Genomic DNA, 53106 nt, shown 5'->3' on the forward strand with positions numbered 1-53106 from the left:
GGCCTCGGCCGCCCCCGCGCCCGCCCGCGTCGCCGTCGTCACCCCGAACCCGGCCGACCGCCCCGCGTCCCAGGGCGCCCGCTACTATTCCGTTCACCGGCAGCACGGCCGCCAGCCCGACGCCGTGGAGCTGCCGCAGCCGACCTATGTCGACGCCCTGGCGGTGACGATGACCGAATCCCCCGCGACCCCGGATCTCGCCGCGCCGGAGCCCGGCCCGACCCTGATCCGCGACGCGCAGGGGCGGGTCCGCACCCAGCCGGCCGCGCCGGAGGGCGACTACCAGTGACCGTCGAGACCGCCTCCCGCCTGCCCGACCTCATCGCGCTCGCCGAAGAGGGATCGAGCGAAAAGCGCCGCGCCCTCCTGCGCGAGCTGACCGACCACTTCTTCGGCTCGACCACCCGCACGGAGACCGAGGACGGCCTCTACGGCGCCGTGCTCGCCCGCCTGGCCGACGAGATGGAGACGGCGGTCCGGGCCGAGCTGTCCGCCCGCTTCGCCAGCGCCCCCGACGCGCCCCGCACCCTCATCCGCCGCCTCGCCAACGACGAGGCGTCCGTCGCCGCCCCCGTCCTGTCCAACTCGCCCGTGCTGACCGACGAGGATCTGCTCGGCGTCGTGCGGCGCCACGGTCAGGACCACCTCCGCGCCGTCTCGAACCGCGCCTCGGTGTCGGAAGCCGTCTCGGACGTGATCGTCGAGCGCGGCGACGACGAAACCCTCGGAACCCTGCTCCGCAACGACGGCGCCCGCCTGTCGCGCCAGGCGTCCGAGGCCGCGGTCGAGCGCGCCCGCGCCAACCCCGCCCTGCACGAGCCGGCCGTGTCGCGCGCCGACCTTCCGCCGGATCTGCTCAACGACATGTATTTCGTGGTCGAGGCCCGGCTGCGCAGCCGCATTCTCGAACAGAACGCCCGCCTCGACCCCGCCCTGCTCGAGAGCGCGCTCGCGGCCGGCCGCGCCCGCGTGGCCACCGACGACGGCTCCCTTCCGGCCGACTACTCGGAATGCCTGGCCTACGTCGAGGAGCTCCGCGCCGCCGGACAGCTGACGCCGCAGATGCTGGCGCGCTTCCTGCGCTCGGGCGGGCGGACGTCCTTCCTGATCGCGCTGGCCCAGCTGTCGGACATCGACTTCCACACCGCCCGCCAGATCGTCGAGCGCCGCGAACTCGACGCCCTCGCCGTGGTCTGCAAGGCGGCCGATCTCGACCGCGCCCTGTTCCTCACCTACGCGGTCGTGCTGCTCAATGACGACGGGGACGCCATGGCCAAGGCGCACGCCTACGCCCGCATGTATGCGGAACTGTCCCGCGAGGCCGCCCTGCGCACGCTCCGCTTCTGGCGCATGCGCCGCGGGGCCCAGGCCGCCTGATCCCGACAACGAAAACGCCCGCCGGAGCGATCCGGCGGGCGTCTTCGCCAACGTTGCGAGGTCGGCCTACTTCTTGGCGCGGGGCGCGCGGGCCGGCTTCCGGCCGCCCTGGCCGAGACCCATCTGCTTGGCCAGTTCCGACCGGGCCTTCGCATAGTTCGGCGCGACCATCGGATAGTCCTTGGGCAGGCCCCACTTGGTCCGGTACTCCTCCGGGCTCATGTTGTACTTGGTCCGCAGGTGGCGCTTCAGCGACTTGAACTTGCGGCCGTCTTCCAGGCAGATCAGGTAGTCGGGGGTGATCGACTTGCGGACGGGAACGGCCGGCTCGCGGGGCTCCGGCTCCGGTTCCGCGCCGCCCGTGGAGACCTGCGACAGCGCCGCATGGATGCTGGAGATCAGCCCCGGCACTTCGGAAGCCTGGACGTTGTTGTTGCCGACGTAGGCCGAGACGATGTCAGCCGTCATCTCGAGCAGTTGCGAATTCTCTTCCATTGCATTTCCCGCCTGGAGGTCTCTCGAATCGACTGATCAGCTCGATCTGTCGGTCTTGGTTCGAATAAAGACGTTCCGGCGCGAAAGCAATGCGCCTGAGGATTAACCTCAATGATGAGCAGCTTGACCGCCGCCTTGCGCTGAACCTCAGCGGCCGAAGTTTTCGGCGAGCGCCAACATCGCCGCCCGCTCCGGGGCTGAATAGTCGTCCAGCGCCTCTTCCTCGCCGTCCCGGATCGCCCTCAGCAACGCCGGGCTGAGGGCGGAGGACAGGGACCAGTTCCAGTACCGCAGGACCGTTTGCGCCCGGTCGACGGCCAGCATCTCATAGGTGACCTGCACCCGCTCCCAGACCGCATCAGGCGTCCCGTCCGGAGTTGTCTCCGGCCGGCGCATGGACCGCCAGAGGGCCTGAAGGTCAGCGCGCCCCAGTCCGGTGGCCTTGCACAGGATGGCCAGGGGCTCTCCGCCCGGGTCGCCGAGGATCTTGGCGCCGGTGATGGGCTTCACGCCGGAGAGGTAGGCGATCTCCGTGGCGATCTCCCGGGTGAGCCCGGTGTTCCCGGCCGCCGCCACGGCCTGCTCCAGTCCGCCGAACGGACTCTTCTCGATCGCTGCGCGGTTGCGCTGGCGGCGCTCGATGAACTGCAGCGCCTTGCGCGACACCGGATCCTGCCAGTTCTCCTGCGCGGCCATGGCGAAGACGTCCTCCGCCACCTCCTGCATCACCTCGCGGGACACCGCGAAGCGCTGCAGGATGGTGCGGCGCTCCTCCGGCCCGCACCACCAGAACATCACATAGGCTCCGGACGGCCGCAGCTCCGGCCGCTTCAGCAGATGCGGGCACAACCCGCGCTCGGTGCGGCTCAGGCTGACGATGCCTTCGATCGCCACCTGCCCCAGCCGCGCCGAGCCGTTGCGCAGCACGGCCTCGATCACCGGCGTCTCGCCGAAGCTCATCAGCGTCTCGTTCACGACCTCGGACAGGCCGCGCCGACTGGCCATCAGGAAGCGGTGCTCCATGGTCGCGTCGCGGGCGCAGGCGACCAGATCGGCGTCCGACAGGGCCGCGCACTGCTCGATCAGCAGCCCGGCGATCGACGGCTCGTCGCGCAGCAGCATGCGCGTGAGGGCGTTCGGCAGCTCGGCCAGCGGCGCCAGCCGCGCCGCCACCCGCTTGCGGTCCTCCGGCGCGGCCAGACGGAGCATCTCGACCAGCAGATCGCCGGTGACCGAGCGCTCGAACGCGTTGATCCGGCTCGCCGGCAGCGACACCACGTCGGCCAGCCGCTTGAGCAGCGCGTGGCGTGCGCGAAAGCGCGCGGCGGGCGCGTCCTCCTCGGGCGTGACGGCGGGCTCGGACATGACGGGCCAGCCTAGGGGGATGCGGTTAACCGGCTGTGACGCCCCCGGCGCTGAGGGTCAGAGCCCTTCGAAAAGGGCCGTCGACAGGTATCGTTCGGCGAAGCTCGGCACGATCACCACGATGGTCTTGCCGGCGTTCTCGTCCAGCGCCGCCTGGCGGAAGGCCGCCGCCAGGGCCGCGCCGGAGGAGATGCCGACCGGGATGCCCTCCGTCCGGGCCGCCCGGCGGGCCATCTCGAACGCCTCCTCATTGGTGACCTGCTCGACGCCGTCCACCACCGAGCGGTCGACATTGGCCGGGACGAACCCCGCGCCGATGCCCTGGATCTTGTGCGGGCCGGGCTCTCCTCCCGACAGCACCGGGCTGGCGGTCGGCTCGACGGCGATCATGCGCACCGACGGCTTGCGCTGCTTCAGCACCTGGCCGACGCCGGTGATGGTGCCGCCGGTGCCGACCCCGGCCACGACCAGGTCCACCTCCCCGTCCGTGTCGGCCCAGATCTCCTCCGCCGTCGTCACCCGGTGAATGGCGGGGTTGGCCGGGTTCTCGAACTGCGACGGCATCACCGCGCCGGGCGTCGAGTCGAGCAGCTCCTGCGCCCGGGCGATCGCCCCCTTCATCCCCTTCTCCGCCGGCGTCAGCACCAGCTCCGCCCCGAGCAGGGCCAGCATCTTGCGGCGCTCGATCGACATGCTCTCCGGCATGACCAGCATCAGGCGGTAGCCCTTGGCCGCCGCCACGAAGGCCAAGGCGATGCCGGTGTTGCCGCTGGTCGGCTCGATCAGGACCCCGCCCGGCTGCAGCGCGCCGGTCTGCTCCAGCGCCTCGATCATCGCCACCCCGATGCGGTCCTTCACCGAGGCCAGCGGGTTGAAGAACTCCAGCTTGGCCAGCACCCGCGCCTTCGGCTCCAGCTCCGCCGACAGCCGCGGCAGCTCGACCAGGGGCGTGTCGCCGATGGTTTCGACGATGGAGCCGTAGACCTTTCCGCGGCCGGCCTTGCGATGGCGGGCGGGATCATAGGCGGCGTCGGTCATGGCAGGGCTCCGTTCGGCTTCGGGGGGCGTCGGACCAAGATAGGTTCGCCGGGGCCCATGCAAAGGCCGACGTCCAACTTCACCCCCCGTTAACCACGATCCCGCATCCCTGATCCCCTGTTTCCGGGGTCCAGCTTGCGCAATCTTGTCGCCGCCGTCGAAGCCGTCGACCCGCTGGTCGTGACCGGCAAGGTCGCGGGCGTGAACGGCCTGCTGATCGAATCCCGCGGCGGCCTCAGCCGCCTCGCCGTCGGCGCGCGCGCCGAGATCGAGCGGGGCCGGAGCCAGCACCCCCTCCCCGCCGAGGTCGTCGGCTTCCGGGACGCCAAGGCCCTGTTGATGCCGTTCGGCCCGGTCGAGGGCGTCGCCCCCGGCGCCGACATCCGCATCATCGACACCGCCGCCACCGTGCGTCCGACGACCGCCTGGCTGGGCCGGATCATCGACGCCTTCGGCAACCCCATCGACGGCAAGGGGCCGCTCCCGAGCGGCCCGGCCGCCTATCCCCTGCGCGCGCCCCCGCCCCCGGCCCACTCCCGCGGCCGGGTCGGCGAGCGCCTCGACCTCGGCGTCCGCGCCATGGACGTCTTCACCACCACCTGCCGCGGCCAGCGCCTCGGCATCTTCGCCGGCTCCGGCGTCGGCAAGTCGGTGCTGCTGTCCATGCTGGCCCGCCAGGCGACCTGCGACGCGGTCGTCGTGGGCCTGATCGGCGAACGCGGCCGCGAGGTGCGCGAGTTCATCGAGGAAACCCTCGGTGAGGAGGGTCTGCGCCGGGCCATCGTCGTCGTCGCCACCTCGGACGAGCCGGCCCTGAAGCGCCGGCAGGCGGCCTACATGACCATGGCCTGCGCCGAATTCCTGCGCGACCAGGACCTCGAGGTCCTGTGCCTGATGGACTCGGTGACCCGTTTCGCCATGGCCCAGCGCGAGATCGGCCTGGCCGCCGGCGAGCCGCCGACGACCAAGGGCTACCCCCCCACCGTCTTCACGGAACTGCCCAAGCTGCTCGAGCGCGCCGGCCCCGGTCCTGTCCGCCCCGACGGCACCACCGCGGCGCCGATCACGGCCCTCTTCACCGTGCTGGTGGACGGCGGCGACCATGACGAACCCATCGCCGACGCCGTGCGAGGCATCCTCGATGGCCACATCGTCATGGACCGCAAGATCGCCGAGCGCGGCCGCTTCCCCGCCATCGACGTGCTGAAGTCGGTCAGCCGCACCCTGCCCGGCTGCCAGACCCCGCCCGAGCGCGAGCTGAACCGCCGCGCCCGCCAGTGCCTCAGCGCCTACGCCAACATGGAAGAGCTGATCAAGATCGGCGCCTACCGCGCCGGGGCCGACCCGATCGTCGACCGCGCCATCGCCCTCAACCCCGCCCTCGAGGCCTTCCTGGGTCAGGACAAGGACGACGCCACACGTCTTACCGATTCCTTTACCCGGCTCGAGGCAATCCTGAACCAGGGCATGATCCAAGAGTGACCGGAGAGAACGCATGACCGCCTGGGCCCAGTCGCTGATCCGGATTTCGAACTACGAGGTCGAGACGCTGCAGAAGCGCCTGGCCGAGATCACCGCCCGCCGCGCCTCGGCCGAGATGCGGATCGCCACGCTCGAGGCGGAGGCCGAGGTCGAGCAGGAACGCGCGCGGCAGGACGCGGAGGCGGCCCTGCTGCTGCAGGCGTATCTCAACGGCTGGAAGATGCGGAAATCGGCCGCCGAGGCCGACGTGGCCGAAATCGAGGCGGAGGAGGCGGGCGCCCGCGACGCCCTGACCGGCGCCTTCGAGGAACTCAAGAAGTTCGAGCAGGTCGCCGAAACCACCCGCCTCAACGCGATCATCGCCGCCAGCCGGCGCGAGACGGCGGCCTTCGACGAACTCGGCCTCCGCCGCCGTGCGGTCTAGGGCCCGCCCCAGCCGCCGTCTCGTTCTCGGCTCGGCGCTGGCGCTCGCCGCCTGCGGCCGCTCCACCGCGCAGACTCCCGCGGCGGTCGCCCCGCCGCTGAAGGACCTCGTTCCCGCCCCCTTCGGCGCCACCGCCATGAGCGGACAGCTGGACGATCCCGACTGGGTCGCGGCCATGCTCCGCCACTGCGCGCAGCTCACGCCCGAGTGGGAGCAGAAGATGGAGCGCACCCTCGGCCCCGGCTTCGCCCACGACTTCTCCGCCTCCGATCGGGTCGTCGCCTTCGCCGGCGATCACGGCCTGCGCGTCCACGGCCATACGGTGATCTGGTACTCCCAGGGCGGCGAGGTGTTCAGCGACGACGTCCCCCGCGATCGCTTCGCCGCGGAATACGATCGCTACATCGAGGCCCTGGTCGGCCGCTATCGCGGCCGGATGGCCGGCTGGGACGTGGTCAACGAACCGGTGGCCGAGGACGGGAACGGCCTGCGCGACTGCCACTGGAGCCGGGCCCTGGGCCAGGAAGGCTACATGGTCCGCGCCTTCGAGCAGGCGAAGGCCGCCGATCCGGACGCGATCCTCTTTCTCAACGAATACAATCTGGAGAACATACCGGCCAAGGGCGCGACCTTCCTCCGCCTGGTCGAGCGCCTGCTGTCGCTCGGCGCTCCGATCGGCGGCATCGGGACCCAGTCGCACCTGAGCATCGAGATACCGGCCGGCCAGATCACGACCTTCTTCCGCGACGCCGCCTCGCTGGGCCTGCCGATCCACGTCTCGGAGCTGGACTTCCCGCTCCAGCGCGACGGCGGCCATATGCCCGACCTGCGCTCCATGGCCGAGCGCCGCGCCCAGCAGGTCGCCCGCGTCGGCGAGCTGGCCGAGGCCTTCGCCGCCCTGCCGGAGCGCCAGCGCTACGCCTTCACCACCTGGGGCCTGCGCGACTCCGACAGCTGGCTGGTCCGCGCCGAGGGCAAGGGCCGGGCCGACGAAAGCGCGCTTCTGCTCGACGCCGACGGCCGCCCCAACCCGGCGTATCAGGCCCTCGTCGACGCCTTCACCGGACGCGCCGGGGCCTGAGTCGCGGCCCGGAGGCGGTCAGACCCGCTCCGTCGCGATCCCCGCCGCCGCCAGCTCCGCCAGCAGTCCGTCCACGGCGGCGTCCACCGCGACCTCGTCCCGCCCCCGCACCACCAGGTTCGTCCCGATCTCGCCGACGGTCCCGGCTCCGAACGGATAGCTGCCGAAGCTGATCTCCCGGTGCGCCCGCGCCGCGGCCGACAGGATGTCGGCGACGCTGCCCTCGCCGACCCCGGTCACCCGGACCGTGCGCGCGTGCACCACGGCGCCGGTCCGCAGCCGCGGCGCCACGTCCTCGAGCATGGCGGTCATGATCTTCGGCACGCCCGCCATCACGAAGACATTGCCGATCTGGAAGCCCGGGGCGTCGGTCACCGGGTTGGCGATCAGCGTCCCGCCCGCGGGAATCCGCGCCATCCGCCGCCGTGCGGCGTTGAACTCCGCCCCGTAGCGCCGCTCCAGGATCGCCAGCGCCGCCGGGTGCTCGACCAGCTCCACCCCGAACGCCGCCGCCACGGCATCGGCGGTGATGTCGTCGTGCGTCGGCCCGATCCCGCCGGTGGTGAAGACGTAGTCGTGGCTGCTCCGCAGCGCGTTCAGCGCCCCGACGATCTGCGCCTGCCGGTCACCCACCGTCCGCGCCTCCAGCAGATCGATTCCCAGCGCCCCCACGAAGCGCGCGATGGTGTTGAGGTTGGTGTCCCGGGTCCGCCCGGACAGGATCTCATCGCCGATGATCAGCACGGCCGCGGTGGGGGATGCGTCGCTCATCCGCGCAGGCTAGAGCCTCCTGCATGCGCTTCAAGTCGTCCCTCGAACGCGGAACCCTGGTCCGCCGCTACAAGCGCTTCCTGGCGGACGTGATCCTCGCCGACGGATCGGAGACCACCGTCCACGTCCCCAACCCCGGGGCGATGCTCGGCCTGACCGCGCCCGGCCTGCCGGTCTGGCTGTCCCGCTCGCCCGACCCGAAGCGCAAGCTGCCGCTGACGCTGGAGGCGGTCGAACTGCCCGGGGCCGGACCGGTGGGCGTCAACACCCTGAATCCCAACCGTATCGCCGAGGCCGCGATCCCGCGGGGCGAGATTCCCGAGCTGGCGGGTTATCCGATCCTGCGCCGCGAGGTCCGCTACGACGTCGACAGCCGCATCGACATCCTGCTCCAGTCCGATCCCGACGCCCTGCAGCGTCCGTCCTGCTGGGTCGAGATCAAGAACTGCCACTTCAGCCGATCCGCCCGTCTCGCCGAGTTCCCGGACTGCAACACCGTCCGCGGCGTCAAGCATCTGAAAGCGCTGGAGCGGGTGGTCGACGCCGGCGGCCGGGCCGTCATGCTGTTCGTCGTCCAGCGCATGGACTGCGACGTATTCACCACGGCCGACGACATCGACCGCGCCTACGGGCCCGCTCTCCGGGAAGCCGCCTCCCGCGGGGTTGAGGTTCTGTGCTACAGTTGCCACCTGTCCCCCGAAGCGATCCGCCTTGATCGCCCCCTGCCGTGGCGCGCCTGACGCGCCGGAAGACGCCCGATGTACGAGACTCCCGAACTGGACACCGACCACTTCGTCCGCACCCATGAGATCCGCGTCCACCAGGACGAGGAGGCCTGGGAGGGGATGCGCGCGGCCGGGAATCTGGTCGCCCGGGCGCTCGACATGATCACCGAATACGTCCGGCCCGGCGTCACCACGGGCGAGATCGACGACCGCATCCGTGAGTTCACCCTCGACCACGGCGGCCTTCCCGCCTGCCTCGGCTACAAGGGCTACGAGAAGACCGTCTGCACCTCGATCAACCACGTCGTCTGCCACGGCATCCCCGGCGACAAGGTTCTCAAGGACGGCGACATCGTCAACATCGACCACACCGTCATCGTCGACGGCTGGCACGGCGACTCCAGCCGCATGTACGCGGTCGGCGAGGTCAACGCGCGCGCCCGCAAGCTGATCGACGTGACCTACGACTCCCTGGCCGCCGGCCTGGCCGTGATCCGCCCGGGCGCGACCTTCGGCGACATCGGCTACGCCATCCAGCAGGTGGTCGAGGCCAACCGCATGTCGGTCGTCCGCGACTTCTGCGGCCACGGCATCGGCCGGATCTTCCACGACAGCCCCAACGTGCTGCACTACGGCCGCCGCGGCGAGGGCGCGACCCTGAAGAAGGGCATGTTCTTCACCGTCGAGCCGATGGTGAACCTCGGCAAGCCGCACGTGAAGGTGCTGTCCGACGGCTGGACCGCCGTCACCCGCGACAAGTCCCTGTCGTCCCAGTGCGAACACACCATCGGCGTCACCGACGATGGTTGCGAACTGTTCACCGCCAGCCCCGCCGGGCTCTTCCGCCCGAAGTTCTGACGCCACTGGACGTTCACCGTCTGTTCTGACATCGTGCCGCTCCGGTTGAACCGGAGGCCGCCATGTCCTCAGTGCTGCCGTTTCCTGTGCCGGACCGTCCGGCCCCGTCGCCCGCAGCGAAGCCGCGGCGCTCCGGGGCGACCGGCGCCGGAGGGCATCGGGAGCGCCTCCGCCAGCGCGCCCGTTCCGCCGGCCTCCACCACCTGCCCGACTACGAGCTCCTCGAGCTGTTCCTGTTCCGCAGCCAGCCGCAGGGCGACGTCAAGCCGGTCGCCAAGGCCCTGCTGGCCCGCTTCGGCTCGCTGGCCGCCGTGCTCGCCGCACCGGTCGAGGACCTGATGACCGTCCGGACCGAGGACGCCCGCGGCCGCGTGCGGGGCGTCGGCGTCGAGACCGCCCTGGATCTCGCCGCCCTGCACGAGGTCGCCCGCCGGGTGCTGCGCGAGGAGGCGGCCAACCGGCCGGTCATCGCCTCGTGGACCGCGCTGGTCGCCTACGTCCGCGTCGCCCTCCAGCACGAGCCGCGCGAACAGTTCCGGGTCCTGTTCCTCGACAACCACAACAAGCTGATCCTCGACGAGGTGCAAAATCGCGGCACCGTCGACCATGCGCCGGTCTATCCGCGTGAGGTGGTCCGCCGCGCCCTCGAGCTCTCGGCCAAGAACCTGATCATCGTCCACAATCATCCGTCGGGCGATCCCACGCCCTCCCGCGCCGACATCCAGATGACCCGTCAGGTCATCGACGCCGCCCGGGCCCTGGAGATCGCCGTCCACGACCACTTGGTCGTCGGCCGCGAGGGGGTGGCCAGCTTCCGGCAGCTGGGGCTGATGTAGACGGGGCCGCCGGCCGGTTCCGCGGGTGCGACGCTGGCCCGGCGGCGCCACGATGGCCGCGAAGCTGTGGATGCCGTAGGAGGTGTTTTCCCACGAATGCGGCGGCCCTGTCCGATGAATGCGATCCCTCCCCGCGAGACCGGCGAAAAGGGCATGTCCAGCGAGCGCCTCGGCCGCATCGTCGAGGAAGCCGCCAGCGAGGTCTACATCTTCTCCGCGACCGATTTCCGGTTCCGCCTCGTCAACAGGGGCGCGCGGGAGAACCTCGGGTACTCCATGGCCGAGCTCGCAGGGCTCACCCCCTGGGACCTGAAGCCCACTGTTCTCCGGGACGCCTTCATCGACATGGTCGGGCCCCTTCTGCGCGGCGAGGTGGGGCGGCTCGACTTCGAAACCGTGCACCGGCGCAAGGACGGAACGGACTACGACGTCGCGGTCAAGCTCCAGGTCTTTGACGAGGACGGCGACCGCGTCTTCTTCGCCGCCATCCAGGACATCACCGCCCGACGCAAGGTGGAGACCGACCTCCGGCAGGTGTCGATGCGGCTGGACGCCATCCTCGCGAACACCACCATGGCCGTCTTCCTCATGGATGAGCGGCAGCATTGCGTCTTCATGAACAAGGCGGCCGAGGACCTCACCGGCTACGCCTTCGAGGAGGTGACGGGTCGTCCCCTCCACGACGTCATCCACCACACCTACCCGGACGGGTCGCCCTTCCCGGTCTCGGAGTGCGCCATCGACCGCGCCTTCCCCGACAATGCGAACACGCGGGGAGAGGAGGTGTTTGTGCACAAGGACGGCTCCTTCTACCCGGTCGCCTTCACCGCCAGTCCCGTCCAGGACCATCAGGCCAAGGTGGTGGGAACCATCATCGAGGTGCGCGACATCAGCGAGGCGAAGCGGATCGAGGAGGCCCGCGATCTGCTGATGCGGGAGGTGGACCACCGGGCGCGGAACGTTCTGGCCGTGGTGCACTCGCTCACCCGGCTCACCCACGCGAACGACCTGGAGTCCTACAAGGAGGCCCTCGCCGGCCGGATCAACGCCCTGGCGCGGGCCCAGACCTCTCTCGCCAACCGGCGCTGGGAGGACGGCCGGCTCGAGGACGTGGTTCGCGAAGAGCTGGAAGCGCTCTGCCCGCGCGACCGGATCGACGTCGAGGGGCCGGAGGTGTCGCTCTCGCCGGAGCAGGTTCAACCCCTGAGCCTGCTGCTCCACGAACTCGCCACCAACGCCAACAAGTACGGGGCCTGCAGTCGCGACAACGGCCGGGTCTCCGTCCGCTGGGCGAGAGACGGGGGCCAGGTGAGACTGACGTGGCGCGAGACCGGCGGCCCGTCGGTATCCGCACCGCTCCGGGAGGGCTTCGGTTCCGTCCTGAAGAGCAGCGTTGTCCGTCAGATCAACGGCGTCATGTCCCGGCATTGGGAACCGTCGGGACTGGTCGTGGACGTTACCTTTCCGTTGTGAACGATGCGCGCAGACTGGGCGCACCGAAAGCCAGAGCGATCCGCCGTCGACATGACGATCACGACCACCACCCTGATCACCGAACGCCTCACGCTCACGCCCGCCCAGGTTTCCGACCTCGACGATCTGGTGGAGCTCTGGGGCGACCCCGCCTTCGCCACCGCCATCTTCCCCGCCGCCCTGACGGCGGAGGATGTCTGGTTCCGGCTGCTGCGCGACATCGGCCACTGGGAGGCGCTCGGCTACGGCAACTGGTCGATCCGGGAGACCGCGACCGGCGACTACGTCGGCAGCGTCGGCGTGCTCGACTACCGTCGCCTGCTCGACCCTCCGTTCGACGCGCCCGAGCTGGGCTGGGGCGTCGCCCCGCGCTTCCAGGGCCGGGGCCTCGCCTTCGAGGCGCTGTCGGCGGCGCTGGCGTGGTGCGACGAGACGCTGAACGCGCCGCGCACGGTCTGCATGATCTCGCCGGACAACGCCCCTTCCCTGGCGCTCGCCGCCCGCGCCGGCTATGCGCCCTACGCCGAAACGACCTACAAGGGCGGACCGGTCCGGCTGCTGGAACGTCGCGCGGCGTAGCTCGACATTAAGGTTTACGCCGCATCCTCCCGCCCATCGGAGGCCTCCTGCCCATGCCCATGCCCGTCGAAGAGCTTCGCCGGTACCTGACCGAAGCCTTTCCCGGCGCCGAGATCGCCATCGAGGATCTCGCCGGCGACGGCGACCACTACCGCGCCCGCATCGTCTCGCCGGCCTTCGCCGGCCTCTCCCGGGTTCGCCAGCACCAGCTGGTCTACGCCGCCCTCAAGGGGCGGATGGGCGGAGAGCTCCATGCCCTGGCGCTCGAGACCTCGGCGCCGTCGGGAGACTGATCGATGCGCTACCGTCCCTACGGCTCGGCCGGCCAGGCCGTCTCGGCCCTCACCCTCAGCCTCGGCCCGCGCGACATCGCGCGCGGTCCCGAAGCCGCCCGCGAGCTGATCTATTCGGCGCTCGAGGCCGGCATCAACAGCTATCGCCTTTGTTCGGCCGACCCGGTGCTCGCCGAGGTGCTCGGCGAGGCCCTGCAGCATGTCGAGCGCAAGCTCGTCCAGGTCGCCCTCACCCTCGGGGCCGGCGACGGCCGCCGCGGCTCCGACAGGGATTTTTCGGCCGAGGGCATAACGGCCGCCATCGACCGCACGCTGCACGCGTCACGCCTGGGATGGTTCGATCTGGCCCTGCTGGACGAACCCGCGGACCATGAACTGCCGCAGTCGTCGCTCAACGCGCTGAAGGCCCTCCGCGCCACCCAGCGGGTGCGCCTGCTCGGCGTCTCCGGCGACGGGGAGGTCATGGACGCCTATGTCTCGACCGGGGCTTTCGACGTTCTCGCAACGCCGTACCACGTCAACTCGCCCTGGCAGGTCCGTCACCGGCTGCGCGTCGCCCGCGAGCAGGACATGGCCATCTTCGTCTACGGCTACTTCCCCGAAAGCCTCGACACCGCCCGCAAGGCGGCCAGCCTGCACGAGGAGAAGAAGGGCTTCTTCGGCTTCGGCCGCCCGAAGGGCCGCGCCAAGGACGATCCACTCGCCGGCGCCGGCACCTTCGCCTTCCTGCACCAGACCAACGCCTGGACCGCCGAGGCCATCTGCCTCGCCTACGCCCTGACCGATCCGTCGGTCTCCAGCGTCCTGATCGAGGCGTCCACCGTCGAACGGCTGAACACCCTCGCCCTGGTGCCGGACCGGGACATGCCGCCCGGGCTTGCGGCCCAGATCGAGATGGCCCGGATCGCGGGCGCCCAGGCCGCCTGAGGGGCCTGGCCGGGGACCTGCGCCCTTGACCCTGCCCGCCGCCGCTCCTAGCTGACGGCCTTCACCGAAAGGCCGTTCCTGTGACCGATCCCGCCGTCGCCGACCCCGTCCACGCCTTCATCGCCGACGCCGTGAAGACCCACGACGTCGTCCTGTTCATGAAGGGGACGCCCGATTCCCCGCGCTGCGGCTTCTCCTCGCTGGCGGTGCAGATCCTCGACCACATCGGCGCGCCCTTCGTCGGCGTCGACGTGCTTCAGGACGAGGCCCTGCGCGAAGGCATCAAGACCTTCACCGACTGGCCGACCATTCCGCAGCTGTACGTGAAGGGCGAGTTCGTCGGCGGCTCGGACATCGTGCGCGAGATGTTCAACGCCGGCGAACTGCAGACGCTGATGGCCGACAAGGGCGTGCCCCTGGGCGGCGCCGAGGCCTGATGGCGCGGCCGCATCTGGAGCCGCGACCGGACCGCGAGATCTTCGAGCTGCCGCTCGAGGTCCGGCCCGAGCACATCGACGAGAACGGCCACGTCAACAACGTCGTCTACGTCGGCTGGCTGCAGGACGCCGGCACGGCCCACTGGAACGCCCGCTTCGGCCCCGAGGCGCGGGCGAAATGGTCCTGGGTGGGGACCCGGCACGAGATCGACTATTTCCGGCCGCTGATGCCGGACGCCCAGGGCGTGAAGGCCCGCACCTGGGTGGGCGATCCGCAGGGTCCGCGCTTCAATCGCTACGTCCGCATCGAGGACGGCGAGGGCCGGCTCTGCGCCCAGGGCGTCACGGAATGGGTGCTGGTCGACGCCGCGACCATGCGGCCGCACCGCATCCCGGCCGACATCCTCCCGGCCTTCGAGCGGCGCTGAGGCCGTTCAGGGGCGGCGATCGCCGCCCCCTGCGGATCAGTCCGCCGCCTCGGCGGGCGCCTGGTGGATGACCCGGGTGGTCGGCTTTTCGCTGGCGATGACGATGCAGCCGGAGAGAAGCGGCGCCGCGATGACGATCGCGAGTGCGAGACGGAGCATGGAGGCCTCAATCGTTCGATGGTCGCTTCAGTATCGAAGCTTGGCCGCTATGTGCCGTTTCTGCGGCTGAATGGCACGTGAACAATCGGACACGCGCCGGCGCGTCAGGTGCGCGGCAACTGATACGGATTCTCGACCGAAAGGCGGGCGCCCGGTTCCAGTCCGAGCTCCTCGAACGACCAGCTCACCTCGACCCCCTGCGGCCGCGGATCGGTGCAAAGATCCTGCTTGATCCGGCGCAGGGTGATCACCGATCCGCTCCGCGCCCGGCGCACCACCGGGGTCAGGTCGGCCTTGTTCGTGCAGCCGTTCGAACTGACCCAGAACACCGCCTGGTCGTCGGCGATCGCCGCAGCGTGGATCGGCTCGATCTGACCGGGCAGGTCAACCGCCGCCAGCGCAGGCTCCCGGCCCAGGGCGCGGTCCAGCATCGCGCAGCCGGCGAGAACAGGCGCCAGCGCCACGGCCGCGAGCATGGTCGACGATCTCATTCCGGCCTCCCTCGCCCGCCGCTTCAGAACGCCCCGATTTTGCCCTGCTTCGACCGCGAAGAAAACCGCGCCCGCCTTGCGCGGCAGCAAAAAGGCCCCGGATCGCTCCGGGGCCTCATCACATTCGGTGTCGTAGGACCCGACCTTAGGACGAGTAGTACTCGACGACCAGGTTCGGCTCCATCTTGACCGGGAACGGCACGTCGGCCAGCTCCGGCACGCGGACGTAGCGGACCGAGAAGCCGCGATCGCCGAGCTCGAGGTAGTCGGGCACGTCGCGCTCCGACGACTGCTGGGCTTCCAGCACCAGCGCCATCGAACGGCTCTTCTCCTTGACCTCGATCACCTGGCCGGGCTTCACCCGGTAGGAGGCGATGTCCACCTTCTTGCCGTCGACGGTCACGTGGCCGTGGTTGACGAACTGGCGGGCCGCCCACGGGGTCGGCACGAACTTGGCGCGGTAGACGATGGCGTCCAGACGCGACTCCAGCAGGCCGATCAGGTTCTCCGAGCTGTTGCCCTTGCGGCGGGTCGCTTCGGCGTAGATGGCCGAGAACTGCTTCTCGGTGATGTTGGCGTAGTAGCCCTTCAGCTTCTGCTTGGCCTTCAGCTGCAGGCCGAAGTCCGAGACCTTCGACTTGCGGCGCTGGCCGTGCTGGCCGGGGCCGTAGCTGCGCTTGTTGACCGGGGACTTCGAGCGGCCCCACAGGTTTTCACCCATGGCCCGGTCGAGCTTGTACTTGGCGCTGTGGCGCTTGGACATAAGTCACTCTCTATGTTGATGCGGCCCGGTCCCTCCCGGATTGGAGGGACGATCCCAACGGCGGTCCACGCATCGTCCGTCATGCGACGCGCCCCGGACCGGGGCCCGGGGCGTGAAGGCGGGGCTTATCGCGTCCGGCCCCGCCGGAGTCAAGGCGCGCTCAGCCCGCGCCGGTCGCCGGGTGGTCGGCCGGCAGCGGCGCGCCGCGTTCCGGAACCCAGCGGAAACCGCCGTCGACGCGTTCGAAGCGGCCGATGCCGGGGAAGGGGAAATGGACGCCATAGATGCGCATGCCGTCGCGGGCGCCCCGCTCCAGTAGGCCTTCGCGGGTGCGGATCGCCAGCGGGCCGTCCGAATCCCAGGCGTTGCGCAGGGTCGGGGCGTGGACCGAAATGATCGAGCTGTGCAGGGCGTCGCCGATGTACAGCAGCCGGTCGTCCCCTGAGCCGATCTCGTAGCCCGTATGGCCGGGCGAGTGCCCCGGCAGGGCCACGGCCGTGATCGCCGGGGTCACCTCGGCGCCGGCCGTGAACGTCTGCACGCGCGGGGTGATCAGCCGGACGAGGTCGGCCAGCCGCGGCTCCTCGCGGATTTCCCGCCAGGTCGCCTCGTCCATCCGGATCACGGCGTTGGGGAAGGCCAGCGCGCCGTCGGCCGCGAGGCCGCCGATGTGGTCGCCGTGGGCGTGGGAGATCAGCACGTCCGTGACCTGCCCCGGCTCCACCCCCGCCGCCCGGAGCGAGCCGGGCAGCCGGTTCTCCGTCCCCATCTCGCCGCCCGCGCCGGTGTCGATCAGCACCACCCGCTCGCCGTCGCGGACCAGCAGCGGCTGGATCGACAGGTGAATGGTTCCGTCCGCCACGCCCGCGGCGCTGAGCAGGGCGGCGGCCTCCGCCGGCGCCCACGGGCTCATCTCCGCATCGCTCGCGGGGAGGTTCAGGGCCCCGTCCCTCAGCGCCGCGGCCTCGAGCGCCCCGATCCGGAACGGGTGGACGTCTTCCGACGCCGCGACGGCGGCGCCGGCGGGCTCCGTCCCGGCCGCCTTCTTCTCTTCCGGCGAACAGGCTCCGGCGCCGAGGGCGGCGAGCAGCAGGCCGGCGGCGGCGAGGCGGGCGTGGAAGGTCATGGCGGCGCTCCGGAAGGTCAATGGTCCCGCTTATCTGGGGGCCGGGCCGCGCGACGCCAGACCGCCGGGCGCGAAACCCGGCGGCCCGGCAGGGTCCTCAGGCGGTCGCGGCCGCGTACAGCTCGTTGACCTTGTTCCAGTTCACGACCGACCAGAAGGCCTTCAGGTAATCGGCCCGGCGGTTCTGGTACTTCAGATAGTAGGCGTGCTCCCACACGTCGGCGCCCAGCACCACGGCGCCCTTCTCGTCCGCCACATCCATCAGCGGATTGTCCTGGTTCGGCGTCGAGGTGATCTTCAGCTTGCCGTCCTGCACGATCAGCCAGGCCCAGCCCGAGCCGAACTGGGCGGCGCCGGCGGCGTTGAAGTCCTCCCGGAACTTGTCCATCCCGCCCAGATCGCGGTCGATGGCCGCGGCCAGCTCCGCCGACGGCTCGCCGGTCTGGCCCTGCGGGGCCAGCAGCTCCCAGAACAGGCTGTGGTTCCAGTGACCGCCGCCGTTGTTGCGCACCGCCTTGGGCAGCTTCGACATCCCGGCGAACATCTCTTCCAGCGACTTGCCCTGCAGGCTGCCGTCGGCGTCGACCGCCTTGTTCAGGTTGTCGACATAGGCCTGGTGATGCTTGTCGTGGTGGAAGGTCATCGTCTCCTTGTCGATCGCCGGCTCCAGGGCGTCATAGGCGTACGGCAGGGGCGGAAGGGTGAAGGCCATGGGGAGGCTCCTGTGGTCGACGAAAGGGTACGCTGGCGCATGTAGGCCGTCGCCCCGTCCGGCCCAAGGCGGACGGGGCGATTTGCTGTCAGGTTTCGAACGGTTGTCGCCCCCGCCGGGTTGCCCGAACGTCGCTCCGTCGCAACGGGAGGTCGCCATGGCGGGGTTGGGAAAGACGCTCGCGGTCGTGGGTCTGGGGCTGGGACTGTCCGGCTGCAGCAGCGATCCGGAGTTCTGGGAGACCCTCTCCCACGGCCTCGACACCCTCGCCTACGAACTGGAGAACCAGCCCGTCTGCACCTGGTACACCGACCGCTTCGGCGTGGTCCGCCAGTACTGCGAACCCGCGTGGCAGGCCAATCAGCGCGCGTATGCGACGCCCGTCTACGTGGCTCCCGTCTACGTCGCCCCGGACCGTCAGGACCGCCGTCATGGCGATCGGCGCGACCACCGCCGCCGCCGCGACGAGAACCGGGGCGGACGCCGCGGTTGGTAGGGCTAGGGCGTCAGCCCGCTGAGCCAGTGCATCACATTGAGGCCGAACCGCGCGTTCTCCGGCGCTGCGTTCATGCCGAACCGTCTGTCCGGCTGACCCGAGCCCTCGGGGTAGCGCACCAGCTGCGCGGAGAGCATGCCCGCCTCCCCCAGCGCCACCACCCGGCCGCGGCCGTGCTCGAACGCCAGCGCCTGCGCCGGCAAGGCTTCCACGGACAGTTCGGCGAGCGCCGCTTCCGCATCCTCGCCGTCCTGCAGGCGCTCGACCAGCCGCTGCAGGGTCGGCAGATCGGCGGCCTCGCGCGCCCCGCGGGTCATCGGCAACAGGATCGCGGCCGACGGCGGGCCGGCGAGCGACTGGCCGGTGAAGGCCGTGACGCTCTGGACCCGCTCGTCCGGGCTCCGGCCGGTGACGATCGGGTGATCGTCCAGCGCCTCGGCGGGGTAGGTCAGATTGGTGCTCACGCCGCCCGCGGTGGTCGTCGCGAAGGCGTAGCCCTGGCCCATGCGGATTCCGAAGGCTGCGGCCAGCGGCGCCGCCGCCTGCCCGAAGGGCGCATGGTCGGCGATCAGCAGCAACCGCCCGCCCCCGCGCACCCAGGCCTCCACGGCCGCGATCTCGGCGTCGCTGAAGATGGCTGCGGCGGGCTCGTGCACGGCGCCGGCGTTGGCGATCACCAGCACGTCGACCCCGTCCAGTCCGCCGGCGTCGAACGCTCTCGAGCCGCTCCGCACCTCGTATCCGTCCGCCCGCAGAAGAGCCGCGAACGGGGCGTACTGGCCGTCGGCCGTATGGAAGTTGTGGTGCGCGGCGTCGATCGAGACGACCGGGCCGCCGTTCGCATAGGCGGGGCGCGCCACGTCCGGCCTGAAGTCGAGATCCACCATCTGCTGCTGCGCCGTCGCAGGCGCAGCGGCGAGCAGGGCGGCGAGGGCGAGGATCAGGGCGGATGGTCTCATCGGAAGCCTCCTGCGACGCCTCCTCATACCACGAACCGCCTTCAGCTCTTGCCGACGTGCGCCTTCAGGCAGTCGCGGATCGCCCGCTTCAGGTCCCCGGAAGCCGACGGCTCGTCGACGCCCTCGGCCGCGAGCACCGCGCGGACGCCGGCGTCCAGGCCCTTCGGCAGGGCCGCGATCACCCGCGCCTCGCCCTTCGGGTGCAGGCAGAACCCGACCTGTCGGCACAGATCCGCGAACATCGCCTCATAGTCCGGTCCGGCGCCCTCCCCGCTCACGACAGGTCCCCCAGTCGGGCGGCGTGGAAGGCGATGTGGTCGTCGATGAAGCTGGCCATGAAGAAGTACGAATGGTCGTACCCCGGCTGCATCCGCAGGGTGAGCTTCTGGCCCGCCGCCCCCGCCGCCGTGACCAGCAGCTCCGGCTTCAGCTGCTCCGCCAGGAAGGCGTCGGCGTCGCCCTGGTCGACGAGGATGTCGTCAAAGCGGCCGGCGGCGGCGCCCGCCTCGATCAGGCGCGCCGCGTCGTGCTTCGCCCATTCGGCGCGGTCGTCGCCCAGATAGGCGGCGAAGGCCTTCTCCCCCCACGGGCACCGGGTCGGCGAGGCGATCGGGGCGAAGGCCGAGACGCTGCGGAACAGCTCCGGATGCTTCAGCGCCAGCGTCAGCGCCCCGTGCCCGCCCATCGAGTGGCCCGAGATCGAACGGGCGCCCGTGGTCGGGAACGCGCGGTCGATCAGCCCGACAAGCTCCGCGACGACGTAGCTCTCCATGCGGAAGTGCGGGGCCCAGGGCTCCTGCGTCGCATCGACATAGAAGCCCGCCCCCTGCCCCAGGTCATAGGCGGGATCGTCGGCCACGCCCGCGCCGCGCGGCGAGGTGTCCGGCGCCACGACGATGATCCCGTGCGCCGCCGCCGCCCGGTAGGCGCCGGCCTTGGTGGTGAAGTTGTCCTCGGTGCAGGTCAGGCCGCTTAGCCAGATCAGCACCGGAAACGGCCCGTCTCCCGGCGGCGTGAACACCGACAGCGTCATCGGCGTGCCGGTCACGGCGCTGTCGTGCTTCAGGTAGCGGAGGGTTCCGCCGTGGACGGCGTGGGTCTTGGTCGTTTCCATGCCCCGACCTCTACCCCCCTCCGGCTCATCCCGGAAGGCGCGCAGCGGCTAGCCGACCCGATGCAGGGCGCAGACCTTGTTGCCGTCGGGGTCGCGCAGATAGGCCAGGTAGAGCTTGCCGTAGGCATGCTCGCGCAGACCCGGCGGGTCCTCGATCGAACGGCCGCCGGCGGCGACGCCGGCGTCGTGGAAGGCATGGACCATCTCCGGCGTCTTCGCCGCGAAGCCGATGGTGCCGCCGTTGGCGTGGCACGCCGGCTCGCCGTCGATCGGCTTGCCGATGGCGAAGGCGCCGCGCGCCGTCCGCCACCAGTAGCGGCCCTTCGGGTCCGGCCCCTGCGCCGGCTCGTGGCCCAGCGCCGTCAGCACGGCGTCGTAGAACCGCCGCGACGCCTCGACGTCGTTCGCGCCGACTGTGATGTGGGTGAACATGGCTTCCCTCCCTGTATCGATGGAGGCCTAAACGAGACCGTTTTGTTTGGCAACTAACTGACGGTCACGCCAAGCTCCGGCCGCTCGCGATAGTGGCGCAGCCGCGTCTCCAGATCGCCGACGTGGAGTTCCAGCCGGTGCCCGTCGGGATCGAGGAAATACAGCGAAGCGCCTTCGCTGCGATTGTCCTTCCAGATCACCGCCGTTTCCCGCAGCCGCGCCGCCAGGGCCTCGAAGGCGTCGGCCTCCACGCTGAACGCGGCGTGGGTGTAGTCCGCGTGCGGCGCGCGGCGAACCTCCGCGTCCAGCGACAGGCAGAGCCAGAGGCTTCCCGCTTCCAGATAGGCCCCGGTCGCCCAGATCGCCCTCAGCTCGCAGCCCAGAACGTCACGGTAGAAGGCGACGGATCGCTCGAGGTCGCCGACCGCGAACGTCAGGTGGTTGAGCCCGGTGACCCTGGCCGTCTGGCTCATTCGCGCCTCTAGAACACTACCACGCTGCGGATGCTCTCCCCCGCATGCATCAGGTCGAAGGCCTCGTTGATCCGTTCCAGCGGCAGGGTGTGGGTGATCATCGGGTCGATCTCGATCTTCCCGTCCATGTACCAGTCGACGATCTTCGGCGTGTCGGTCCGTCCGCGCGCCCCGCCGAAGGCCGAGCCGCGCCACACCCGCCCCGTCACAAGCTGGAACGGCCGGGTGCTGATCTCCTTGCCCGCCTCGGCCACGCCGATGATGACGCTCTCGCCCCAGCCGCGGTGGCAGGCCTCCAGCGCCTGGCGCATCACCGTGGTGTTGCCGGTGCAGTCGAAGGTGTAGTCGGCCCCGCCGCCGGTCAGCTCGACCAGATGCGCCACCACGTCGTCGACGGTCTTCGGGTTGACGAAGTCGGTCATGCCGAAGCGCCGGCCCCATTCGGCCTTGGCCGGATTGATGTCGACGCCGACGATCATGTCGGCCCCGACCATCTTCAGCCCCTGGATGACGTTCAGCCCGATGCCGCCGAGGCCGAACACCACGCAGTTGGCCCCCGGTTCGACCTTGGCCGTGTTGACCACCGCGCCGACGCCCGTGGTCACGCCGCAGCCGACGTAGCAGGCCTTGTCGAACGGCGCGTCCTTGCGGATCTTCGCCACCGCGATCTCGGGCAGGACCGTGTAGTTGGAGAAGGTCGAGCAGCCCATGTAGTGGGCGATCGGCTGCCCCTTGTAGCTGAACCGGGACGTGCCGTCCGGCATCAGCCCCTTGCCCTGCGTGCCCCGGATGGCGGTGCACAGGTTGGTCTTGCGGCTCAGGCACGACTTACACTGGCGGCACTCCGGCGTGTACAGCGGGATCACGTGGTCGCCGACCTCGACCGAGGTGACGCCCGGCCCGACCTCGACCACCACGCCGGCGCCCTCGTGACCGAGGATCGAGGGGAAGATGCCCTCGCTGTCCAGCCCGTCCAGCGTGTAGGCGTCCGTGTGGCAGACGCCGGTCGCCTTGATCTCGACCAGCACCTCGCCGGCGCGCGGCCCCTCCAGGTCGACCTCGACGATCTCGAGCGGGCGTTTGGCCTCGAAGGCGACGGCGGCGCGGGTTTTCATCGATAAGCTCCGTACGGCAGGCAAGGACGGGTGAAGAGTGCTAGTGAGCGAAGGCGTGAGCAAGGACGGCGCTCGCCTGCCCGCATCGGCTCACCTCTCGCTCACTAGCACTGTTCACCAACGACCATAACCGTCCGCCCGGCATGGCCCACCGCAACCTCGTCATCCTCACCGGCTCCGGCATATCCGCCGAGTCCGGCGTGCCAACCTTCCGCGCCGCCGACGGGCTGTGGGAGGGCCATCGCGTCGAGGACGTCGCCACACCGCAGGCCTTCGCCCGCGACCCGGCCCTGGTGCAGGACTTCTACAACCAGCGTCGCCGCCACCTGGCGGCCGTCCGGCCCAACGCCGCCCACCGCGCCCTGGCCGACCTCGCCGCGCGTTGGGACGGCGGCTTCCTGCTGGTCACCCAGAACGTCGACGACCTGCACGACCGCGCCCATGCGGAGACGCCGCCGGCGTCGGGCTTCCGCCTGATCCACATGCACGGCGAACTGCTCAAGGCGCAGTGCACCGCCACCGGCCAGGTCTGCGACTGGCCCGGCGACCTCGCCGCCGACCAGACCTCGCCCTTCCACCCGCAGGGCCGCCTGCGCCCGCACATCGTCTGGTTCGGCGAGATGCCGCTCGGGATGGACCGCATCGAGCGGGCGCTGGCCGCCTGCGACCTGTTCGTCTCCATCGGCACCTCCGGCGCGGTCTATCCGGCGGCCGGTTTCGTCCAGCTCGCCAACCTCGCCGGCGCCCGGACGGTGGAGCTCAACCTCGAGCCCTCGCTCGGCAGCCGCTTCTTCGACGAGACCCGCCACGGCCCCGCCACCGAGGTGGCGCCGGCCTTTGTCCGGGAGCTCCTCGCCTAGGCGTCCCCCGCCTTCCGCGCCGCCAGCTTCTCCAGCCGCCGCCCGCGGCCTTTCGACAGGGCGTGGATCACCCCGCGGAAGGTGGCCACCTCCTGCTCGCTGAAGGCGGCGCGGCCCAGCATCACCCGCAGGTTCTGGCTCATCGACGGCTTCTTCTCCGCCGGATGGAAGAAGCCCGCCTCGTCCAGCTCGGACTCGAGGTGCTCGTACATGCCCAGCAGAAGGGCGTTGTCCGCCGGCGGCGCGCCCTCGCGGAACTTCGGCGGCGGGGCGTCCAGGATCAGGGTGCGCCATTCGTAGGCGTTGATCGCCACCGCCTGGGCCAGGTTCAGCGAATGGTGGCGCGGGTCGATGGGAATGGTGGTGATCCCGTGGGTCAGGGCGATGTCCACCGTCTCCAGCCCGGCCCGCTCGCCGCCGAACAGCAGCCCCACCTTCAGCCCCGAGGCCGCGTCGTCGTACAGCAGCCGCGCGCTCTCCCGCGGCGTCCGCACAGGCATCCGCGTCTCACGCGGCCGCGCGGTGGTGGCGAAGACGGTGGTCAGGTCGGCGATGGCCTCGCCGACGCTGGCGAACACCTTCACCCCCTCCAGCACCCAGTCGGCCCCGGAGGCCGCGGCCCAGGCGCGATCCTGCGGCCAGCCGTCGCGCGGGCTGACCAGCCGCAGCTCCGACAGGCCGAAATTGGCCATCACCCGCGCCACGGCGCCGATGTTGTCGGCCAGCTGGGGCCGGTCGAGGATGACGACGGGGGGGATCGGGTCGGACATTGAAATCGGGGTCTGGTCAGCGAGAGGTGTCAGTGAGCCGGAGGTGAGTCTGATCGCGGCGGCAGCCGGCCCGGCGGCTCACCCCGTCGCTCACTAGCACCTTTCACCCGCGCCGGGCTCAGTCCTCGCCGTACATGGCCAGCCACGGGTCGACAGTCCCGGCCTCCACCTCGGCCACCTTCACCTTCGGCCAGCCGATCTCGTCATCGGCCGAGTCCCGCCACGCCTGCACGATCAGGTCGCGCAGCTCCGACGCCCCGGCCGCGAGCCGCGCGATCACAAAGTCGCGCCCGCGCGGGTCGCCCTCGGCGAAGCCGCCCGCCTTTTCCAGCCGGTAGAAGGGCAGCACCTCGGCCAGCGTGGCGCGCAGATAGGCCGGCACGCGGGCGCGCAGGTCGAAGCCGTCCAGCTGCGGCGCCCGCATCGCCGCCTCGACCGAGTCCAGCCGCGCCACCCGCGCGGTGAACTCGCCCTCGAAGGCGCCGTGAGTCTGGCGCGAGGTGGTGAAGCCTTCGGGATTGGGAACGTCGCGGCTCCAGCCGTTGTAGTGGATGGTGGTGTGGTGCGGCTGGGCCCCGTCGCCGACGTAGTGCCCGAGATAGCCCGCGTCGCGCAGGATCAGCGCCTCGCGCCGCAGCCGGTCCTCGCGGTACCAGGCGCGCTTGCCCGGATCGGTCTCGCGCGCCTCGGCGGCGTGCAGCACCCGCCATGTCGCGAAGTCGCGGACCAGCTGCTGGTAGCCGTCCATGATCGCGTACGGCAGGTAGCCGGCGTCATCGACGTCCAGCCCGGCGGTCGTCAGCGCCGCATCGTACTCGGACTTCAGCCGCGGCAGGGCGTCGATCGACATGCCGCGCGCGTCCATGACCCGGCCCTGGTCGTCCATGTCCACGAAATGGGCGGTGTCGCGCTCGCGATCGTGCGGCTGCCCGCCGCCCTTGGTCCGGTCGGGCTCACGCGACAGTTCGCCGATCTCGGCCGCCGCGCCGGGCGTGCGCAGGAAGGCGGGCAGTTCGTCCGGCAGGGCGCGCACCGCCGCGACGCCGATCAGCCGGTGTCCGGTGCTGCCCCAGGCCGAGACAGCGGCGGGAACGGCGGCGAGCGCCACGGCGCAGACGGCGGCGGCGGCGACAGCGAGTCTTCTCATGGGAGGATGTCCGGAACGGGGGGGGCGGGTCAGATCCACGCCGCGATAGCATCCAGCGGCTTCTTGTCCAGCGCCGCCGCAGGAACGGTGGCGTCGGGGGCCGGATGGCCGGCGACCAGCAGAAGGAAGGGCTTCTCCTCCGGAGGGCGGCCGCAGATGTCGGCGACGAATCCCATCGGCGCGGGCGTGTGCGTCAGGGTGGCGAGCCCCGCCGAGTGCAGGGCGGCGATCAGGAACCCGGTGGCGATGCCCACGCTCTCGGGGACGTAGTAGTTCTTCTTCGCGTCGCCGGACCGGGGGCCGCCGCGCCGCTGGCCGAAGACGGCGATCAGCACCGGGGCGGTCTCGAGGAAGGCCTTGTCCGGATCCGTGCCCAGCGGCGCCAGCGCCTCCAGCCACTCCTGCGGCGCCTTGGTGGCGTAGAATTCCCGTTCCTCCGCCTCGGCCGCCTCGCGGATGCGCCGCCGCAGGGCGGGGCTCTCGATCACGCTGAAGAACCATGGCTGGTGGTTGGCGCCCGAGGGGGCCGAGCCGGCGGTCAGCAGCGCCTGCTCCACCACCGCCCGCGGAACCGGAGTCGGCGCGAACTCGCGCACCGTGCGCCGGCGCCCCATCAGCTCGCGAAAGGCGGTCGCCCGGGACGTCCGCTCGGAATCGTCCAGCGGCGGATAGCCGGTCAGGGGCTGGCGGGGATGGTCGCGCATGCGGCGACGCTAGACGATCCCGAAGACCGCCTCCACCCGCGCAATCCATGCCCGCACCGCGGGACAGGGCTCCAGGTCGAAACCGCCCTCCGGCGCGACCCGGGTGTAGGCGACCAGCGCCAGGTCGGCGATCGTCGGCCCGTCCCCCGCCAGCCAGTCGGCCGCCGCCAGCGCCGCCTCCATCCGCGCCAGGGCGGCGCGGCCGCGCTCCATCAGTCGCGGCTCGACATCCGCCTCCGCCTTGCCGCCCAGGGTCCGCTGGAAGCGCGCTACGGCGATGTACGGCTCATGGCTGTACTGCTCCCAGAACAGCCACTCGAACATCTTCGCGCGGGCGAAGGGATCGGCCGGGATCCACGGCGACCCCTCCGCCATGTGGACAAGTATGGCGTTCGACTGGGCCAGCGCGCGCCCGTCGGCGAGGACCGCGGTCGGCAGCTGTCCAGCCGGATTCATCTTGAGGAATTCTGGAGTCCGGGTCGTCCCGGACATGATGTCTGTTTCGATCCACTGATAATCGATCCCGAGGCGCGTCAGCAGCCATCGGACCTTCAAGCAGTTGCCCGAGCGAATATCTCCATACACAGTAAGCATAGCAGCCCAGCATAGAGTTGATGATCTGTGGATACAGCTAACAGACGTCCGCGGCATTGCCGACGCCGATTCAGCTGATCCATGCCGAAGGCGCGCTTATCCACTGCGGCAGAGGACAGGTGGTCGCACCGCGTCCCGAACGTCTGGATTTGGACACACTCTCACGCCACAAGCCCCTCGCCGGACGCGTCAGGGGCCGGTGATTCCGTGAGTCATCGCATGTTCGGCACTGCCGCTGCGCTCGCCCTCGTCTGGGCGTTGGCCTTCCCCGCCCAAGCGGCGGCTACCGGAGAACCGGTGTCCTATGAAGCCGCTGTCGCCAGCGGTCTGGGCGCTGAACCAACGACCCCGTCCGACGATGGTTCCGCCAGCGACGCCGAACTGCCGGCCGACGCCCGCGCCATGCTGGAGGCCGATCCGCGCTGGAACGCCCGGGTCAACCTCTACCATGCGGGGGGTGGCGGAGCGACCGGGAACGACAGCCTCGGCTGCCGCCCGATCCCGATGCGCACCGTCGCGGTCGATCCCCGCTACATCCCGCGCCGGACCCGCCTGTTCATCCCGGAGACGGTCGGCATGCGGATGCCTGACGGCACGATCCACGACGGCTACTGGTACGCCTCCGACACCGGCGGCGCCATCAAGGGCCAGAAGATCGACCTCTACACCGGCCACGGCCGCGGCTCGATGCAGCCGGCCATGCGCTTCAACCAGGATCGCGTCTCGATCGTCGACGCCGGCCGCTTCGACGGCTGCCCGCCGTCGTGGGACCGCGTGCCCAGCCAGGCCACGCTGATGGCCTCGACCCAGACCACTTCGGCCGGCTCGAACTGAAGCCCGTCTTCGCCGATTGACGTTCGGCGAGATCGTGGCAGGCTCACCCTCCTCGTGAGGAGGGGCTCATGAAACTCGCCAGCATGGTCGCGAGCGTCGCGCTCGCCGCGGTCGTTCCCGCCGCCGCCCAGGACGCCGCGCCGGTCACGGAGCGCACCGAGCGGATCGGCCTGGAGGGCCGACGCGGCCCGAGCCTTTTCCGCCCCGGCTTCGCGATCGGCGAATACGTCGGCTCCGTCGCCTCCCGCGCCTCCAGCACCCGGCTGCCGTGGCAGTCCCGCGACATGGCCCGCGCCGAGTTCGACGTCTCCGGGCCCACGCTGGGCGAGGTCCGGGGCGATTGCGGCGGCGGCCAAGCCCACCGCCAGATCCTCTGGATCACCTTCGACCGCGAAACCCTCAGCTATGAGTGCGAGTACGCCGGGGCCGCCCCGGCCGGCGCGCGGCTGACGCTCGCCCTCTCCCGCGGCAGCCTGTTCGCGCGCCTGCAGCAGCCGCAGCGCGCGGGCGAGATGGCCTGGGGCGACGCCGTCTACCGGGTCGAGACCCGACGGGTGGGCGGCCTGCCGTGGGGCGGCGGTCGGGTCATGGGCTATGTGATCAGTCGCGGCGGCGTCGACGTCGGGGCCGTCGACCTGAACGGCCTGCGCCCGACCTTCTACCTGCCGCCGGCCGGCTCGGCCGACCGCGACCCGGTGGCCGTCCTGGCGGTCAGCCTGTTCGCCTTCCAGGACCCCGCCAACCGCTGAAGCGTCAGAACCGCCGGCGGCCGCTCACCGTCTCGAAGAACATCCGCCAGTCGCCCATCAGGCTCCACAGCGGGTAACGGAAGGTCGCCGGACGGTTCTTCTCGAAGAAGAAATGTCCGACCCAGGCGAAGCCGTAGCCGATCACCGGCATGGCCAGGAGCCACCACGGGTTCAGGGTGACGACCGCCAGCGCCAGCGCGACCAGCACCAGCCCCGAACCGACGACATGGATGCGCCGGCACGTCCGGTTGGAGTGCTCGTGGATGTAGTATGGATAGAAGGCCTCGAACGAGGCGAAGCGTTCGCCCGCCGGCTCTTGCGTGGTCATGGCGGCACGATGACTCCGCCGCCGCCGCGGGGCAAGCGGCCGCGGACGCACCATCCCGCTTCTGCGCCTTTCCCGCGGGGCGGATTCCGCCGGGCTCCCCGTCAACCCGGTGAAGGGCCGCCCCCGGCCCGGGGAAATCTGGCCGGGCGCCCGGGCGGATCAGGCTCCCTCGTCAGCCGGCTCCGGCCCCAGCAGACGGCGCACCATCGGCCACACCCTGGCCATCGCCGACAGGAAGCCGACCAGGGTCGAGATCCACTGGAAGGCCTGCCACACCCAGCCGAACAGCGCCCCGTCGCCGATCGCCTGGCTGACCGGGAACAGCACCCGCGCCACGCCGATCTGGAAGCCCACGTAGGCCTGGGAATACTCGATCGAACGGTCGGCGAGGAAGGCGATGGCCACCGCCGCCGAGACCGGCGCCCAGAGCGCCGGCAAGGTCAGCAACACGGCCAGCAGCAGCACCAGCAGCCTGGTCCCGAGGGTCTCCCGCGAGACCAGGCTCGCCACGACGCCGGCGCCCAGCGCAAGGGCGACGATCGCGAGCAGGGGCGGCAGCACGGCGTCGATGGCCGCCATCAGGTCCGTCAGGGTGAGGCCGGCGACAATCGCCGCTCCCGACAGCAGGAAGGCCGTGACCCAGAGAGCGGCGTACTGGCCAAGGCGGCGCTTCAGGTGGGCGAGGCTGATCATGGCGACCGTCCAGTTCCGCGGGGGCGCGCACACAGCCAATCATGTCCCCCGGCGGCTGTCCATTCGGCGAACGCCGATCTCGCGCCGCGTTCACCAGTTTTATTGGCGCGCCCTTAGCCTCGGGGACGCATCCTCGCCGGACGCACCGGAGACCGCCATGCAGGCCCACGCCATCGCCGCCGCCGGACTGACCTCCGCCGCCGCCCGCTTCGACGCCAGCGCCCGGCGCACCGCCGCGGAGCCGCTGGCCGATCTGGCCGGGGAGACGGTGGAGCGGATCAGCGCCGCCACGGCGTTCAAGGCCAACGCCTCGGTGCTCCGCACCGCCGACGAGATGACCGGAACCCTGCTCGACCTGCTGGCCTGACGGTCAGGCCGGACGGGTAGCCTTCGGCGGAAGCTCGAACCAGCCGGCGAAGCGCAGGAAGGCGTCCGGGTCCCCCTCGACCGCCAGCAGATCGCGCATCCGCGCCGCGGCCCCTTCGGCGTCGCCGTAGATCACCGCCGCCACCGCCTCCGGCGTCCCTACGACCACTGCGGCGACGTGCTCGGGCGCGGTGCGCTCGACGGTCAGGAGACCGTCGGCCACGCAGACCCGGAAGGCGACCTCGCCGAAGCGGAAGCCAAGGGCCAGGAGGGCGTCCCCGGCCTTCGTCGGGTCGAACATGGTGCGCAGCGACAGCATCATCGACACCGGGCTGAGCGGCAGGGTCGGATCGTGGTCCGGCGAGCGGGCCGCCCACCGGCCCAGCGCCTGGATCACCGCCTCCGCCTCCCGCCCCCAGTCCGTCAGGTCGTAGACGGGGACGGAGGCCGGCGGCGGCAGGCGGCGGCGCACCACCACGCCTGCGGCCTCGAGGCCGTCCAGCCGCTGGGTCAGCACATTGGCGCTCAGACCGGGCAGGCTGGCGCGCAGGTCGCCGAACCGCCGCGGCCCAAGCATCAGCTCCCGCACCACCAGCAACGCCCAGCGCTCGCCGAGGATCTCCAGCCCGTGCGCCGTCCCGCAGGCGTCGTCATACCGCCGCCCGGCCTTTTCAGTTACTTTTTCTAACTTCATGGTTGACATAGGTAACACCCACCCGCACGCTTGGATACCCACGCCGGAGCGCCTTCATGTCCGACAAGATCCTGCCCTGCATCTGGTACGACCTCGGCCAGGCGCGCGCGGCCGCTGAATTCTATGTCTCGCTGGGCCTGCCCGACAGCCGCATCGACCGGGTCGTGCGCAGCCCCGCCGACAACCCCTCGAGCCCCGCCGGCGCGGAGCTGGTGGTCGAATTCACCCTCGCCGGCCGCCGCTACATCGGCCTCAACGGCGGTCCGCAGTTCCCCCAGAGCGAAGCTGTCTCCTTCATGATCCTGGCGGACGACCAGGCCGAAAACGACCGCCTTTGGGACGCCATCGTCGGCAACGGCGGGCAGGAGAGCATGTGCGGCTGGTGCAAAGACCGCTGGGGCGTCAGCTGGCAGATCACGCCGCGGCGGCTGATGGCCTTCTACGACGACCCGAACCCCGCCCGCACCCGCGCCGCCTTCGAAGCCATGATGGGCATGCGCCGGATCGACATCGCGGCCCTCGAAGCCGCCGTCGACGCCGTCGGCTGACCCGTCCAGCAAGGAGAGAGACCATGAGCTACGTCACAGGCTTCCTGATCCCCGTGAAAACCGAAAACAAGGAGCGCTACGTCGAGTCCGCCCGCAAGTCCTGGCCGGCCTTCCAGAGGTACGGCTGCCTCGAGCAGGTCGAATGCTGGGGCGAGGACGTGCCGGACGGCGAGCACACCAGCTTCCCGATGGCGGTGAAGCGGGAGGACGACGAGGTCGTGGTCTTCTCCTGGCTGCGCTGGCCCGACCGCGCCACGGCCGACAAATGCTTCGCCGAGATGATGAACGACCCGGACTTCGACGGCATGGACATGCCGTTCGACGGCAAGCGCATGATGTGGGGCGGCTTCGCCCCCGTGTTCGAAGGCAGGGCCTGAACCCCCGGGCGGCCTCCGCGACCGCCCCTTCACCCGCGCTCAGCGGCAGAAGCGGGTGTCGGTGGCCTCGAGGTGCAGGTGGTCGTGGTGGACGGCGTTGTAGTCCGGGCTGAGCACCGTGCCGAAGATGCGGCAGGCGTCGTCGCGGATGCGCCGGAGGAAGCGGGCCTCCGCGTCGTCGCCCTGCCAATCGTCGGTCAGGGTGATCCGCCGGCCGTCCCTGAGCCGTACGCCGGCCACGTCCAGCGCCGCCGCCTGGGCGTGGGCGCTGACGCGGGTGCTGCCGACGCCGTTGTTGACGTTCCGGCAGGCGTAGGCGCCGAAGTGATCGATCTGGACCACGTCCGAGCCGAGGATTTCGCGCGCCGCCGGCTCCAGCGACTGACGCCGCCAGACGCTGAGGGCGAGGGCGAGGCGGCAGGTCATTTCCGGCCGCGCGGGGTTCATCCGCGCCACCGTCCCCATGTCGGCCCCGAGCAGGCCCGCCTGGATCTGCTGGCAGGAGTCGCTGTCGATCCGGTCGGGCCGCGGGCTGAAGTCGACGCGCGCGGCGGTCAGCTCCGCCATGCACCGGCCCAGGTCGGCGCTCTCGCGCAGGATCGCGCTGCGGGTGCCGGCGTCGAGCGGGCGGTCGATCAGGCCGCCGACCAGCGGCGCCTCGGGCCGGTTGGTCGGGATCGGGCCGGTCGGGCGATCGGGCAGCATCGGGCCGCAGCCGGCGAGCCACGCGGCGGACAGCAGGACGATGCGGATGACGGCCGGGTGCGCGCCCATGCCGCGAGGCTAGCTGATTCCCGCCCCCTGACGCTGCACGGGACGGCCTGAAAGAAGAAGGGGCGGCCCCGCGGAGCCGCCCCTGCTTTCTCAGCTGTCGAGGAAGGAGCGCAGCTTGCGGCTCCGGCTCGGGTGCTTCAGCTTGCGCAGCGCCTTCGCCTCGATCTGGCGGATGCGTTCGCGGGTGACCGAGAACTGCTGGCCGACCTCTTCCAGGGTGTGGTCGGTGTTCATGCCGATGCCGAACCGCATCCGCAGCACCCGCTCCTCGCGCGGCGTCAGCGACGCCAGCACGCGGGTGGTGGTCTCGCGCAGGTTCGACTGGATGGCGGCGTCGATCGGCAGGACGGCGTTCTTGTCCTCGATGAAGTCGCCGAGGTGCGAGTCCTCCTCGTCGCCGATCGGGGTTTCGAGCGAGATCGGCTCCTTGGCGATCTTCAGCACCTTGCGCACCTTCTCCAGCGGCATGGCCAGCTTCTCGGCCAGCTCCTCCGGGGTCGGCTCGCGGCCGATCTCGTGCAGCATCTGGCGGCTGGTGCGGACGATCTTGTTGATCGTCTCGATCATGTGCACCGGGATGCGGATGGTCCGCGCCTGGTCGGCGATCGAGCGGGTGATGGCCTGACGGATCCACCAGGTGGCGTAGGTCGAGAACTTGTAGCCGCGGCGGTACTCGAACTTGTCGACCGCCTTCATCAGGCCGATGTTGCCCTCCTGGATCAGGTCCAGGAACTGCAGGCCGCGGTTGGTGTATTTCTTGGCGATGGAGATCACGAGGCGCAGGTTGGCCTCGACCATCTCCTTCTTGGCCTGCCGCGCCTCGCGCTCGCCCTTCTGCACCGTCTGGACGATGCGGCGGTAGTCGTCGATCGGCAGGCCGGCCTCGGTGGCCACGGCGGCGATGTCGCCTCGGATCTGCGCGATCTGGGCCGCCTCGTTCTCGCTGAACTTGGTCCAGCGCACGCCCATGTCCTTGACGGTCTCGGCCCAGTTCGGGTCCAGCTCGCGGCCGAAATAGGCCTTGAGGAACTCGGGGCGCGAGATGCCGTAGCTGTCGGCGAGGCGCAGCAGACGGCCCTCGAGACCCATCAGCCGCTTGTTGATCGCATAGAGCTGCTCGACCAGCGCCTCGATGCGATTGTTGTTCAGCTTCATGGTCTTCAGCCGGCCGGAGATGTCCGCCGTCAGCTGGTCGTAGGCCTTCTGGTCCTTGGCGCTGAGGGTTTCGCCCTTCAGCCGCGCCTCGACCAGCTTGTCCTGCAGCTTGCGGAAGGCGCCGAAGTCCGCGGCGATCGCGTCCAGCACCTCCATGACGCCGTCGCGCAGCTCGGCCTCGAGGGCCGAGATCGACATGCCGCCGCCGTCGTCGAAGTCGTCGTCGTCCTCGTCGCCCTCGGGCTTCTCCTCGCCGCCTTCTTCCTTGGCCGGCGCCTCGCCGGCGGGCGGCTGGTTGTGCGGCAGGGAGGACGGGTTGAGCACGCCGTAGGTCGCGTCGAGGTCGATCACCTCGCGCAGCAGGATGCGATTGTTGGCCAGCTCGTCGCGCCAGACCATGATCGCCTCGAAGGTCAGGGCGCTCTCGCACAGCCCCGAGATCATCGCGTCGCGACCGGCCTCGATGCGCTTGGCGATGGCGATCTCGCCCTCGCGGCTGAGCAGCTCCACCGAGCCCATCTCGCGCAGATACATGCGCACCGGGTCGTCGGTGCGGTCGTAGGCGGCCTTGGCCGGCGCCTCGGCGACGGCGGTGTCCGCGGCGGCGGCCACCTCGGTGCTCTCGCCTTCCTTCTCGGCCGCCTCTTCCTCGTCCTGGACGACGTTGACGCCCATCTCCGACAGCATGGCGAGCGTGTCCTCGATGGCGTCGCCCGAGACCTCCTCGGACGGCATCACCTTGTTCAGCTCGTCCATGGTGACGTAGCCGCGCGCCTTGGCCTGCTTGATGAACTTCTTCACCGCCGCGTCGGTAAGGTCGAGCAGCGGGCCGTCGGTCTGGACTTCGGCTTCCTGCGTCTCGGTCTGGGCGCTCATTCGGTCTCTTCTCCGGGCGGAGGGCTGGTCCGGCCTGCCGCCAATACAACACGTGGCGAGTTCGTTGGTTACGAGCCCGCGCTGTCTTCCCAAATCTCTCCGGTCTTGATCGCGCGGCGAAGCGCATCCCGCTCGGCCTTCAGCCTGCGGAATGCATCGTCCTGGCCCGGCACGCTGCGCGCCGACGCCAGGGCGTCTTCCAGGGCGGCGACGCGGGTGAGCGCGTCGAACGCCTGCGACCAACGGATCCGCGCCTCGGCGAGGGGCTTGTCTGCTGCCAGGAAAGGCGCGCCGGACTTCGCCGCCGCCTTCTCGACCTCGCGCATCAAGACGTGATGACCCGACTGCGCCAGATGGCGACGGAGCGCAGCAGAGTCAAGGCTCTGGCCGGAGAACCGCAGCCGGACCAGCTCCTGCGCCAGTCCATCCAGCGCGCGGTCGCCGAAGCCGTGGGCGGCGATGGCCTCCAGATGGTCGTCCATCCGCTCGGGATCGTCGATGGCGCCGTGGACCAGCGCGGCGGCCACCGGCTCGATCGCCTGGCTCAGGGACTGCATCGCCTGGGCCCCCTCCGCCGTCTGGCCCAGCACCGGCGGCGGCCCGAAACGGCGGCCGCCCGCCGACCCGGGCTCGGCGCGGCGCGCCGGCTGACGGGCCGGAAACAGGGCGTCGAAACGGTCGAACAACTCCCGACGGTACTGTTCGGCCAGGTCCCGGTCCTGGATCGCCGCGGCGGCCTGTCTGAGACGGCCCTTCAGGCCCGCGCGCCGCTCCGGCGTGTCCAGCGGCTCGGCCTCGGCCTCCTTCTGGAACAGCACCTCGGCGAACGGCCGGGTCACCGACAGCGCCTGCCGCAGCGCCGGCGCGCCGCGCTCGCGCAGGATGTCGTCCGGGTCGTTTCCGCCTTCCAGCAGGGTGAAGCGGAAGGAGCGGCCCGGCTTCAGCTGCGGCAGGGCGCGGTCGATCGCCCGGTAGGCCGCGCGCCGGCCGGCCGCGTCGCCATCGAAGCACAGCACCGGCTCGTGCGACACGCGCCACAGCCGCTCCATCTGCTCCTCGGTCAGGGCGGTGCCCATCGGCGCGACGGCGGGGATGCCGGCGCGCTGGCAGGCGATCACGTCCATATAGCCCTCGACCACCACGACGGCCTGGTCGGACCGGCTCTCGGCGCCGAGGATGCGGCGCGCCTCCGGCAGGCCGTACAGGGTCGCGCCCTTGTGGAAGAGCGGGCTCTCCGGCCCGTTCAGGTATTTGGCCCGGTCGTCGGGATTCATGGCCCGGCCGCCGAAGCTGACGATGCGGCCGCGGGCGTCGCGGATCGGGAACATCAGCCGGTCGCGGAACCGGTCGTAGGGGCTGCCGCCCCCCTCCGGCGCGATCAGCAGCCCCGCCTCGACCAGCTCCCCGGGCCGGGCCCCGCGCTGGACGAGCGCGCTCTTCAGACCTTCCCGGTCGTTCGGGGCGTAGCCGAGCCCGAACCTTTCCCACTGGTCCTCGGGCAAGCCCCGCCGTTCGAGGTACTCCCGCGCCGCCTTGCCGGGCGAGCGGCGCAGGTTGGCCGCGAACCACTTCTGGGCGAGGTCCATCCAGTCCGACAGGCCCTGCCGCTTCTGTTCGCGCTCGGCCGCCTGCGGGTCCTCGGCGGGAAGGGCCATGCCCGCCTCCCCGGCCAGCCGCTGCACCGCCTCGACGAAGCTCAGCCGCTCCGTCTCCTGCAGGAAGGAGATGACGTCGCCGTGCTTGCCCGACGAGAAGTCGTGGAAGAAGCCCTTGTCGTCATTGACGAAGAAGCTCGGCGACTTCTCCTTGGTGAAGGGCGACAGGCCGACGTACTCGCGCCCCTGCCGCTTGAGCTTCACCGTCCGCCCGATGATGTCGGACGGGCGAAGGCGGGCCTTCAGTTCCTCAAGGAAGCGTTCGTCGAAGCGCACTCCGCCTTATAGCGCGCGACTCAGCGAAAGGCGGCCCTTTACCTTTCGTTAACCAAGAAGGCCAAATCGACACCATAACCGTCTGATTCAGGACGTTTTTTCTTGGAACTATCCACAAGCCTTGTGGATTAACCCTGTGACCGCGCCAGAAGGAGCGGAGTCTCGGCGGGGCGCGGCGAAGCCGGCGCAGCCGTTCGGAAGCGAGTTCCCATGTACATCGCCGTCACCCGTCCGGCGGTCGAGCCTGAAGGCCCCGACGCCGTCGCCGTCCCCGGTTCCCCGCCCGTCCCCACGCTCCCGCCGCGCGCCCTGCACGCCCGCCTGCTGGAGAATGCGGCGCTCCGCCGCCTGAGGGGCCTCGAACGCCTGCGCAGCAATCGCCTCGACGACGCCGAATACTGGCTGCACGCCGCGCCGGCCGCGGTGCGCAAGGCCAGCGCCCTGCGCGAGGAGAAGAGCTTCGCCCCCCTCCCCTGAGCGGTCCTAGCGCTTCATCGAGTCGGCGAAGCGCTGGAACAGGTACAGGCTGTCGGTCGGCCCCGGCGACGCTTCCGGATGGTGCTGGACGCTGAACACCGGCCGGTCCTTCAGGGCGATGCCGCAGTTGGTGCCGTCGAACAGGCTGACGTGAGTCTCGACCACCGCCTCGGGCAGACTGTCGCGATCGACGGTGAAGCCGTGGTTCATCGACACGATCTCGACCTTGCCGGTCGTCAGGTCCTTCACCGGGTGATTGGCCCCGTGGTGGCCCTGGTCCATCTTGACCGTCTTCGCCCCCAGGGCCAGCGCCAGCATCTGGTGGCCGAGGCAGATGCCGAACACCGGCTTGCCGCTGTCGACCAGCTTGCGGATTTCCGGCACCGCATAGGCGCCGGTCGCCGCCGGGTCGCCCGGACCGTTCGACAGGACCACGCCGTCGGGGTTGCGGGCGAGGATGTCCTCGGCCGTGGTCGTCGCCGGCACCACGGTGATCTTCACCCCGGTCGAGGCCAGCGCCCGCAGGATGTTGCGCTTGACGCCATAGTCGACCACCACGACCGAGCGGTCGCGGGCGTCGACGCGCGGGTAGCCTTCAGGCCAGTCCCACAGCCCCTCGTCCCAGTCGAACGACTGCAGGGTCGAGGCGGCCTTGGCGAGGTCCAGCCCCACCAGCCCGCTCCACGCCCGCGCCTGCGCCACCAGCGCCTCGAGATCGAACCGGCCCTCGGGGTCGTGGGCGATCACCGCGTGGGGCGCGCCGGAGTCGCGGATACGGGCGGTCAGCGCCCGGGTGTCCACCCCCGCCAGGCCGACGACGCCGCGGCGCTTCATCCAGCCATCGAAATCGCCGTCGGCGCGCCAGTTGGCCGGATCGGTCGGGAGGTCGCGGAAGATCGCACCGCGCGCCGAGGTCTCCGCGCCCCCGCCGATCTGCTCGACGTCCTCGACCGTGACCCCGGTGTTGCCGACGTGGGGGAAGGTGAAGGCCAGAATCTGGCTCATGTAGGAGGGGTCGGTCAGGATCTCCTGATAGCCGGTCATGGCGGTGTTGAAGACCACCTCCCCGAGGGCGGAGCCGGTCGCGCCGCACCCCAGTCCCTGGATGACGGTTCCGTCCGCGAGCGCGAGAACGCCGGTGACGCCTGGTAGCAGCTTGTCGGTCATGGGCGCTCCGTACATCCGAAACCGGGCGGACAAACGGCGGCGTGGTTAGGCCTCCCGGACCGGTCGGTCAACGCGTCGGCCGGTTTTTCGGGAAGAGGGTCAGACCAGGACGGGCTCCATCCCGGCGAAGACGGCGTGCGTCGCGCCCGCGGACCGGGCCGCCAGCCCCCGGTCTGGCCTCAGGTTGAGGAGCAGCACCTGTCCGCACGCCGCCCGCGCGGCGGCGATGAGCTCGGCCGCGGAGCGCCAGTCGCTGGCGTGCTCGTGCGCCACCCCGGCGAAGTCGAGGGCCAGGCACCGCGCCCCGACGCCGGCCGCCCGCGCCACCGTCGCCGGATCGGGCGCGAGGTGCAGGATGACGCCCTGGGCCGCGGTCTCGAAATGGCCGATGACGTCGGCGACGGCTCCGGGCGGCGCCTGTTCCATTCCGCCGACCACCTCGATCAGCAGCGAGCCGGGCGCCCGCGCGTGCTGCAGCTCCGCGCAGAGCCGGGCGAAGCGCCCGCGGCTGGAGGCGACGGTGCGCCAGTAGGCGGGCAGAATCCCGCTGTCGGACGGCCCGGGGCGCAGCATGGCCAGACCCTCGCGGAGGGTCAGGGCGTCGATCCGGTGCAGGTCCCCCGTCTCCAGGGTCCGGCCGCCGGGGCGGAGGGCGCGCTCTCCGCCCGCATGGCGCACCGTCCGACGCACGCGCCGCGCCACCGGCGCGGACCGCCCCAGATCGAACACCGGCTGGGCGGCCAGGGTGATGGTGAGTTCGCGCGCGGCCCGGCTAACCACGGTGAAGGCGAGGCTGTCATAGGGCTGGGCGTAGGGGCGGCGTTCCGGGACGGGCGCAAGCCCCGCCCTGCGCTCCGGCTCCCGGGCGAGGCCCCCGGGCCCTTCTGCAGGCGTCTCCATGACCGACTCCCTTGACGGCCCCCCGGAGATGCAATCCGGCAGCGTGGCGCCGGTTCACCAACATTTTCCTGACCGACGTGGTCAACGGAGTCTTGATTCCGGACGCTTGCGCCGACCGCCGCGGGACGGCATGGACCCGCCATGCGCATCACCACGATCGGCCTCGATGCCGACGACACCCTCTGGCACAACGAGACCATCTTCCGGCTCACCCACGACCGGTTCGTCGAACTGCTGGCCGAGCATGGGGACCGCGATTCGATCGAGGCCCGGCTGGCGGCGACCGAGCAGCGGAACCTCCGCCTCTACGGCTATGGGGTGAAGGGCTTCACCCTCTCGATGCTGGAGACGGCCATGGAGCTCACCGACGGCCAGGCGCCGGCCGGGGTGGTCCGCGAGATCCTCGCCGCGGGTCGCGAGATGCTGTCCCACCCGGTCGAACCCCTCCCCGGCGTCGAGGAGGCGCTGGAGGAGCTCTCGCGCAGCCATCGCCTCGTCCTCGTCACCAAGGGCGATCTGATGGACCAGGAGCGCAAGCTCGCCGCGTCCGGCCTCGGCGAGCTCTTCGCGGCGGTCGAGATCGTGTCGGAGAAGCACGCCCACACCTACGACCGCGTCTTCCATCGGCACGGCACAGGGCCGGCCGAGGCGCTGATGGTCGGCAATTCGATGAAGTCGGACGTGCTGCCGGCGCTGGAGGCCGGGGCCTGGGCGGTTCACATCCCCTATGCGATCACCTGGGCGCACGAAATGGCCGACGCGCCGGACGGGCATCCGCGCTTCGCCGCGCTGGAGACAATCGGCGCCCTGCCCCGCTGGATCGGGGAGCGCGCGCCTCAGGCGTAGCCGAGCAGCGCCCGCAGGCCGGGCGCGTGGAAATCCACCAGCTGCTTCTGCACCTCCGGGAGCTCGGCCGGAAACTCGTGGCCGCCCGGCAGCTTGAGGTTCTCCCGCGCCGTGCGGCTCAGCTTGCGGTCGGCGCCGGTGCGGACCCGCTCCCGCCAGTCCTCCGGACGCTCGATGCCTGCGGCCTCGAGAAGGTCGCTGAAGAAGGTCTCGCTTTCCGGCGCGTCCAGGGCCTTCACCGCCCGCACGGCGTCCTCGTAGCGGACCAGGTGGACGCCGGTCCCCAGCCAGGCCGCGGCGTTGTGGGTGTAGATGTCGATCAGCGCCGGCGACTTCTGGTGAATGCCGAAGATCATCATGTTGAGGATCGCCTCGGCCGAGTACAGGCCCGGCGTCTTCAGATGCTGGATGTTCTCCTGCTCGAACTCTTCCGACACGAAGAACCGCGCCCGCGCCAGCACCCAGTCATAGGGATCGCGCACCAGCAGGATGTGGCGCGCGTGGCGGATATTGGCCAGCGACTGGTCGCTGAACAGGAGATGGGCCGCAGCCAGCTTCGGCGCATGCGGATTGAAGGCGTCGAGGTGCAGATGCATGTTCGGGATCTGCACGAAATCGCGGTCGTGGTGCTGCTCGACCGGCACGAACATCCTCAGGATGTTGCGCAACAGGTGCGTGCCGCCCTTCGGGATGCTGTTCACCAGCACCGGCTGACGCAGGGGCGCCTGGGGAAAGGACGCGACCCGCTCGTTCAGGGTGTCCTTCATGCCTCGAATGATGGCCATCGGATGGGTCTCGCGCAGTCACGGGCGTCCGCCGGTCCCGGCTTTGCGGCCGGACGGACACGATGAAGGGGCGGCGGATGTCTCCGCCGCCCCTCCGTTCAGTCAGGCATGGCCGATCAGAACGACTTGGACAGCCGCACGAAGGCCCGGCGACCGTAGTACGCCTCGGTGTACTGCGAGGCGAAGACCGAGTTGCCCTGGGTGCCCACCGCGACCGCCGAAGCCGCCGGCGGCAGCTCGTCGAACAGGTTGGCCACGCCGCCGGAGACGGTCCAGCCGCCGGTCCAGCCGTCGCCCTCGGACTCATAGGTGAGCGACACGCTGTGGAAGCCGGTGAACTCGGCGTCCGCCTTGATCTCGGTCACGCGGCCGTCGATCGTCTGGAACATCGACTGGCCGTTCCGGGCGCGATCCGGACGGTCGTCCTGGTTGCCGATCCAGTCGAAGCCCCAGAAGGCGGTCCACGGTCCGCGGGAGATGGTGGCGTTGATGTTGCCGACCAGTTCCGGGTTGCCGATGTCGCCCAGGAAGTCGGTGCCGAAGTCGGCGAACGTCGACTGGTTCGACTCCAGCGTCCAGGTGGTCTGGCTGTCGAGGACCAGGGTGCCCCAGTCGAAGTCGTGGATCCACCGGGTCGTGAAGTCCAGGCCGCGGTTGTTCTGTTCCGCGATGTTCAGGAAGCTGTCCCGCACCTCGGTGATCGAGCTGGTCGCCGGATCGCGGTCGAACTGGGCGCAGATCGGATCGGTCGGGAAGTTCTCCGACAGGTAGCAGGCCTGCAGGATGCCGCCGGCGCCGAGGTTGGCCACCTGGTCCTCGATCGTGATGTCGAAGTAGTCGACCGCCACGCTCAGGTTGCTGTCCGGCGGGGTCAGGACCACGCCGATGACCGTCGACTGCGAGGTCTCGGGCTCAAGCACGCCGAGGCCGCCGCCGGTGACGACTTCCGCCGACGAGACGCCGCCGGTGAAGTTGCCCGCCACGCCGCCGCCGGGCCCCGAGGCGCTGCGGCAGTTCACGTAGAGGAGGTCCGTCGTCTGCAGGCTGCCGTCGGCGACGCGCTGGTCGAGGTTCAGGCAGGGATCGATGTTGCGCTGACCGACGAAGCTGGTCTGGTCGGCCAGGTACAGCTCGAACAGGGCCGGGGCGCGGAACGAGGTGCCGTGGGTGGCGCGCACGCGGATGGTGTCGCTGATCGCCCAGTTCAGGCCGACCTTGTAGGTCGTGGCGTCGCCCGAGGTGTCGGTGTCCGTGTAGCGGCCCGACAGCGACAGATCCAGGCTCTGGATATAGGGCATGTCGGCCAGGAGCGGCACCGCGAGCTCGGCGTAGATCTCGTTGGTGGTCTCCTCGCCCTCGGTGATGCCGGCGCCGCTCAGGCCCCAGCTGTTGTCGGCCAGGGTGACGTCGCCCGGGGTGTCGACGATCTCGTCCTTGCGCAGGTGGAAGCCCGCCGCCAGGCCCATCGGGCCGGCCGGCAGATCCCACAGCGTTCCGGCGATCCCGCCCTCGATGTAGTACTGCTCATAGACCGTGTTGCCGGTCTCCGTGTCGAACAGGAAGGCCCGTTCTTCCGGGGTCAGGTCGCCGGCGAGGACGCGCGGATTGGTGAAGTCGACGTCGATGCACGGGCGGCCGCTGACCGGCAGGTTGGAGCCGACGCACGAGCTGGTCTTGAAGCTGGTCGAGTCGACCGCGTCCTGGAGAATGACGTCGGACGTGTAGTCGCCGTCGGAACGGCTGTACTGGGCGAAGACATCCCAGTCCCAGCCGCCGATGTCGCCGCGAAGCCCGGCCACCAGTCGGGTGTAATCGACCTGCTGCGACTGGTCGAAGTGGTCGGTCACCGGCGTCGCGCTGAGCAGGTTCAGACCGGTGAAGCCGGTCAGCGGGTCACCGCCGGCGCCGGGGCCGTAGTAGTAGTCCAGGAAGTCCGCCGTGTAGGTGTAGTTCCAGAACTGGCGATAGCTGTCGGTACGGCTCTCGCGGCGGTTCAGGAGCAGCTCGGCGTAGGCCTCCACGCCGCCGCCCAGTTCATAGGCGCCCTCGACGAAGGCGGTGTAGCGCTCGGTTTCCGGGATGATCGACTGCTCGAGCGCGAACGGGTGCAGGTTGTTGGTGACCGCGCGCGAGGCGGGATCGTAGTTCACCAGGTAGAAGCCCGCCGGCGCGTTCGGATAGGCCGGGCTGCCGTTGGTGACCGGGATGTAGTTCCCCAGATCGCCGTCGTAGTCGTACTGGAACCGGCCGGCGCGGCCCGAGAAATCCGGACCGTAGACGTAGACCTGGCCCCAGGCCAGGTCGAGGCACTGCGGCTGGCCGGTGCGCGGATCGATACGGTCGGCGCGGGTGTTGGTGCCCGGCTCGAAAACGTACTGGTTGGTGCAGTTCAGGTAGTCGCGTTCGCCGGCGGCCAGCTTCTCCTGCCGGTAGTAGTCGGCGGAGACGTTGATGTAGCCGCGATCGAAGGTCTTGCCGAACGAGCCGGAGATGTTGAACTGCTCGCCGCCGCCCTCGAAGGGCACGCTGGCGAACGCCGACATTTCGCCGCCGTCCCGCTCACGCTCGGTGATCAGGTTGACCACGCCGGCCACGGCGTCGGAGCCGTAGATCGACGAGGCGCCGTCCTTCAGCACGTCCACCCGGCTGATCGCCGACTGCGGAATGACGTTCAGGTCGAACGAGGACACGCCGCCGCGCGTGCCGGCCGGACCGGCGCGACGGCCGTTCAGCAGCACCAGGGTGCGGTTGGCGCCGAGGCCACGCAGCGAGATGGTGGCGGCGCCCGGCCCGCCGTCGGTGACGAAGGCGCTGGAGATGGTCGAGTTCACCTGCGGCGAACCCGCGGCCAGGGTCGAGCTCTGCAGCAGCTGGGCCGTGTCGCTCAGGCCGCGCTGCTCCGCGCGCTCCGTGGTCAGCACCTGGATCGGCGACGGGCTGGTGAACTCGTTCTGCGGGATGCGCGAACCGGTGACGACGATCTCGCCAAGCGACGCGGACTCCTCGTCCTGATCCTCGTTCGGCTGCGGGCTCGCCTCCTGGGCGAACGCCGGAGCGGCGATAAGAACGGCGGCGAGGCCGGCGAGGGCCGAGGTGTCGCGGAGTCGCTTGCGCAAAGTCATCGAAATATCCTGGGTACGCTTCGGATCAGCCGGCAGCCTAGCGTTGGCGCAAGTCGGCAAGCAACCGCGCGGGACACAAATCTGCCGAAGAACGGTCATTGGAGATGCAAATTGCGGCGGGACTGTGGTTCTTGAGGCACGACCCCGCCGCCTGACGGCGCTGTTCGGACGTCTGCTGGCGGGAGCCGCCGGTCGCGCCTCGGCAACTGCTCAGTCGCCTGCATTTGATCTTGCTCCGACCTGCCGCCTTCTCTAGACGGGCCGCTTAACCGACAACCCGACCGTTCCCGCGCCGGCCGCCTGCCCGCGCCGGGTTCGCGTGCGCGAGTACTGCCCATGCCCAAGCGGACCGACATCCAGTCCATCCTCATCATCGGGGCGGGTCCGATCGTGATCGGACAGGCGTGCGAGTTCGACTATTCGGGCGTGCAGGCGTGCAAGGCGCTGAAGGCCGAGGGGTACCGGGTCATCCTGGTCAACTCCAACCCGGCCACCATCATGACCGATCCCGAGGTGGCCGACGCCACCTACATCGAACCGATCACGCCGGAGATGGTCGAGAAGATCATCGCCGCCGAGAAGCCGGACGCCCTGCTGCCGACCATGGGCGGCCAGACCGCGCTGAACACCGCCCTGGCGCTCGAGCGCTCCGGCGCCCTCGCCCGGCACGGGGTCGAGATGATCGGCGCGAAGGCGGACGTCATCGACAAGGCCGAGGACCGCCAGAAATTCCGCGACGCCATGGACAAGCTCGGGCTCGAGAGCCCGCGCTCCAAGGCCATCCACCACATCGACGAGGCCGAGGACGCGCTCGCCTTCGTCGGCCTGCCGGCCATCATCCGCCCCAGCTTCACCCTCGCCGGCACCGGCGGCGGCATCGCCTACAATGTCGAGGAGTTCCGCGAGATCGTGGAACGCGGCCTCGACCTCTCGCCGACCACCGAGGTGCTGATCGAGGAGAGCGTGCTCGGCTGGAAGGAGTACGAGATGGAGGTGGTCCGCGACCGGGCGGACAACTGCATCATCGTCTGCTCGATCGAAAACGTGGACCCGATGGGCGTCCACACCGGCGACTCGATCACCGTCGCCCCCGCGCTGACGCTGACCGACAAGGAATACCAGCGCATGCGGACCGGCTCGATCAACGTGCTGCGCGAGATCGGGGTCGAGACCGGCGGGTCCAACGTGCAGTGGGCGATCAATCCGAAGGACGGCCGCATGGTCGTCATCGAGATGAACCCGCGCGTGTCCCGCTCCTCGGCCCTGGCGTCCAAGGCCACCGGCTTCCCGATCGCCAAGGTCGCCGCCCGGCTGGCCGTCGGCTACACCCTGGACGAGCTCCAGAACGACATCACGCAGGTGACGCCCGCCTCGTTCGAGCCGTCGATCGACTACGTCGTCACCAAGATCCCGCGGTTCGCCTTCGAGAAATATCCGGGCTCCGAGCCGCTGCTGACCACCTCGATGAAGTCGGTGGGCGAGGTGATGGCCATCGGTCGCACCTTCCAGGAGTCGATGCAGAAGGCCCTGCGCGGGCTGGAGACCGGCCTGACCGGCTTCAACGAGGTCGAGATCGACGGCGTCGCGGATGTCGACGACGAAGCCTCGGCGCGCGCCGCCGTCGTTCGCGCGCTGGGCCAGCCGACGCCGGACCGCATCCGCGTCATCGCCCAGGCTTTCCGCCACGGGCTCACCGTCGAGGAGGTCGAGGCGGCCTGTTCGTACGAGCCGTGGTTCCTGCGCCAGATCGCCGACATCGTGCGCACCGAGGGCCATATCCGCGTGCAGGGCCTGCCGACCGACGCCGGGGCCTTCCGCCGGCTGAAGTCGAAGGGCTTCTCCGACGCCCGGCTGGCGCAGCTGACCGGCACGACCGAGGCCGAGGTGCGCAAGGCCCGCCGCGCCCTGGGCGTCCGCCCGGTGTTCAAGCGCATCGACACCTGCGCCGCCGAGTTCGCCAGCGCCACCGCCTACATGTACTCGACCTACGAGACCGGCGCCCTGGGCCAGGTTCCCGCCTGCGAGGCTGAGCCGTCCGACCGCCGCAAGGCGGTGATCCTCGGCGGCGGTCCGAACCGCATCGGGCAGGGGATCGAGTTCGACTACTGCTGCTGTCACGCGGCTTTCGCCTTCGCCGACATCGGCGTCGAGTCGATCATGGTCAACTGCAACCCCGAGACGGTGTCGACCGACTACGACACCTCGGACCGGCTGTATTTCGAGCCGCTGACGGCCGAGGACGTGCTGGAGCTGATCGACGTCGAGCGCTCGAAGGGCGAGCTGCTGGGCGTGGTGGTGCAGTTCGGCGGCCAGACGCCGCTCAAGCTGGCGCACGCGCTGCAGGCGGACGGCGTGCCGATCCTGGGCACCAGCGTCGACTCCATCGACCTCGCCGAGGACCGCGAGCGGTTCCAGCAGATGCTGCACGAGATCGGGCTGATGCAGCCGCCGAACGGCCTGGCCCGCTCGGCCGAGGAGGCCGCGCGGAAGGCCGAGGAGGTCGGCTATCCGGTCGTGCTGCGCCCCTCCTACGTGCTGGGCGGCCGCGGCATGCAGATCGTCCACGACCGCGAGCAGCTGGACCGCTACGTCCATGAGGCGATGCAGGTCTCGGGCGACGATCCCGTGCTGATCGACCACTACCTGAACCGCGCCACCGAGGTGGACGTAGACGCCCTGTGCGACGACGAGACGGTTTTCGTGGCCGGGGTGCTGGAGCACATCGAGGAGGCCGGGGTGCACTCGGGCGACAGCGCCTGCTCGATGCCGCCCTACTCCCTGTCCGCCGCGACCATCGCCGAGCTGAAGCGCCAGACGGCGGAGATGGCCCGGGCCCTGAAGGTCCGGGGCCTGATGAACGTCCAGTTCGCCATCGAGGAGCCGCACTCCGACGCGCCGCGCATCTTCGTGCTCGAGGTCAATCCGCGCGCCAGCCGCACCGTCCCCTTCGTGGCCAAGACCATGGGCGCGCCGGTCGCCGCCATCGCCGCCAAGGTGATGGCCGGCGAGAAGCTGGCCGGCTTCGGCCTCGTCGACCGGCCGCTGGACCACATCGCGGTCAAGGAGGCGGTGTTCCCGTTCGCCCGCTTCGCCGGGGTCGACACCGTGCTGGGCCCGGAGATGCGCTCGACCGGCGAGGTCATGGGCCTCGACTGGAAGCGCGAGGGCGAGGCCGACCTGCAGCCCGCCTTCGCCCGCGCCTTCGCCAAGAGTCAGATCGGCGGCGGCACCCTGCTGCCGGTCGCCGGTTGCGCCTTCGTCTCCGTCAAGGACGACGACAAGCCGTTCGTGCTCGAGGCGGCCCGCGCCCTGCTGGCCGAGGGCTTCACCCTGATCGCCACCGGGGGCACCCACGCCTTCCTCGAGCAGCAGGGCCTGCGGGTCGGGCATGTGAAGAAGGTGCTGGAGGGCCGGCCCCACATCGTCGACGCGATGAAGAACGGCGAGGTCCAGCTGGTCATCAACACCACCGAGGGCAAGCAGTCGCTGCAGGACAGCTTCTCCCTGCGCCGCACGGCGCTGATGATGAAGATCCCCTACTACACCACCGTCCCCGCGGCGGTGGCGGCGGCGCGGGCGATCGCGGCGATCAAGGCGGGCGACCTCGACGTGCGGCCGGTGCAGGACTACGCCTGACCCGGTCGGGCGGCGCCGCCCTTTCGGGTCAGATCCCGGCCCCCGCCTCCGGATCGGCGGTCGCGTCCCTGCCCTCGACGATGCGGGCGGCGGCGAGGTCGGCGGTGACGTTGCCGATGGTGCGGAAGATGTCGGGGACCACCTCGACCGCCAGCAGCAGGGGCAGGACCTCCAGCGGCAGGCCCATGACGATGGCGATCGGGGCGATGGAGGCGAAGAAGCTGACCTGGCCGGGCAGGCCCACCGTGCCGACGCTGACCGCCAGCGCGGTCACCCCGCCGGCCAGCAGCACGCCCGGCGACAGCTCGATGCCGTACAGGTGGGCGACGTAGATGCACACGGCGAGGTTGGCGACGGTGGAGGTGATGCGGAACACCGCCACCGCCAGCGGCAGCACCAGACCGGCGGTCGCCGCCGAGACCCCGAGGCGGTCGCGGGCGCGCTCGACCATCACCGGCAGGCAGGCCAGCGACGACTGGGTCGAGAAGGCGACGACCTGGGCGGGGGCGGCGGCCCGGGCGAAACGCGGCAGGGTGACCCGGCCCCAGAGCACGGCGACGGCGTAGGTCAGCAGGATCAGGCCGACGAGGGAGAGAACGACGAGGGCGATGTAGTGGCCGAGCACCCCGGCGGCGCCGAGCCCGGCCCGCAGGCCCACCCCCAGCGACAGGGCGAAGACCCCGATCGGGGCCGCCCGCAGCACCCAGTGCACGATGACGATCATGGTCTCGGCCACGGCCTCGAAGAAGACCGTCATCGGCTGGCGCAGCCGGCCCGGCAGGCGGGTCGCCGCGAAGCCGAAGACGATGGCGAAGACCACGATCCCGAGGATGGCGTCGTCAGCCGCGGCGCGCACCGGGTTCGACGGCGCGAGGCTGGTCAGGAAGGCGGCCAGGCCGCCGCCGCCGAGGTTCTCGCGCACGGCGGCGTCGCCGTGGGCGCCGGCCAGCAGCAGGCGGGCGCCGTCCGGGTCGATCGGCCACAGCACGTGCAGCCCCTGCGAGACCAGCACGCCGTAGAGCGTCGCCCCGACCAGCAGGGCGGCGAAGACCCAGACCGCCTTCAGCGCCAGACGGCCGGTGGCGGCCGCGTCGGCGATCGAGGCGATGCCGGTGACCAGCAGGCTGAAGACCAAGGGGATGATGGTCATGCGCAGGGCGTTGAGCCACAGCTGGCCGGCGACCAGGGCGGCGAGCACCTGCAGGCTGAGCGAGGACAGGACGGCGGCGGTGCGGGAGCGGGTCATCCGCGGAAGCTAGGCGGGCCGCGCCGCCGGGTCGAGCACTTCCGCGAGCCCGGCCGCGGCGGCGGCGAGGGCGCCGGGCGAGAGCTCGGGCAGCTCCAGCCGGCGCAGGATCGGGCGTTGGCGGGCGGCGGCGCTGCGGCGGTAGGCCGGATCGTAGTGCGCCTCGATCAGGACCTCCGCCAGCCCGGCGATCTGACCCCCGGCCGCCATGGCCCGCCAGGCGGCGATCTCGGCCCGGGCGTGGTGGCGCGGCAGGCGGCCCAGCGCCTCGTCGAGGGCGGCGGGATCGGCGGCGATGTCGCCGTAGTCCGAGACGATCCGCGCCACCCGGGCGTCCAGCGGCGCGGCCAGTTCGACCGCGGGGGCGGCGGCGAGGGCGGCCCACAGGGCGGGCGGCACGACCCGCTCGCCGATGCGGCTGCTCTCGGCCTCGACCACCACCGGGCGGGACGGGTCGAGGCGCGACAGGGCGTCGTGCAGGGCCGTCTCGAAAGCCTTCTGCGACGGCTGCCCGCCGGGCAGGGCGCCGAACAGCGAGCCGCGGTGGGCGGCCAGGGCCTCGAGGTCGAGCGTCTGCACGCCGCGGGCCGCGAGCGCCTGCAGCAGGGCGGTCTTGCCGCAGCCGGTCGGGCCGTCGAGGGCGACGAGGCGGTGCGGCAGGGGCGCGTCGTACAGGGCCGCCACGACCTGGCGCCGCCACGTCCGGTAGCCGCCCTCCAGCAGGGTGACCGGCCAGCCGACCTGCTCCATCACGGCGACCATGGCCCCCGAGCGCTGGCCGCCGCGCCAGCAGTAGACCAGCGGCCGGAACCCGCCCCCGACGTCGGCGAGGGCCCCTTCAAGGTGGCCGGCGATGTTGCGGGCGACGAGGGCCGCGCCGGCGCGCCGGGCCTCGAACTTCGAGCCCTGCACATATTCCGTCCCGACCGTGGCGCGCTGGGCGTCGTCGAGGACGGGCAGGTTGACGGCGCCGGGCAGGTGGTCCTCGGCGAACTCCGACGGGCTGCGCACGTCGATGACGGCCTCGAAGGCGTCGCGGGCGGCCGGCGACAGGTCCGTGGTCCGGCGGATCACGGGACCACCCGGACCCGGGGCGGGCCCTCGACCACCCGGCCGACCACCTCGAAGCCGGTCCCGTTGGTCCGTGCGAAGGCGGCGAGGTCGTCCAGCTCCGCCCCGGCTACGGCGATGAGCAGGCCGCCGGAGGTCTGGGGATCCGTCAGCAGGTCGCGCCGCCAGGGCTCCAACCCGTCCGGCAGGGCGACCTCGGCCCCGTAGCTGGCCCAGTTGCGGGTCGAGGCGCCGGTGCGGACACCTCCCTCGAGCAGGTCGCGCACGCCCGACAGCATCGGCGGGGCGGCGCCGATCTCGACCGTCGCGCCGGCCCCGCGGGCCATCTCCAGGGCGTGGCCGAGCAGGCCGAAGCCGGTGACGTCGGTGAGGGCGTGCACGCCGGGGCGGCCGGCCAGCTTCGCCCCGAAGCTGTTCAGCCGCGTGGTCGTCTCCATCAGGGCCCGGTAGCCCTCGCCGTCGAGCCGCTCCTGCCGGAAGGCGGCGCTGAGCACGCCGACGCCGAGCGGCTTGGTCAGGACCAGCACGTCGCCGGGCCGCGCGCCGCGATTGGTCAGCACCCGGTCGGGGTGGACGAGGCCCATGACGGCGAGGCCGTAGATCGGCTCGACGCTGTCGATCGAGTGGCCGCCGGCGACGGGGATCCCGGCGGCCGTGCAGGCGGCGGCGCCGCCCTGCAGCACCCGCCCGATGGTGCGCGGCGACAGCACGTTGACCGGCATGCCGACGATGGCGAGGGCGAGGATCGGCGTCCCGCCCATGGCGTAGACGTCGGACAGGGCGTTGGTGGCGGCGATCTGACCGAAGTGGAAGGGATCGTCGACGACCGGCATGAAGAAGTCGGTGGTGGCGATCAGGGCCTGCTGGTCATTGAGGCGCCAGACCGCGGCGTCGTCCGAGGTCTCGGTCCCCACCAGCAGGTCGGCGAACGGCGCGGCCTGCGGGGTGAAGGCCAGCATGTCGCGCAGCACGCCCGGGGCGATCTTGCAGCCGCAGCCGCCGCCGTGGGCGAGAGAGGTCAGGCGGGGTTCGGCGGCGTCGGTCATGCACGCGGCTTAGGGCGAAACCGAGCGTGAACTCAACTGCGGGGGGCGGATGATACCCTCGCCTGATGAAGCGTTTCCTGCTGATGACCGCCGCCGCCCTTCTCTCCGCCCTCCCCGCCGCGGCCCAGGACGCCCGCCCCCGGACCTGGGCCAATCCGGTCGACCTCGACTACAAGTACAACTTCGAGCAGACCCATCAGGGGATCAGCTACCGCACCGGCGCTGACCCGGCGATCGTGCTGCACCGGGATCGATACTTCCTCTTCCAGACGCTGGCCGACGGCTACTGGACCAGCGGGAATCTCGTCGACTGGACCTATGTGCGCCCCGACAAATGGCCCTTCGAGGGGCACGTGGCGCCGGCGGCGGTGTCGGACGGCGAGCGGCTGTACCTGATGCAGTCGGCGTTCGAGCCGCGGCCGCTGCTGGTCAGCGAGCATCCGGAGACTGGCCGGTGGGACTGGCACACACGCCAGCTGCCGCCGGTGCCGGGTGCGGTGAGCCGGGGCGAGGAAGGCCGCTACGGCGACGGCGGCCTCCCTGAGGGCAAGCTGCCGCCGGGGCCGTGGGATCCCGGCCTGTTCATCGACGACGACGGGCGCTGGTACCTCTACTGGGGCTCATCGAACGTCTATCCGATCTACGGCGCCGAGATCGATCCGACCCCCCCGGTGCGCTTTGTGAGCGAGCCGGCGGCGCTGGGGCGGCTGGATCCGGCGCGGCACGGCTGGGAACGGTTCGGGGAGAACCATTCCGGCGGCCTGCCCGACGGCACGTCCATCCCGCCCTACATCGAGGGCGCCTGGATGACGAAACACGGGGGGCGGTACTACCTGCAGTACGGGGCGCCGGGGACCGAGTACAACGCCTACGCCAACGGCGTCTGGGTCTCCGACACTCCGCTGGGGCCGTTCGAGTACGCCGACTACAACCCCGTCAGCTACAAGCCCGGCGGCTTCGTCGAGGGCGCCGGCCATGGCTCGACCTTCCAGGACCGGCACGGCAACTGGTGGAACAGCGGCACCCCGTGGATCGGCCACAACTGGCGCTTCGAGCGCCGCATCGCGATGTTCCCGGGCGGCTTCACCCCGGACGGGGAGATGCACTTCATCACCCGCTTCGGCGACTACCCCCAGCGCCTGCCGACGGGGTTGGTGGAGAACCCGGAGAGCCTGTTCACCGGCTGGTTCCCCCTGTCCTACAAGGTCGAGGCGACCGCCTCCTCGACCCGGGGCGACTTCGCGCCCGCCCGGGCCGTGGACGAGAACCCGCGCACCTTCTGGGTCGCCGATCGCAACGCCGCCGGAGAGACCCTGACCCTCGACCTGGGCGGGTTGAAGCGGGTGCACGCGGTGCAGGTCAACTACGCCGACCACGAGAGCGGCATCTACGCCGAGCGGCCGGACATCCGCACCCGGTTCCGGATCCTGTGGTCGCGGGACGGTCAGGACTGGGGGGTGTTCGCCGACCTCTCGAACTCCGACCGGGACCGGCCCAACGCCTATGTCGAGGGCGAGACGCCGGTCGACGCCCGTTTCATCCGCTACGAGCACGGCGAGGTCGCCGCCGCCAACCTGGCGATCGCCGACCTGCGGGTCTTCGGCACGACGGACGGCCTCGCCCCCGGGACGCCGTCCCTGCGCGTGGAGCGCGACGCCGACCCGCGGAACGCCCGGGTCCGCGTCGAGCCGGTGTCGAACGCCCTCGGCTACAACATCCGCTGGGGTACGGCGCCGGACCGGCTGTTCCAGACGCACCAGGTCTATTTCGACGACCTGCGCGAGATGGACGACCGGCTGGAGGTGCGGGCGCTGAACACCGGCGTGGACTACTGGTTCGCCGTCGAGGCCTTTTCGCCGGCGGGCGTGTCTCCGCCGAGCCGACCGGTCCGGGCTCCGGCGCGCTGAAGACGCTGGACGGACGCTGCGTCAACGCCTCACAACAGGGCGCCGCTTCGGAGGTCCGCCCATGATCGTCGTCCACCATCTGAACGACTCCCGCTCGCAGCGGGTGCTGTGGCTGCTCGAGGAGCTGGGGGCGGATTACGAGATCCGCCGCTACGAGCGGGACCCGAAGACCCTGCTGGCCCCGCGCGAGCTGCGGGCGGTCCACCCGCTGGGCAAGTCGCCGGTCATCGAGCACGACGGCGTCGTGGTCGCGGAGACCGGCGCCATCATCGAACACCTGCTCGAGGCCTTTCCGGAATCGGGTCTTCGCCCGCCGGTCGGGACCGCGCCGGGCCGTCGCTTCACCTACTGGATGCACTACGCCGAGGGCTCGGCGATGACGCCCCTGCTGCTGAAGCTGGTGTTCAGCCAGATCCCGAAGCGGACGCCGGTGCTGGTCCGGCCGGTGGCGAAGGCGATCTCGCGGAAGGTCGACGCCACGCTCGTCGCGCCGCAGATCCGCGACCACATCGCCTGGTGGGAGGCCGAACTCGGCCGCGGCGGCTGGTTCGCCGGCGAGGCCTTCTCGGCCGCCGACATCATGATGAGCTTCCCGGTCGAGGCCGCCGGGGCCCGGGTCGGCTTCGGCCCGGACCGCCCGAACTGCCGCGCCTTTCTCGATCGCATCCACGCCCGGCCGGCGTACCGGCGGGCCCTGGCCCGGGGCGGGGCGTACGCCTACGCTCCCGCCGCGGAATGACCCCAATCGGCGGCGCAACCGGCGGAACGGCGGGGCGTTAACGGCTCCATGCGTCTGAAGATGATCCAGATCGTCGCCGCCCTGGCGGCCGCCGTCGCCTTCCTGCTGGCCTTCATGGCCGCCGGCGTGGTGTTCGTGTCGACCCTGTTCATGATCGCGGGCCTGGCCGCGGTGGCGTGGCTGGCGTGGAGCCTGCTTCGTGCCGGAAACCGGGGTCGCCGTCCGGCGCGGGCGGGCCGCCCTTGAACCTTGGGCCCGGGCGCCCTACCCTCTCTGGCCGGTCGCGCGCGCCCTGCGATCCCTGTGCCGAGTCGTCTTTCAGTCGGGCGTAACAA

The 53106-nt window shown here is 70.8% G+C and carries 58 protein-coding genes and 1 pseudogene; 27 read left to right on the forward strand and 32 right to left on the reverse strand.

What is annotated here, in order from left to right; all coding sequences use genetic code 11:
• Window positions 1–289: pseudogene (locus H2038_RS10140) on the forward strand (hypothetical protein); the annotation flags it as partial.
• Window positions 286–1377: a DUF2336 domain-containing protein gene (locus tag H2038_RS10145; protein WP_292112519.1), complete on the forward strand. Its 1092-nt coding sequence runs from the start codon at window positions 286–288 to the stop codon at window positions 1375–1377. The pseudogene H2038_RS10140 and the gene H2038_RS10145, both read left to right, overlap by 4 nt.
• A gap of 66 nt (window positions 1378–1443) precedes the next feature.
• Here H2038_RS10145 and H2038_RS10150 read toward each other — a convergent pair whose 3' ends face one another.
• The 3 genes from H2038_RS10150 to cysK all read right to left on the reverse strand — a co-directional run bounded on the left by H2038_RS10150 (window position 1444) and on the right by cysK (window position 4275).
• The gene (locus H2038_RS10150) at window positions 1444–1872 is read right to left on the reverse strand and encodes a MucR family transcriptional regulator (RefSeq protein ID WP_292112522.1); all 429 of its coding nucleotides are present in this window, start codon (window positions 1870–1872) and stop codon (window positions 1444–1446) included.
• Window positions 1873–2019: 147 nt separating this feature from the next.
• Window positions 2020–3237, reverse strand: a complete 1218-nt coding sequence (locus H2038_RS10155) for a DUF2336 domain-containing protein (RefSeq protein ID WP_292112524.1) — start codon at window positions 3235–3237, stop codon at window positions 2020–2022.
• A gap of 57 nt (window positions 3238–3294) precedes the next feature.
• Window positions 3295–4275: a cysteine synthase A gene (gene cysK / locus H2038_RS10160; protein WP_292112526.1), complete on the reverse strand. Its 981-nt coding sequence runs from the start codon at window positions 4273–4275 to the stop codon at window positions 3295–3297.
• A 135-nt stretch (window positions 4276–4410) separates the two neighbouring features.
• Between cysK and fliI the strand changes: the two genes are divergently transcribed.
• The 3 genes from fliI to H2038_RS10175 are packed head-to-tail and all read left to right on the forward strand — an operon-like array spanning window position 4411 to window position 7262.
• Window positions 4411–5757: a flagellar protein export ATPase FliI gene (gene fliI, locus H2038_RS10165; RefSeq protein WP_292112528.1), complete on the forward strand. Its 1347-nt coding sequence runs from the start codon at window positions 4411–4413 to the stop codon at window positions 5755–5757.
• Between the two features lie 13 nt (window positions 5758–5770).
• Window positions 5771–6181: a flagellar FliJ family protein gene (locus H2038_RS10170; RefSeq protein ID WP_292112529.1), complete on the forward strand. Its 411-nt coding sequence runs from the start codon at window positions 5771–5773 to the stop codon at window positions 6179–6181.
• On the forward strand, window positions 6171–7262 hold the full coding sequence (locus tag H2038_RS10175; RefSeq protein WP_292112532.1) for an endo-1,4-beta-xylanase: 1092 nt from the start codon (window positions 6171–6173) through the stop codon (window positions 7260–7262). Before H2038_RS10170 ends, H2038_RS10175 begins: the two co-directional genes overlap by 11 nt.
• Before the next feature lie 18 nt (window positions 7263–7280).
• Here H2038_RS10175 and H2038_RS10180 read toward each other — a convergent pair whose 3' ends face one another.
• The gene (locus H2038_RS10180) at window positions 7281–8033 is read right to left on the reverse strand and encodes a competence/damage-inducible protein A (protein ID WP_292112535.1); all 753 of its coding nucleotides are present in this window, start codon (window positions 8031–8033) and stop codon (window positions 7281–7283) included.
• Window positions 8034–8056: 23 nt separating this feature from the next.
• Here H2038_RS10180 and sfsA point away from each other — a divergent pair, with 23 nt between their 5' ends.
• The 9 genes from sfsA (at window position 8057) to H2038_RS10225 (ending at window position 14589) form a co-directional block, all read left to right on the forward strand.
• The gene (gene sfsA / locus H2038_RS10185; protein ID WP_292112537.1) at window positions 8057–8773 is read left to right on the forward strand and encodes a DNA/RNA nuclease SfsA; all 717 of its coding nucleotides are present in this window, start codon (window positions 8057–8059) and stop codon (window positions 8771–8773) included.
• An 18-nt stretch (window positions 8774–8791) separates the two neighbouring features.
• Window positions 8792–9616, forward strand: coding sequence for a type I methionyl aminopeptidase (map, locus tag H2038_RS10190; protein WP_292112540.1), 825 nt, complete (start codon window positions 8792–8794; stop codon window positions 9614–9616).
• A 62-nt stretch (window positions 9617–9678) separates the two neighbouring features.
• A complete protein-coding gene (gene radC / locus H2038_RS10195; RefSeq protein ID WP_292112542.1) occupies window positions 9679–10452 on the forward strand; it encodes a DNA repair protein RadC in 774 nt (257 codons plus the stop codon).
• Window positions 10453–10566: 114 nt separating this feature from the next.
• Entirely contained in the window at window positions 10567–11925 is a 1359-nt protein-coding gene (locus tag H2038_RS10200; RefSeq protein WP_292112545.1) for a PAS domain S-box protein, read from the forward strand.
• A 51-nt stretch (window positions 11926–11976) separates the two neighbouring features.
• On the forward strand, window positions 11977–12504 hold the full coding sequence (locus H2038_RS10205; protein WP_292112548.1) for a GNAT family N-acetyltransferase: 528 nt from the start codon (window positions 11977–11979) through the stop codon (window positions 12502–12504).
• A 53-nt stretch (window positions 12505–12557) separates the two neighbouring features.
• A complete protein-coding gene (locus H2038_RS10210; protein WP_292112549.1) occupies window positions 12558–12797 on the forward strand; it encodes a BolA family protein in 240 nt (79 codons plus the stop codon).
• A gap of 3 nt (window positions 12798–12800) precedes the next feature.
• Window positions 12801–13724, forward strand: a complete 924-nt coding sequence (locus H2038_RS10215; protein ID WP_292112550.1) for an aldo/keto reductase — start codon at window positions 12801–12803, stop codon at window positions 13722–13724.
• Window positions 13725–13804: 80 nt separating this feature from the next.
• Complete coding sequence (grxD, locus tag H2038_RS10220; protein WP_292112553.1) at window positions 13805–14161, forward strand: Grx4 family monothiol glutaredoxin; 357 nt, start codon at window positions 13805–13807, stop codon at window positions 14159–14161.
• The gene (locus H2038_RS10225) at window positions 14161–14589 is read left to right on the forward strand and encodes a thioesterase family protein (RefSeq protein ID WP_292112556.1); all 429 of its coding nucleotides are present in this window, start codon (window positions 14161–14163) and stop codon (window positions 14587–14589) included. Before grxD ends, H2038_RS10225 begins: the two co-directional genes overlap by 1 nt.
• Before the next feature lie 36 nt (window positions 14590–14625).
• Here H2038_RS10225 and H2038_RS10230 read toward each other — a convergent pair whose 3' ends face one another.
• The 5 genes from H2038_RS10230 to H2038_RS10250 form a co-directional block, all read right to left on the reverse strand.
• Window positions 14626–14748 carry a hypothetical protein gene (locus H2038_RS10230; protein WP_292112558.1) on the reverse strand — a complete coding sequence of 41 codons (123 nt, stop codon included), beginning with the start codon at window positions 14746–14748 and terminating at the stop codon, window positions 14626–14628.
• A 104-nt stretch (window positions 14749–14852) separates the two neighbouring features.
• On the reverse strand, window positions 14853–15239 hold the full coding sequence (locus tag H2038_RS10235) for a hypothetical protein (RefSeq protein WP_292112560.1): 387 nt from the start codon (window positions 15237–15239) through the stop codon (window positions 14853–14855).
• A gap of 145 nt (window positions 15240–15384) precedes the next feature.
• Window positions 15385–16002, reverse strand: coding sequence for a 30S ribosomal protein S4 (gene rpsD, locus H2038_RS10240; protein ID WP_292112562.1), 618 nt, complete (start codon window positions 16000–16002; stop codon window positions 15385–15387).
• Window positions 16003–16162: 160 nt separating this feature from the next.
• Complete coding sequence (locus H2038_RS10245) at window positions 16163–17128, reverse strand: MBL fold metallo-hydrolase (protein ID WP_292112565.1); 966 nt, start codon at window positions 17126–17128, stop codon at window positions 16163–16165.
• Window positions 17129–17225: 97 nt separating this feature from the next.
• On the reverse strand, window positions 17226–17840 hold the full coding sequence (locus H2038_RS10250; protein WP_292112568.1) for a superoxide dismutase: 615 nt from the start codon (window positions 17838–17840) through the stop codon (window positions 17226–17228).
• Between the two features lie 157 nt (window positions 17841–17997).
• Here H2038_RS10250 and H2038_RS10255 point away from each other — a divergent pair, with 157 nt between their 5' ends.
• Window positions 17998–18336, forward strand: coding sequence for a hypothetical protein (locus H2038_RS10255; protein WP_292112571.1), 339 nt, complete (start codon window positions 17998–18000; stop codon window positions 18334–18336).
• Window positions 18337–18338: 2 nt separating this feature from the next.
• Here H2038_RS10255 and H2038_RS10260 read toward each other — a convergent pair whose 3' ends face one another.
• Genes H2038_RS10260 through H2038_RS10285 form a run of 6 tightly spaced genes read right to left on the reverse strand, consistent with a single transcriptional unit; the run spans window position 18339 to window position 22429 of the window.
• Complete coding sequence (locus H2038_RS10260) at window positions 18339–19295, reverse strand: DUF4350 domain-containing protein (protein WP_292112572.1); 957 nt, start codon at window positions 19293–19295, stop codon at window positions 18339–18341.
• A gap of 41 nt (window positions 19296–19336) precedes the next feature.
• Window positions 19337–19573, reverse strand: a complete 237-nt coding sequence (locus H2038_RS10265; protein WP_292112575.1) for a hypothetical protein — start codon at window positions 19571–19573, stop codon at window positions 19337–19339.
• Window positions 19570–20409: an S-formylglutathione hydrolase gene (fghA, locus tag H2038_RS10270; protein WP_292112577.1), complete on the reverse strand. Its 840-nt coding sequence runs from the start codon at window positions 20407–20409 to the stop codon at window positions 19570–19572. The genes H2038_RS10265 and fghA overlap by 4 nt, the downstream gene beginning before the upstream one ends.
• A gap of 48 nt (window positions 20410–20457) precedes the next feature.
• Window positions 20458–20841, reverse strand: coding sequence for a VOC family protein (locus H2038_RS10275; RefSeq protein WP_092311157.1), 384 nt, complete (start codon window positions 20839–20841; stop codon window positions 20458–20460).
• A gap of 53 nt (window positions 20842–20894) precedes the next feature.
• On the reverse strand, window positions 20895–21314 hold the full coding sequence (locus H2038_RS10280) for a fosfomycin resistance glutathione transferase (protein WP_292112582.1): 420 nt from the start codon (window positions 21312–21314) through the stop codon (window positions 20895–20897).
• An 8-nt stretch (window positions 21315–21322) separates the two neighbouring features.
• A complete protein-coding gene (locus H2038_RS10285) occupies window positions 21323–22429 on the reverse strand; it encodes an S-(hydroxymethyl)glutathione dehydrogenase/class III alcohol dehydrogenase (RefSeq protein WP_292112585.1) in 1107 nt (368 codons plus the stop codon).
• 110 nt (window positions 22430–22539) lie between these two features.
• Here H2038_RS10285 and cobB point away from each other — a divergent pair, with 110 nt between their 5' ends.
• Window positions 22540–23289: a Sir2 family NAD+-dependent deacetylase gene (cobB, locus tag H2038_RS10290; RefSeq protein ID WP_292112694.1), complete on the forward strand. Its 750-nt coding sequence runs from the start codon at window positions 22540–22542 to the stop codon at window positions 23287–23289.
• Here cobB and H2038_RS10295 read toward each other — a convergent pair.
• From H2038_RS10295 to H2038_RS10310, 4 genes are all read right to left on the reverse strand, one after another.
• Window positions 23286–24059, reverse strand: a complete 774-nt coding sequence (locus tag H2038_RS10295; RefSeq protein WP_292112590.1) for an RNA methyltransferase — start codon at window positions 24057–24059, stop codon at window positions 23286–23288. The two genes, cobB and H2038_RS10295, sit on opposite strands and share 4 nt — an antisense overlap.
• Window positions 24060–24177: 118 nt before the next feature.
• Window positions 24178–25206, reverse strand: coding sequence for a S1/P1 Nuclease (locus H2038_RS10300; protein ID WP_292112592.1), 1029 nt, complete (start codon window positions 25204–25206; stop codon window positions 24178–24180).
• Between the two features lie 29 nt (window positions 25207–25235).
• Entirely contained in the window at window positions 25236–25910 is a 675-nt protein-coding gene (locus H2038_RS10305; RefSeq protein WP_292112595.1) for a nitroreductase family protein, read from the reverse strand.
• A gap of 9 nt (window positions 25911–25919) precedes the next feature.
• On the reverse strand, window positions 25920–26561 hold the full coding sequence (locus H2038_RS10310; protein WP_366926495.1) for a glutathione S-transferase family protein: 642 nt from the start codon (window positions 26559–26561) through the stop codon (window positions 25920–25922).
• 162 nt (window positions 26562–26723) lie between these two features.
• Here H2038_RS10310 and H2038_RS10315 point away from each other — a divergent pair, with 162 nt between their 5' ends.
• Window positions 26724–27338, forward strand: a complete 615-nt coding sequence (locus tag H2038_RS10315; RefSeq protein ID WP_292112598.1) for a 3D domain-containing protein — start codon at window positions 26724–26726, stop codon at window positions 27336–27338.
• A 68-nt stretch (window positions 27339–27406) separates the two neighbouring features.
• Entirely contained in the window at window positions 27407–28087 is a 681-nt protein-coding gene (locus H2038_RS10320; protein WP_292112600.1) for a hypothetical protein, read from the forward strand.
• 4 nt (window positions 28088–28091) lie between these two features.
• Here the strand turns inward: H2038_RS10320 and H2038_RS10325 are convergent, their stop codons facing one another.
• Window positions 28092–28415, reverse strand: coding sequence for an Mpo1-like protein (locus H2038_RS10325; RefSeq protein ID WP_292112602.1), 324 nt, complete (start codon window positions 28413–28415; stop codon window positions 28092–28094).
• Window positions 28416–28574: 159 nt separating this feature from the next.
• Window positions 28575–29108 (reverse strand): hypothetical protein, encoded by a 534-nt coding sequence (locus H2038_RS10330; protein ID WP_292112604.1) that lies wholly within the window; start codon window positions 29106–29108, stop codon window positions 28575–28577.
• Window positions 29109–29265: 157 nt separating this feature from the next.
• Here H2038_RS10330 and H2038_RS10335 point away from each other — a divergent pair, with 157 nt between their 5' ends.
• Window positions 29266–29475, forward strand: coding sequence for a flagellar basal body rod C-terminal domain-containing protein (locus H2038_RS10335; RefSeq protein WP_292112606.1), 210 nt, complete (start codon window positions 29266–29268; stop codon window positions 29473–29475).
• A 3-nt stretch (window positions 29476–29478) separates the two neighbouring features.
• Here the strand turns inward: H2038_RS10335 and H2038_RS10340 are convergent, their stop codons facing one another.
• On the reverse strand, window positions 29479–30177 hold the full coding sequence (locus H2038_RS10340; RefSeq protein WP_292112608.1) for a winged helix-turn-helix transcriptional regulator: 699 nt from the start codon (window positions 30175–30177) through the stop codon (window positions 29479–29481).
• 47 nt (window positions 30178–30224) lie between these two features.
• Between H2038_RS10340 and H2038_RS10345 the strand changes: the two genes are divergently transcribed.
• Both H2038_RS10345 and H2038_RS10350 read left to right on the forward strand, forming a co-directional pair.
• Window positions 30225–30716 (forward strand): VOC family protein, encoded by a 492-nt coding sequence (locus tag H2038_RS10345; RefSeq protein ID WP_292112610.1) that lies wholly within the window; start codon window positions 30225–30227, stop codon window positions 30714–30716.
• A 23-nt stretch (window positions 30717–30739) separates the two neighbouring features.
• Window positions 30740–31093 carry a DUF1428 domain-containing protein gene (locus H2038_RS10350; protein ID WP_292112612.1) on the forward strand — a complete coding sequence of 118 codons (354 nt, stop codon included), beginning with the start codon at window positions 30740–30742 and terminating at the stop codon, window positions 31091–31093.
• 39 nt (window positions 31094–31132) lie between these two features.
• Here H2038_RS10350 and H2038_RS10355 read toward each other — a convergent pair whose 3' ends face one another.
• The 3 genes from H2038_RS10355 to dnaG form a co-directional block, all read right to left on the reverse strand.
• Entirely contained in the window at window positions 31133–31867 is a 735-nt protein-coding gene (locus tag H2038_RS10355) for an extensin family protein (protein WP_292112614.1), read from the reverse strand.
• A gap of 90 nt (window positions 31868–31957) precedes the next feature.
• Complete coding sequence (gene rpoD / locus H2038_RS10360; protein WP_292112616.1) at window positions 31958–33898, reverse strand: RNA polymerase sigma factor RpoD; 1941 nt, start codon at window positions 33896–33898, stop codon at window positions 31958–31960.
• A 68-nt stretch (window positions 33899–33966) separates the two neighbouring features.
• Window positions 33967–35829, reverse strand: a complete 1863-nt coding sequence (dnaG, locus tag H2038_RS10365; protein WP_292112618.1) for a DNA primase — start codon at window positions 35827–35829, stop codon at window positions 33967–33969.
• Between the two features lie 210 nt (window positions 35830–36039).
• On the opposite strand from dnaG, the gene H2038_RS10370 reads away from it, so the two are divergent.
• The gene (locus tag H2038_RS10370; RefSeq protein WP_292112620.1) at window positions 36040–36306 is read left to right on the forward strand and encodes a hypothetical protein; all 267 of its coding nucleotides are present in this window, start codon (window positions 36040–36042) and stop codon (window positions 36304–36306) included.
• Window positions 36307–36312: 6 nt separating this feature from the next.
• Here the strand turns inward: H2038_RS10370 and carA are convergent, their stop codons facing one another.
• Both carA and H2038_RS10380 read right to left on the reverse strand, forming a co-directional pair.
• Window positions 36313–37473, reverse strand: a complete 1161-nt coding sequence (carA, locus tag H2038_RS10375; protein ID WP_292112622.1) for a glutamine-hydrolyzing carbamoyl-phosphate synthase small subunit — start codon at window positions 37471–37473, stop codon at window positions 36313–36315.
• A 99-nt stretch (window positions 37474–37572) separates the two neighbouring features.
• Complete coding sequence (locus tag H2038_RS10380; protein WP_292112624.1) at window positions 37573–38373, reverse strand: hypothetical protein; 801 nt, start codon at window positions 38371–38373, stop codon at window positions 37573–37575.
• A 141-nt stretch (window positions 38374–38514) separates the two neighbouring features.
• Between H2038_RS10380 and H2038_RS10385 the strand changes: the two genes are divergently transcribed.
• Window positions 38515–39219, forward strand: coding sequence for an HAD family hydrolase (locus H2038_RS10385; RefSeq protein WP_292112626.1), 705 nt, complete (start codon window positions 38515–38517; stop codon window positions 39217–39219).
• Here H2038_RS10385 and H2038_RS10390 read toward each other — a convergent pair.
• Both H2038_RS10390 and H2038_RS10395 read right to left on the reverse strand, forming a co-directional pair.
• Window positions 39210–40004 carry a hypothetical protein gene (locus tag H2038_RS10390; protein WP_292112628.1) on the reverse strand — a complete coding sequence of 265 codons (795 nt, stop codon included), beginning with the start codon at window positions 40002–40004 and terminating at the stop codon, window positions 39210–39212. The two genes, H2038_RS10385 and H2038_RS10390, sit on opposite strands and share 10 nt — an antisense overlap.
• Before the next feature lie 116 nt (window positions 40005–40120).
• A complete protein-coding gene (locus H2038_RS10395; protein WP_292112630.1) occupies window positions 40121–43126 on the reverse strand; it encodes a TonB-dependent siderophore receptor in 3006 nt (1001 codons plus the stop codon).
• Window positions 43127–43462: 336 nt separating this feature from the next.
• Here H2038_RS10395 and carB point away from each other — a divergent pair, with 336 nt between their 5' ends.
• Complete coding sequence (carB, locus tag H2038_RS10400; protein ID WP_292112632.1) at window positions 43463–46762, forward strand: carbamoyl-phosphate synthase large subunit; 3300 nt, start codon at window positions 43463–43465, stop codon at window positions 46760–46762.
• A gap of 28 nt (window positions 46763–46790) precedes the next feature.
• Here carB and H2038_RS10405 read toward each other — a convergent pair whose 3' ends face one another.
• From H2038_RS10405 to selD, 3 genes are read right to left on the reverse strand one after another with little or no spacing between them, the layout of a single operon-like run.
• Window positions 46791–48008, reverse strand: a complete 1218-nt coding sequence (locus H2038_RS10405) for a cation:dicarboxylase symporter family transporter (protein ID WP_292112635.1) — start codon at window positions 48006–48008, stop codon at window positions 46791–46793.
• Window positions 48009–48017: 9 nt separating this feature from the next.
• Entirely contained in the window at window positions 48018–49082 is a 1065-nt protein-coding gene (gene mnmH, locus H2038_RS10410) for a tRNA 2-selenouridine(34) synthase MnmH (RefSeq protein ID WP_292112638.1), read from the reverse strand.
• Entirely contained in the window at window positions 49079–50125 is a 1047-nt protein-coding gene (gene selD / locus H2038_RS10415) for a selenide, water dikinase SelD (protein ID WP_292112642.1), read from the reverse strand. Before selD ends, mnmH begins: the two co-directional genes overlap by 4 nt.
• 65 nt (window positions 50126–50190) lie before the next feature.
• Between selD and H2038_RS10420 the strand changes: the two genes are divergently transcribed.
• From H2038_RS10420 to H2038_RS10430, 3 genes are all read left to right on the forward strand, one after another.
• Complete coding sequence (locus H2038_RS10420; protein ID WP_292112644.1) at window positions 50191–52032, forward strand: family 43 glycosylhydrolase; 1842 nt, start codon at window positions 50191–50193, stop codon at window positions 52030–52032.
• A 61-nt stretch (window positions 52033–52093) separates the two neighbouring features.
• Window positions 52094–52771 carry a glutathione S-transferase gene (locus H2038_RS10425; RefSeq protein ID WP_292112645.1) on the forward strand — a complete coding sequence of 226 codons (678 nt, stop codon included), beginning with the start codon at window positions 52094–52096 and terminating at the stop codon, window positions 52769–52771.
• A 48-nt stretch (window positions 52772–52819) separates the two neighbouring features.
• Window positions 52820–53017, forward strand: coding sequence for a hypothetical protein (locus tag H2038_RS10430; RefSeq protein ID WP_292112646.1), 198 nt, complete (start codon window positions 52820–52822; stop codon window positions 53015–53017).
• Window positions 53018–53106: the final 89 nt, after the last annotated feature.

Origin of the sequence: Brevundimonas sp. (genome assembly GCF_013912005.1) — a bacterium.
Lineage (GTDB): Bacteria > Pseudomonadota > Alphaproteobacteria > Caulobacterales > Caulobacteraceae > Brevundimonas.

What these genes read in the sequence shown, in the direction of transcription:
- H2038_RS10310 (WP_366926495.1), bottom strand. Translation starts at nt 26,561, where the DNA reads ATGCCGCGGACGTCTGTTAGCTGTATCCACAGATCATCAACTCTATGC.
- H2038_RS10150 (WP_292112522.1), bottom strand. Translation starts at nt 1,872, where the DNA reads ATGGAAGAGAATTCGCAACTGCTCGAGATGACGGCTGACATCGTCTCG.
- carA (WP_292112622.1), bottom strand. Translation starts at nt 37,473, where the DNA reads ATGACCGACAAGCTGCTACCAGGCGTCACCGGCGTTCTCGCGCTCGCG.
- H2038_RS10390 (WP_292112628.1), bottom strand. Translation starts at nt 40,004, where the DNA reads ATGGCCATCATTCGAGGCATGAAGGACACCCTGAACGAGCGGGTCGCG.
- selD (WP_292112642.1), bottom strand. Translation starts at nt 50,125, where the DNA reads ATGACCGACGCCGCCGAACCCCGCCTGACCTCTCTCGCCCACGGCGGC.
- H2038_RS10420 (WP_292112644.1), top strand. Translation starts at nt 50,191, where the DNA reads ATGAAGCGTTTCCTGCTGATGACCGCCGCCGCCCTTCTCTCCGCCCTC.
- H2038_RS10380 (WP_292112624.1), bottom strand. Translation starts at nt 38,373, where the DNA reads ATGGAGACGCCTGCAGAAGGGCCCGGGGGCCTCGCCCGGGAGCCGGAG.
- H2038_RS10215 (WP_292112550.1), top strand. Translation starts at nt 12,801, where the DNA reads ATGCGCTACCGTCCCTACGGCTCGGCCGGCCAGGCCGTCTCGGCCCTC.
- H2038_RS10200 (WP_292112545.1), top strand. Translation starts at nt 10,567, where the DNA reads ATGAATGCGATCCCTCCCCGCGAGACCGGCGAAAAGGGCATGTCCAGC.
- H2038_RS10330 (WP_292112604.1), bottom strand. Translation starts at nt 29,108, where the DNA reads ATGATCAGCCTCGCCCACCTGAAGCGCCGCCTTGGCCAGTACGCCGCT.
- H2038_RS10225 (WP_292112556.1), top strand. Translation starts at nt 14,161, where the DNA reads ATGGCGCGGCCGCATCTGGAGCCGCGACCGGACCGCGAGATCTTCGAG.
- H2038_RS10155 (WP_292112524.1), bottom strand. Translation starts at nt 3,237, where the DNA reads ATGTCCGAGCCCGCCGTCACGCCCGAGGAGGACGCGCCCGCCGCGCGC.
- H2038_RS10335 (WP_292112606.1), top strand. Translation starts at nt 29,266, where the DNA reads ATGCAGGCCCACGCCATCGCCGCCGCCGGACTGACCTCCGCCGCCGCC.
- cysK (WP_292112526.1), bottom strand. Translation starts at nt 4,275, where the DNA reads ATGACCGACGCCGCCTATGATCCCGCCCGCCATCGCAAGGCCGGCCGC.
- H2038_RS10210 (WP_292112549.1), top strand. Translation starts at nt 12,558, where the DNA reads ATGCCCATGCCCGTCGAAGAGCTTCGCCGGTACCTGACCGAAGCCTTT.
- H2038_RS10230 (WP_292112558.1), bottom strand. Translation starts at nt 14,748, where the DNA reads ATGCTCCGTCTCGCACTCGCGATCGTCATCGCGGCGCCGCTTCTCTCC.
- H2038_RS10345 (WP_292112610.1), top strand. Translation starts at nt 30,225, where the DNA reads ATGTCCGACAAGATCCTGCCCTGCATCTGGTACGACCTCGGCCAGGCG.
- H2038_RS10245 (WP_292112565.1), bottom strand. Translation starts at nt 17,128, where the DNA reads ATGACCTTCCACGCCCGCCTCGCCGCCGCCGGCCTGCTGCTCGCCGCC.
- H2038_RS10425 (WP_292112645.1), top strand. Translation starts at nt 52,094, where the DNA reads ATGATCGTCGTCCACCATCTGAACGACTCCCGCTCGCAGCGGGTGCTG.
- H2038_RS10305 (WP_292112595.1), bottom strand. Translation starts at nt 25,910, where the DNA reads ATGCGCGACCATCCCCGCCAGCCCCTGACCGGCTATCCGCCGCTGGAC.
- H2038_RS10260 (WP_292112572.1), bottom strand. Translation starts at nt 19,295, where the DNA reads ATGAGACCATCCGCCCTGATCCTCGCCCTCGCCGCCCTGCTCGCCGCT.
- radC (WP_292112542.1), top strand. Translation starts at nt 9,679, where the DNA reads ATGTCCTCAGTGCTGCCGTTTCCTGTGCCGGACCGTCCGGCCCCGTCG.
- H2038_RS10395 (WP_292112630.1), bottom strand. Translation starts at nt 43,126, where the DNA reads ATGACTTTGCGCAAGCGACTCCGCGACACCTCGGCCCTCGCCGGCCTC.
- H2038_RS10280 (WP_292112582.1), bottom strand. Translation starts at nt 21,314, where the DNA reads ATGAGCCAGACGGCCAGGGTCACCGGGCTCAACCACCTGACGTTCGCG.
- H2038_RS10355 (WP_292112614.1), bottom strand. Translation starts at nt 31,867, where the DNA reads ATGGGCGCGCACCCGGCCGTCATCCGCATCGTCCTGCTGTCCGCCGCG.
- H2038_RS10275 (WP_092311157.1), bottom strand. Translation starts at nt 20,841, where the DNA reads ATGTTCACCCACATCACAGTCGGCGCGAACGACGTCGAGGCGTCGCGG.
- H2038_RS10325 (WP_292112602.1), bottom strand. Translation starts at nt 28,415, where the DNA reads ATGACCACGCAAGAGCCGGCGGGCGAACGCTTCGCCTCGTTCGAGGCC.
- H2038_RS10180 (WP_292112535.1), bottom strand. Translation starts at nt 8,033, where the DNA reads ATGAGCGACGCATCCCCCACCGCGGCCGTGCTGATCATCGGCGATGAG.
- rpsD (WP_292112562.1), bottom strand. Translation starts at nt 16,002, where the DNA reads ATGTCCAAGCGCCACAGCGCCAAGTACAAGCTCGACCGGGCCATGGGT.
- rpoD (WP_292112616.1), bottom strand. Translation starts at nt 33,898, where the DNA reads ATGAGCGCCCAGACCGAGACGCAGGAAGCCGAAGTCCAGACCGACGGC.
- H2038_RS10320 (WP_292112600.1), top strand. Translation starts at nt 27,407, where the DNA reads ATGAAACTCGCCAGCATGGTCGCGAGCGTCGCGCTCGCCGCGGTCGTT.
- H2038_RS10250 (WP_292112568.1), bottom strand. Translation starts at nt 17,840, where the DNA reads ATGGCCTTCACCCTTCCGCCCCTGCCGTACGCCTATGACGCCCTGGAG.
- H2038_RS10385 (WP_292112626.1), top strand. Translation starts at nt 38,515, where the DNA reads ATGCGCATCACCACGATCGGCCTCGATGCCGACGACACCCTCTGGCAC.
- fghA (WP_292112577.1), bottom strand. Translation starts at nt 20,409, where the DNA reads ATGGAAACGACCAAGACCCACGCCGTCCACGGCGGAACCCTCCGCTAC.
- carB (WP_292112632.1), top strand. Translation starts at nt 43,463, where the DNA reads ATGCCCAAGCGGACCGACATCCAGTCCATCCTCATCATCGGGGCGGGT.
- H2038_RS10295 (WP_292112590.1), bottom strand. Translation starts at nt 24,059, where the DNA reads ATGTCCGACCCGATCCCCCCCGTCGTCATCCTCGACCGGCCCCAGCTG.
- sfsA (WP_292112537.1), top strand. Translation starts at nt 8,057, where the DNA reads ATGCGCTTCAAGTCGTCCCTCGAACGCGGAACCCTGGTCCGCCGCTAC.
- H2038_RS10170 (WP_292112529.1), top strand. Translation starts at nt 5,771, where the DNA reads ATGACCGCCTGGGCCCAGTCGCTGATCCGGATTTCGAACTACGAGGTC.
- H2038_RS10205 (WP_292112548.1), top strand. Translation starts at nt 11,977, where the DNA reads ATGACGATCACGACCACCACCCTGATCACCGAACGCCTCACGCTCACG.
- H2038_RS10340 (WP_292112608.1), bottom strand. Translation starts at nt 30,177, where the DNA reads ATGTCAACCATGAAGTTAGAAAAAGTAACTGAAAAGGCCGGGCGGCGG.
- H2038_RS10405 (WP_292112635.1), bottom strand. Translation starts at nt 48,008, where the DNA reads ATGACCCGCTCCCGCACCGCCGCCGTCCTGTCCTCGCTCAGCCTGCAG.
- H2038_RS10235 (WP_292112560.1), bottom strand. Translation starts at nt 15,239, where the DNA reads ATGAGATCGTCGACCATGCTCGCGGCCGTGGCGCTGGCGCCTGTTCTC.
- H2038_RS10370 (WP_292112620.1), top strand. Translation starts at nt 36,040, where the DNA reads ATGTACATCGCCGTCACCCGTCCGGCGGTCGAGCCTGAAGGCCCCGAC.
- H2038_RS10285 (WP_292112585.1), bottom strand. Translation starts at nt 22,429, where the DNA reads ATGAAAACCCGCGCCGCCGTCGCCTTCGAGGCCAAACGCCCGCTCGAG.
- H2038_RS10255 (WP_292112571.1), top strand. Translation starts at nt 17,998, where the DNA reads ATGGCGGGGTTGGGAAAGACGCTCGCGGTCGTGGGTCTGGGGCTGGGA.
- H2038_RS10430 (WP_292112646.1), top strand. Translation starts at nt 52,820, where the DNA reads ATGCGTCTGAAGATGATCCAGATCGTCGCCGCCCTGGCGGCCGCCGTC.
- map (WP_292112540.1), top strand. Translation starts at nt 8,792, where the DNA reads ATGTACGAGACTCCCGAACTGGACACCGACCACTTCGTCCGCACCCAT.
- H2038_RS10315 (WP_292112598.1), top strand. Translation starts at nt 26,724, where the DNA reads ATGTTCGGCACTGCCGCTGCGCTCGCCCTCGTCTGGGCGTTGGCCTTC.
- H2038_RS10300 (WP_292112592.1), bottom strand. Translation starts at nt 25,206, where the DNA reads ATGAGAAGACTCGCTGTCGCCGCCGCCGCCGTCTGCGCCGTGGCGCTC.
- H2038_RS10350 (WP_292112612.1), top strand. Translation starts at nt 30,740, where the DNA reads ATGAGCTACGTCACAGGCTTCCTGATCCCCGTGAAAACCGAAAACAAG.